The following is a 44,369-nucleotide window of genomic DNA, read 5'->3' as shown; positions in this document are numbered from 1 at the left end:
TTCTTGCGCAGTACTTGCCGGCCGCTCTCATCTTGACCGTGAAGATGAAAACAGCGCTTACCCAGGTCAATGCCTATCAGCTTGATCGTCGCCATGATGGTCTCCTTATCTCCAGGGGGAAATCCCCCTACAGCGTACCCGCCCTCGCCGAGGGGCGGGCTGACCATCTCATTACTCAAACCCACGGCGCTAACAAAACCTCCGGCTAGCCGGCCGGCTCCATATCAATGGATGACAGCCAGCGAGCCAGGCTCCGCACCACATCTTCCCGACGCGTGCTGTCCTCCTCATAATCGGGCGACAGATTCGACCAATGCGGCTGGCTGCGCGCTTCGGCCAGTTCGGCGGGCAGCTTGCCCGAACGCAGCGCTAGGCGGGCCAGAGATTCTGAAGGATCGGAGGCGGCGTGAGCGCTTGATTGCACATGCCGCGTTGCATCGGCCGGTGCGTCTGCTTCCGTTTCGTTCCCACCGGCATAGCCATGCCGCGGCGAAGCGCCCGCATCGATGACGATCGGCGACTGCGCCGCATGGCCGCGCCTTTGCAGCGCATCGACCAGCGCCAGCTGCCGCAGCGCCAGCAGGCGCAGCACCGCGTCGTCCACCGTAATCTCCCGATAGCCCTGCACCCGGCCCATCACCCGCTTGCCCAGGCGATTCGCACCCTGCCACAGGCCGCCCGCCATGGCGCCGACCAAGGCCGCCGCGCCCAGGCTGAGTCCCGCGGTGAACAGGTCGACCGTGACACCCGCCATGGCGCCCGCCGCCATCCCCTTGCCCACGTGTACGCCCATGTCCTTGAGCGCCTGCGGATGAAAGAGATCCATGCCCCAGCGTTCGCCCTGCAGCGGCAAGGCGTGCTGAGGGAAATCCTCGCTGCGGAAGTTGTAGCGCCGCAGCAGTTCGCGCACACAGGTGTCTTCGCGCTCGCGCACCAGCTTGCGCAATTTCTCGCTGGCTTGCTCGACATCGGCCTGGTCGGGTTTGGAGGCGAGCCGCAGCGCCGCCACGTCGACCAGCAGCTCGGCGACCATGCGCAAGGCATCGTCCCGGCGTATGGCTTGCTGCTGCAGCACGTCTTCCTTGAGCGCCTGCAGCAGGTCCGCGCGCGAATCGAGCATCAGCGCCAGCTTGTCGTAAAGCCGCGATTCGCCATCGAGCGGGGGCGCCACGGAATCGAACTCCACGGCCGCGTGCAGGCCCAGGCGAGCCAGCGCGGCGCGCCATTCCTCTGCCCGCTGACGCGGGCTGTGCGTGAAATTGAGCACCGGCAGCAAGGGCCGGCCGCATAGCCCCAGTACGGCCAGTTCATCTCGATGCTTGCCCAGCACCGGATCGCGCACGTCGATCACATAGAGCCCCGCGTCGCAATCCAGCAGCCTGCGCAGCACGCGCGCCTCCTGCTCGAAGCGGCGGGTGCTTTCGGGCGAATCCAGAAAGGCAAGAATGCGGTCCGGGCCTTCCCGTCTCTGGGCAGGAGGGCTCAGTTGGTCCAGATAGTCCAGCAGCCCCATGCCGTCTTCCATGCCGGGCGTATCGTAGAGTTCGACCGCCTGCGCGCCGGCCAACAGCAGGCGCGCGCCTTCCACGTGCCGTGTGGTGCCCGGGCTGTCCTGCACCCGGCCGAAGTAGGGGTCGCGCGTGAGCGTGCGCAGCAGCGAGGTCTTGCCGGTGTTGGTGTGGCCCACCACCGCCAGGCGCAGGGTCGCGGTGAGGTCAGAGGTCATGGGCTTCATGGTGGACTCCGTCCAGCCAGGCCAGGGCGGGGCCGAGCGCGGAATGGACCTGGCCGGCCTGCAGGCCCACGGCTTCCAGCTGTTCGCGCCATGTTTGCAGGCGGGACTCCCGGGTGTGCGCGCCGGACGGCGGGGCCATGAAGGACACGCCGGTTTCTCCGGCGTAGGTGGCGAGTTCGGCGATATAGGCCAGCGTGCCCCGGTCGGGGGTCTGATAGCCGTCGCAGACGATCAGCAGGCGGGGTACGGGGCGGGCATGCAGCTGATCGAGCAGGGCGTGGCGCTGGGCGCGGCTGTCGATCACCCCTGCGTTCTGGACCGCCCGGCCCAGGCCCGAGGGAGGCCAGACCGAATCGGGCGCCAGTTCCAGGCCTACGATCAGCGGACCGTCCCGGAACCCTGTGCCGGCCGGCAGCGGCGCGATGTGCGCGTGGGTAGCCCGGCCTTCGGGCGCGTCCGGGGCGATGCCCTCGCTGGGCGGCATCAGGCGCGGGCGCAGGCTTGCGTAGCCCGGCAGCGAGGTGTCCAGCACGGCCGCCCGGCGGATGCCCCGCCAGGCCAGAATGCTGCTTGCCGCAAATGCCGCCAGGCGGGGCACAATGCCGTATATCAGCACGCAGCCGATCAGCCAGCCGGACCAAAGCGCCAGGGCCTCCTGCGGAAGAGGGGTCAGGCCGTCGCTCAGCCGTATCACCGCTTCTGAAGGCATGGCGAAACCCAGGCGCGCGGGCAGCCAGCCCAAGGCATGGGTCAAGGCCACAAAGGCGTCGGGCGACAGCAGCGTGGTTTCCCAATTGAACGAATAGCGCCGCGCGGAGAGCAGGGCCAGCATGGTGGCCAGCAGGCTGAGCAGGGCTGCGAGCCATAGCAGATGGCTGACGGCACTGAGCGACCATCGCAAGGCGCCGCTGCGGCCCAGCAGGCCCCCCAGCGCGCGAGGCGCCAGCGCGGCGTCCGGCCCCCGGGCCAGTTTGCGGGTGGCGTCGAGCCAGATGCGTCCCAGCCAGGCGCCTCCGCCGTTGGCTTTGATGCCGAGCCCGGCCAGCCACAGGACGAAGGTCAGCGCATGAAGCCCCAGCATGGCCGTCAGCGCCAGCGGAAGATTGACCGGCCTCGAACCGTCGCCCAGCGCGCCCAGCGCCATGCCGAAGCCCGTGACGAGCGCCAGGGCGATCATGGCCGTGAGCGACCAGCGGGCGATCTGAGTCCAGTGCCGCAGCGTCTCGTTCAGTTTCTCGCGGCGGCCGAGCAGTTGCGCGCGGTAAATGATGCGTTGGGAAAAACCGCCCCCCTGGGCGCGCACCCTGCGCACCTCGGCGCCGTCTTCAAGCGGGCCCCAGTGGGCCTCGCGCAGGCGCAGTGTTTCGGTCAGCCAGGCCTGCCGGAAAGAACCGCCTGCCCGCATTCAGGTTTTGGCCTGTTGCGGCGCGGCTTCGGCGCGGGCTCCCAGCCACTGGTCGAGCTTGTCGTGGGCCTGGGCCTTGACCTGGGGCGTGATGTAGAAGGCGACCGTGGCCAATGCCGCGGCCATGACGCTGAGGTCGTCGGTGTAGCCGACCAGCGGCGCCAGGTCGGGGACGGCGTCCAGGGGAAGAATGAAATAGCCCAGCGCGCCGTAGATGACGCGCCTGGCCCAGGCCGGCGTGGCCGGGCTCTGGGCCGCGTAGTACAGGTAGAGGGCTTTTTCGAGTGTGCCCCGGCCCGCCGCCGCGGCGTGCTTGGCGAGTTTCTTCCAGAACCGCGAGGCGGTGTAGAGATGTCTATACTGAGTCATGGTGCCCTCCGTGCGCGCCAGGATCCATACCCCATTGTAGCGAGACGGAGGCGGCTTGTACGGATGCAAAAAGGGGCAGGCTCAGCCTGCCCCTTGCGGACCCGGCGCGGCAGGGGTCAGGATTTCTTGACGATGAGCCCGTAGATGAAGAGGACGATAATGGCCCCGATGATCGAGGCGACCCATCCCGCGCTTTCGCCGGCCTGGTACCAGCCTGCGGCGACGCCGATGTAACCCGCCACGAGCGCGCCCACGATGCCCAGGATGATGGTCATGATGATGCCCATCTTCTGTTCTCCGGGCATGATGGCCCGGGCAATGAGGCCGACGATGAGCCCGACGATGATCATGCTGATGATACCCATGGTGACGACTCCTTGACGGTGAATTGAGGTGGAACGAAAACGTGCGGGTACGGCGAACTTCAGCAACGCACTAATAATAGGTGGGGCCGCCGCAGGCGTCCAGCATGGCGTTAAAGAATTCGTATCAAAAAGTACCGAAGTCAGCTCCAGTACACGAGGGCGATCAGCACGGCAAGGGCCAGGAGGGCTGCAACGGACCACAAGGCGATGCGATTGCGCGGCGCCGCGGCGGGTGCGCCGACATCATCGCGCCGCGACGGCCGGGTCTCGGCGGCGGACGCCGGGGCCTCGTCTTGGGCTCCCGCATCGAGCAGCCTCTTGAAGCGCAGAAAGAATTCGTCCGCGGTCTTTTTTGCAACGCCGTCGATCAGCCGCGAGCCGACCTGGGCGAGCCGGCCCCCTACCTTGGCCTTGACGGCGTAGTTCAGCTCGGTGTCGCCCGCCCTGTCGGCCAGCCGGACGGTCGCGTCGCCCTTGCCGAACCCCGCCGCGCCGCCGCTGCCGTCGAAGCTGAGCGCATAGGATTCGGGGGGCAGGAGATCGATCAGCTGCAGCCTGCCCTTGAACCTGGCCTTGATGGGACCGACGGTGATGGCCATGACGACGTCATAGGCGTTGGCCTCCGCCGGCAGGAAGCTGTCGCATCCCGGGATGCATTGCCTGAGAATTTCGGGATCGTTCAGGCCTTGCCATACGCGATCTCTGGGCTGGTTGATGAGCTGGGTTCCGGTGAGTTCCATGCGTTGGGGCCTATTGAGCTAAACCTGTTCTTGCTTGTTCATGCGATGGGCGGCGAGCTGTACCGCCTGGATGATTTCGGGATAGGCGGCGCAGCGGCAAAGATTGCCCGCCAGGAAATGCTTGATGTCCGATTCGCTGGGCTCGGGATTCTGGGCCAGCAACTGCTTGCTCATCATCAGAAAGCCCGGCGTGCAGAATCCGCACTGGAAGGCGCCGCAGTCGATGAAGGCCTGCTGCAGGGGATCGAGCTCGCCGCCGCTGTCCAGCCCTTCGACGGTAAGCACCGAACAGCCGTCCAGATCGATGGCCAGGGCCAGGCAGCCGCTGACGACCTTGCCGTCGACGCTGACGGTGCAGCAGCCGCAAAGCCCTTGTCCGCAGCTTTCGCGCGCGCCATACAGTTCGAAGGTATTGCGCAGCACGTCGAGAACGGAATGATGCGCTTCGACCTCGGCCCATACCGGCTGACCATTCAGTTCGAAGCTTATGCGGGTCGTGCTCATGTAAGGGTCTCCTCGATGGGATTGGCGACGGCCGCGCGCAGGGCCTTGCACAGGGTTTCATGCTTCATGGGCATGGAGGTCAGCCGTACGCCCACGGCGTCGTCGATGGCCGCCGCGATGGCCGAAGACACTGCAAACGCGCCGCTTTCGCCCACGCCCTTGGCACCGAAGGGGCCGTTGTACTGATGCATGGGAACTGCGTCGTTGCGGATGGAGGCCGGCAGGTCGGTGATGCCCGGAATCTTGTATTCGGCGAATGAAGCGTTGCGCAGCTGCCCGTCTTCGTCGAATTCCATTTCTTCGTACAGGGCCGCGCCCAGCTGCATGATGGCGGCGCCGGACACCTGGCTTTCGACGATTCGGGGATTGAGCACGGCGCCGCAATCGACCACGTTCTCCATGCGAAGAATGCGGAACTGGCCGGTTTCCGTGTCCACCTCGACCTCGATGCCGCAGCCGCCTATCATCCAGTTGGGCGTGATGTTCTCGGAGTGTCCGGTTTCTTTATTGGGCGAGGTGTATTCGGGTACATAGCTGCCCCAGCCCACGATGTTGCCGGCCTGCATGCCGTATCGCTTCTTGAGCAGTGCGGCCGCATCGAGCGGCTCGTCCGCGGGCAGGCCCAGTTCGGCCCGCAGCGCCTCCATCTTGTCGCGGGCGTCCTGCGCCGCAAGGCGTATGGCGTGCCCCATGTGGAAGGTCGAGCGCGAACCCAGCGTGGCCATGTCGTAGGGCGTCACGTCGGTGTCCGGCGCGATGACCTTGATCCGTTCGGGCGAAATGTCCAGGACCTCGGCGGCGATCATGGCCAAGGTGGTGTTGGAGGCCTGGCCCATGTCCACGGTGGACGCATGGACGAAGCAGCTGCCGTCCGCCGAAAGCGTCACCATGGCCACCGAGGTGGTGGGCGCCACCAGCGCCTTGAATCCTACGCCGATGCCCCGGCCGCGACGCAGTGTGCCGCTGCCGCGGTCGAAGGGCTGGTCCCAGTTCATGCGTTCCGCCGTCCTGTCCAGGACTTCGATCAGCCCGGCGCTGCGCATCACCGTGCCGGTGGAGTGCGCCTGCCCTTCGCGCAAGAGATTCATGCGCCGGAACTCGACCGGATCGATTCCCAGCTCTTTGGCGATGATGTCGGCCTGGCTTTCGTAGGCCCACACCAGCTGTGTGATGCCGAAGCCGCGAAAAGCGCCCGCCGGCGGCAGATTGGTATAGACCTGGTAGGAATCGACCGCAACGTTCTGTATGTCGTAGGGGCCGGTTGCGGTGAAGCCCGATTTTTGCGTGACGCGGGGGCCGATGTCGGCATAGGCGCCGCCGTTCCACCATACGGTGCACTGCCGTCCCGTGATGCGCCCGCTGCCGTCCACCGCGGTCTTGATCTTGAAGGTGGTGCCATGCTTGGTGATGGTGTAGAACTGCTCGGCCATGGTCAGGGCGACGCGCACGGGCCGCCGCGCCAGCAGCGTGAGGGCGGCGGCCAGCGCTTCCAGCTTGATGTACAGCTTGGCGCCGAATCCTCCGCCAAGGAAAGCGGTGCGGACACGCACGCGCGACTCGGGCCAGCCGAGAAGGCGGGCGATTTCCAGGCGCACGAAGGAAGGGCTCTGGGTGGCGGTATGCAGCGTGATCCCGGAGCCGGTCAGTTCGGCCAGCGAAATCATGGGCTCCATGGGCGTATGCATCACTTGCTGGGTGCGGAACGTATGCTCGAATACTCGATCGGCCTGGGCGAAAGCCTGCTCGACGTCGCCCTTGCGAACCTGGAAGTCGAGCGCGATGTTGGTGCCGCGGCGGCCCGCCAGGTGCTTCAGGTCGGGAAAGGTGCCCGCCGGCTTGAGTTCGTCGTGGACCACGATCTTCGATTCGGCGGCCTGCACTTCGTCGAAGACGGCGGGCAGCTCTTCGTATTCCACCTCGATGAGGTGGGAGGCCTCTTCGGCGATGTAGGGGTCTTCGGCCAGCACCACGGCCACCGGCTCGCCGACATAGTGGACCTTGCCGACCGCCAATATGGGCTGATCGTGGAAGGCCGGGCCGAAGTAGGGCTGCGGAATCACCTTTATGACGTCTTCGGCCGTGACGACCGAATGGACGCCCGGCACGGCCCGGGCCTGCGCCGTGTCGATGGAAAGGATGCGCGCATGCGCCATCGTGCTGCGCAGCATCTTGGCATGCAGCATGCGCGGAAGCCGCAGGTTGTGGATGTACTCGGCCCGGCCGGTGACCTTCGCGACGGCTTCGGTGCGGCCGCGGGAAGTGCCCAGTACGCGCATGGCCTTGTGTGAAGTGTCCATGGTGTTCTCCTAGTTGACGGCGCCCGGGGCGGCGAGGCGAACGGCGCGTCCCAGATACACGCTGAGCAGATGCTTTTTGTATTCGGCGCTGCCATGCTGGTCGTCGACCACGTCCAGTTCGTGCGCGGCGCGTTCGCCCGCTTCGCGCAGCGCGTGGTCGGACAGTTCTATGCCGACCAGCGACCGGGCGACGCTGGCCAGGCGGGTGGGCCGGTCGGTGGCGGCGCCGACCACCAGCTCGGCATGGCGCAGCCTGTCTTGCTCGGGTTGGAGGCAAACCGCCACGCCCAGGGTCGGCCAGTCGTGGGAGGCTCGCGTAGTCACCTTGATGTAGGCCGCGTTCGCGGCATGCATGGGCGGCACGATGACCTTGGTGATGATTTCGCCGGGCTCGAGCGCGGTCTCGTAATAGCCTTTCACCAGCTCTTCGACCAGCATTTCGCGCGTGCCGCGGGCGCCCTGGATCTGGACCCGGGCACCCAGGATGGTCATGACGGGGGGCATGTCCAGATGCGGATCGGCATGGGCGAGGTTGCCGCCTATCATGGCCACATTGCGCACGCGCACATTTGAAAGCTTGCGAAAGGCCTTCGCCAGCACGGGCCATCCGCGCTTGATGTCGTCGTTGTGCTCCAGCGACGACAGGGTGGCCATGCCGCCGATATGCAGCTCGCCCGACTCCGTCACGCGCACCTGCTTGTACTCGTCTTCGACGTATCTCAGGCTCACCAGCCGGGAGGGCCTGAGCACGCCCGCCTTCATCATCAACATGACGGCCGTGCCGCCGCTGACCGGGCGGACGTCCGGGTCGCCGGGCTGCAGCATGCCGATCGCCTCGGCGATGCTGCGGGGTTTGAGGTATTCGAAGGGAATCATTGTTTGGTCTCCGCGATATGGCTGCTGGGCTGGCCGGCCCGGCGGGCCAGGGCAGTCAGCATGCGTATGATCGGTCCCGGTGCTTCGATGGGAGTAAAGTGCCGCGCGCCCGGGATGACGCTTAGTTCGGCCCCCGCGATGGCGTCGCGCATCGCCTTGGCCATCTCGACGGGCGTTGCGTAATCGTCCTCGCCCACCGCGATGGATACGGGCATCTCGAGCTCGCCGAGGGCCTTGCGCGCATCGAAGGCGCCCAGCGCCTGGCAGCTCGCCGCATAGCCTTCCAGGTCGTTGGCCAGAAAGGCGCTTACACAGTGCTCCACCAGACGGCCGTGCTGCTGCCGGAAGGCGTCGCCGAACCATCGGGTCTTCTGGAATTCCACCATGCTGCCGAAGCCCTCGCTGCGCGCCTTGGCGGCGCGCTGGCTCCAGTCCTGGGCCGCGCTGTCGCCATACCAGGCGGTGGTGTCTATCAGCCCCAGCCCGTCGGTGATGTCGGGGTTGTCGATGGCGAACTGCAGCGCGACGCAACCGCCCATGGAGGCGCCGGCGATGAGCACGCGGCCGCAGTCCAGCTGCCGCAATGCGGCGCGCACGTCCGCCGCCATTTGGGCGATGGTGTAGGGCCCATCGGGCTTGCTGCTTTTTCCGTGGCCGCGCAGATCGAGCGTCACGACCCTGGCATGTTCGGAAAGCGCCGGCGCGACCTGGTCCCAGAAGGCATGGTCCATGCCGAGCGAGTGCAGCAGCACGAGGCACTGTGCGGCGTCGGCGGGTCCCGCCGTCTCGACGAACAGGGACAGTCCGTCGTCCAGCCGCACTGTCCGGCTTTGCGGCGCCGACGAGGTGTCGGCGATGGGAATGAACAGAGCGGGCTGCCCGTTGCGCTTGAAGCTTTCCGCCACGAACCCGCTTCGCTTTGCATGCTCGATGTAGGTCCGCAGAAAGGCGGAGGCCTCGGGCCGGCCCTTGGGGCAGCCCGCCGCCTGCTTGATCAGAGTGAAGCAGCCGTCCAGCACGCGCAGCCCGCCTTGCTCGTCGGCGGCCATCTGCAGCGCCTGCCGTATGCCGGCGGCGACGTCCACGCCCTCGTCCGCAAACCGCTGCATGGATTCTTCCGATGTCCCGAAGCGGACGATGCGGGCCTGGCTCAGGTGGCGGGTCAGGAAGAGATCGTACGCGGTGCCTTCGCCCACCGCGACGCTCATTCCGGGCGCATCGACCTCTTCCACGTCTTGAATGGGCGAATCGTCGGGCACCATGTAGGTGCCCTCGATGTGGACGTAGGGCTCTGAATAGACGATGTCGACTGCTCTTTGAGGGTCGATGGCCAGGAAGGCGACATCCCAGACGTCCTGGGCTGCGCATTGGGACACTTTGCCGGCCGAATCGAATTCCTTGAACTCGACCGGCACGCCGAGGCGCCGGGCGATGTCGTGCGCCATGTCCACCGTCACGCCCGCCAGGCGGCCGTCATGGGGGCTTTTCTGCACCAGCAATGGGTTGCCGAGATTCAGGGCGACCCGCAACACACCCGTGGGCGCGAGTTGTGCGGCGGTCTGTTCATCGATGCCCAGGGCGTTCGGGTCCGCGGTCACTATGTTCTCCGTAGGGTTGGCAGGGTGGTCCGGCAAGCAGCTCAGGCTTCCTCGAGGACGGCGAAGGAGTGCTCGGGGACGAGCGCCGGCGGGGCGACGACGTGGCGGGGGTTGCTCGCTTCTTGAGCGGCCCTCTGCTCCAGCAGACGCCGCGCGCGAATGGGGGCCTCGTCGAGCTTGATGGCCACGTGCGGCACGGGGGTCTTGCGCCGCTCCATCTGCTGTTGCTGGATTTCGAGCACTTCTTTGTCTTCGTCGAAGGTGGCGGAAGAGGCCTTGCGGATGCCTTCGGTCAGGTCGGCGTTGTCCAGCCGGTAGTTGCGCACGAAAGCCCAGAAATAATGCGTGCCCGTTTCCGACTCGGGAGTCAGCAGGTGCAGCACATGGCCGATGCGCGCCGCCGTGCGGTCTTCTTCGATGGGATGCACGCCCACCACCGTCAGATTGATGGACGGAACGAGGTGGATGGCCGATTGCCAGCGATTGATCTGGCAGGGCCGGCCTATGACCAGCTCGAAGAAGGGCGGCGCCTCGATGTTGGGCATCTCGCGATGGGCGCGCACCAGACAGTCGTGTTCGACCGAGACCTTGGCCGTGTAGCCGGCGATGGACTCTTCTTCGTCGTTGCCTATGGTTCGGCTGTGCACATAGGTTTCGTGGCTGAGGTCGAGCAGGTTGTCGTTGAGCAGGGTGTAGTGGGCTTCGATGTGATGGTAGCCCCGCGACGAGGCCCAATCGGGGCTGCTGTGCCAATGCACGTCGGGTATCAGGCCCGTGTCCGCCAGGTCGGCGTCGCCCATCCAGATCCACACGAAGCCATAGAGCGCCTCGAGCGGATATGTCTTGACGTGGGCGGCCGAGGGGATGTTGGTCTGGCCGGGAACCTTGGTGCACTGTCCGTCGGCTGAAAAGCACATGCCGTGGTAGCCGCATTGCATCTCGTCCCCCACCCGCTTGCCCTTGGACAGCGGCAGCAGACGGTGCGGGCAGCTGTCGTCCATGGCCGTGTACCGCCCCAGCGACGTGCGGTACATGATCAGCGGCGTGTCGAGTATGCGCCGGGCGATGAAGGGCTGGTCGAATTCGTGCTCGAAGCCGGCAACGTACCAGGTATTTCGAATGAACATGATGGTCTCCTATATTTTCTTGTCGTCGGTTCAGCTGCAAACGCCCAGCAGGCGGTTCAACAGCGCGTTGTCCCGCTGCAGTTCGCCAGCCGCGCCTTGATGAACGACCGCGCCCCGTTCAAGTACCACCGCGCGCTGGGAAATGGTCAGGATCAAGTGGGGATGCTGCTCGACGATGATGACGCTGAGGCCCTCGTCGCGCGCCACGCGCTCCACCCCTTTCAGTACTTCTTCGACCAGGATGGGCGCCAGCCCTTCGGTGGGCTCGTCCAGCAGCAAGAGTTTCGGATTGAGCACCAGGGCGCGGCCGATGGCGAGCATCTGCTGTTCGCCGCCGGACAACTGGCTGCCCATGTTTTCTTTTCGTTCCGAAAGCCTGGGGAACATCTCGTAGACCTTGGAGGCCGTCCACGCGCCCGGCCGCGCCACGGCAGTCAGGTTCTCGTGGACGGTAAGCGACTTGAAGATGTTGCGCTCCTGGGGCACCCAGCCTATGCCCGCCCGGGCGCGTACATGCGGCGCGCAGTGCTCGAGCGGCTGGCTGGAAAGGCGAATGGAGCCTTTGTAGCGCGTGGTCACGCCGACCAGCGTGTCGATCAGCGTTGTCTTGCCGGTGCCGTTGCGCCCGAGCAAGGCCAGCGTTTCGCCCTGGCCGAGCGAAAGCGAGACATCGTTCAGCACGACGGCATCGGCATAGCCCGCACGCAGGCCTTCGACGCTTAACAGTTCAGGCATAGCGCACCTCTATCGGCGTGGACGCGGCGGCCGGGGCGCCATGCCCCAGATACACCTCTTTGACGCGGGGGTCGTTCGACACCGTGGCGGGGTCGGCCTCCATCAAGAGGGAGCCGTTCACCAGCACGGTCATGCCGGTCGCGAAGCTGAAAACGAGATCCATGTCATGCTCGATGAGCAGAATGGAAATGTCCTCGGGAAGCGAGGCGATGATGCTCAGGAGTTCGCTCCGCTCGCCTGCCGGAACGCCGGCGACGGGCTCATCCAGCAGCAGAACCTTGGGGTCGCACGCCAGCGCAATGGCGATTTCGAGCTGGCGGCGCTTGCCGTAGGGCAATTGCTTGGTGGGCCGGTCCATGACGTCCAGAAGGCGAAGCTGCTGCAGCAGTTCGTGGCAGCGCCGGGCGATCGACGGATCGGCGCCCAGCGGCCGCCATAGCTTCGTGCCCAGGCCGGCGCGCTCGCTGATGACGATGGCCAGCGTCTCGAGGGGAGTCAGCGATTCGAACAGCTGATTGATCTGGAAGGTGCGGACCAGGCCGCGCCTGGACCGTTTGTGGACCGGCAGCCGGGTGATGTCGTCGCCGTTCAGAAGTATGGTGCCGCTGGACGGGCGCAGGACGCCCGTCAGTAAATTGACGAAGGTGGTCTTTCCGGCGCCGTTGGGACCGATCAGGGCGTGGCGCGCGCCTTTCTTGAGGTTCAGCGACACATTGTCGATGGCGATCAGCCCGCCGAAGCGCCTGGACAAGCCGGAAGCCGACAGCACGTAAAGCTCGTCAGTCATGCGAGCCTCCCGTTTTGAACCAGGTCCATGGCCGTATCAGCCGGTCGCGGCCGACGCGCATCAGTATCACCAGGAACAGGCCGACCCAGAAGGTCCAGTACTGGGGGGTGAGGTCGGACAGGACGTGGTGCAGGCCGCTGAACACCACGGCGCCCACCACGCCGCCATACAGCCAGCCGGTGCCTCCGATCACGACCATGAGCAGGACGTCCGCCGATTTTTCGAAGCTGAAGGCCTCCAGCGATACGAAGCTCATGCTGTGCGTTTGAACGGCGCCCGCCGCGGCGGCGACGGCTCCCGCCAGGGTGTAGCCCATAACGATGCGCCGGTGGGTGTCTATGCCTATGGCGGCGGCCCGCAGGCGGTTGTCGCGGATGGCCCGCAGGCTGTTGCCGAATGGCGAGCCGACGATGCGGCGGCAGATGAAGAGAAACACGAGCAGGATCGCGAGGGAGTAATAGGCCGCCGTGACCCCGTCGAAGGTGAAGGGGAACACACCCAGCACGGGACCCATCATTATTCCTTGCAGACCGTCGGCGCCGCCGGTCAGCCAGGTCATGTAGTTGCCGATCTCGAGCAGGATGAGCGACACGCCCAGAGTCACCATCACGACGGTGAGCTCGCTGCCGCGCAGGATGGTGAAGCTGCAGAGGAAGGCGGTCAGCCCGCCGACGCCCATCGCGAACAGCAGCCCCACAATGGGCTCGGGCATGACGAATTTTGCGAACAGGCCGGCTGCGAAGGCGCCCATGCCGAAGAACGCCGCATGGCCCAGGGACATGATGCCGGTGTATCCCAAGACCAGGTCCAGCGAAATTGCGAACACGGCCATGATGGCCATCTGGTTGATCAGGAAGGAGGTGCCCGGAAAAGCGGCCACGACCAGGAAGGGCGCCAGCCAGAGCAGGGGCTCCCAGGGCCTGAGGCGGGCCCTTCTGTGCAGAACGTCTTGAACGGTGATTGTCGTCATCGCGCGCCTCTCTTCACGAACAGGCCTTCAGGCCGCCACAGCAGGATCACGATCATGACCGCGTACACGATGAAGGACCCCAGTTTGGGCATGTAGTACTTTCCCGTGACGTCGGCGATTCCCAGGATCAGAGAGGCCAGCAACGGGCCCGAAAGGGAAGATGTGCCGCCGATTGCGACGACGATCAGGAAATAGATCATGAACTTGAAGGGAAAGGTGGGGTCCAGGCCCAGCACTTCCGAGCCCAGCGCGCCGCCCACCCCGGCCAGGCCGGAGCCGACCGCGAAGGTCGACAGGAATATGACGTTGACGTTGATGCCCAGCCCGTCGGCCACGCGCTGGTCGTCGACGGCGGCGCGCAGCCGGCTGCCGAACCGGGTGCGCGTCAGGATGTATTGCAGGACGAAGGTCAGGGCGATGCACACCGCGATGATCAGCAGCCGGTAGTGGCCCATGGCCAGCACGTGGTCGCCGAACACCAGCTCGGTGCGGCCCCGAAGCCACTGGGGAAGCTGGATGATCTGTTCGCTGGATCCGATGCTGTAGTCCACGATGGTGACGGCGATGAAGGCCAGGCCGATGGAGAACAGCACCTGGTCCAGCGCCGGCTTGTCGTACATCGCCCGATACAGGATACGTTCGAGGACGGCGCCCATTGCCGCCGTGACGACGAAGGCAATGGGCACGCACAGCAGGAAGGGGACGCCATAGTGCCGCATGAGCAGCACCGTGACGTACCCGCCGGCCATGGCGAAGGCGCCGTGCGCCAGGTTGATGAAATTCATCAGGCCCAGAGTCACGGACAAGCCTATCGCCAGCACGAACAGCAGCATGCCGTAGGCAACACCGTCGAACAGAATGGTCAGCATTATTTCTTTTCACCCGATGCGTTGACGTTCTCGATGACGTCGAACTCGACGTTCTGATATTCGTCGCCTACTTTTTCCACCTTGCGCATGTAGATGTTTTGCACGAAATCGCGGGATTCGGGGTCGACCCTGACCGGACCGCGCGGGCTCTCGAACGACAGCGTCTTCATGGCGTCCACCAGGGCCATGCCTTCGCCCTTGCCGTCGGTCGCCTTCAGGGCCTCGTAGATCAGCCTCATGCCGTCATAGCCCGCCACGCCGAAGAAATTGGGCCGGCTGGTGGAGTCGACGCTTTTGTAGAGGTCGATGAACTTGCGGTTCAGCTCTGAATCGTGCGAGGTGGCGTAGTAGTCGGAGGTGATCACGCCCAGGGCTGCGTCTCCGGCCTCGTTGAGGTTGTCGTCATCGGTGATGGCGCCATGTCCGATCAGCTTGATGCCGGCCTCGGCAAGGCCTCGCTGGCCATACTGCTTGAGCAGGGCGGCGCCGGGGCCCGAGGGCAGCATCACGAAAAGCGCGTCGGGCTTGACGTCGCGCACGCGCTGCAGAAAGGGAGCGAAGTCGGGGTTGCGCATGGGCACGCGGATTTCGTCCAGTATCTTGCCGCCGGAGGCCAGGAAGTATTTCTTGAAGGCCTCTTCGGACTCGTATCCCGGCGCATAATCGGGCACCAGCGTCACGGCGGTCTTGATGCCGTTGTCGACCGCCCATTGCGCAATGCCGGAGGTGACCTGGGTGATGGTGCCGCTGGACCGCACCATGAAGGGCGAGGCTTCTGTGTTGGCTTGAGTCTGCGCGGCCATGAGCACCATGGGCGTCTTGGATTCGGTGGCGATCGGCGCGACGGCCAGCGTGATGGGGGTCAGGCCGAATCCCGCGATGACGTCCACCTTGTCGTTGACGATGAGCTCCTGGGCGAGCTTGCGGGAGTTCGCGGCGATGCCGCCGTCGTCCTTGAGAATGACCTGTACTTTGCGGCCGGCCACCGTGTCGCCGTGCTCTTTGGTGAAGGCCTGCACAGCCGAATAAAGCTGGCGTCCCGTGGAGGCGAACGCCCCGGTCATCGGGACGATGAGCCCCACTTTGAAGGGCTTCTCGGCCGCCAGGACCTGCGGGGCATGGACGCCCGTTGCGGCCAGCGCCAGCACGCTCAGGGCCGTGCGCAGGAAATGCCTTTTTTTCATGGCAATGTCTCCGTTATCGTTTTGTTGGAATGAACTGCTAGGTCAAGACGCACCTCGGTAAAACGGTTGATACACAATGGACGCACTCATCGGGCGGCGTCCGCAATCAATACACTTTCTCTTCGAGCTCGACGCCCCGGTACAGCCAGTCTATTTCCCAGGGGATCGACACATCGCGCTTGCGCGCGAGCTCGTTGCGCAACAGCCGTTCGCCCGCCGAGGCATGCATGATGGCGCCGAACAGGCGGGCGGTGGTCACGACGCGTGCCGTACGATTCAGGCGGCGCCCCTGGTATTCGAGAAATGCCGCGTTCACATTGGCGGGCTGGCGCTCGAGTTCTTCGGCCAGCACCAGGGAATCCTCCATGGCCATGATGGCCCCCTGCGCCAGATACTGCAGCGCCGCGTGGGCCGCGTCGCCCAACAGGGTGACATTGCCGTCGGTCCAGTTGGTGGCGGGCTGCAGATCGTGCAGCAGCCAGTTCTTGTCCAGCGAAAAATACTTGAGCAGGTCCTGAACCTGGGGGGCGCAATGGAGAAAGGCGTTCTTGAACTCGTCGATGCCGCCGTAGTCGTGCTCCCAGCGCTTGAAGGCCGGGCTTTCGAAGGTGGCGACATTGTTCATGACCGTACCTCCCCTCAGGCGATACTGAACCAGGTGGCAGCCGGGCCCAACGTGCACGATCATGGAGTTGACGTGCTGCTTGTTGGCGATTTCCTCGATGGGCACCAGACCCCGGTAGACGACGTGCCCCGTTGCGCGAGGTCCGCCGTCGTCCACGATGCGGGCGCGGGTTTTCGAGCGGAGCCCCTCGACGCCGATCATGGCGCGTCCCAGCAGGACCTTGCCGTTGCTGCATGTGACGCTGACCGAGTCGGGATGGTTCTCGTAGCCGTTGACTTCGCCTTCTTCGAAGGAGAAGGATTCTTCTCTGCGGCAGGCCTCGATGAGCGCCGCGTGGAGATCGCGGCGATGCACGACGAAGTAGCGGTACTTATACCGCTCCTGGAAACTCTTGCCAAGGTCTATTCTGGAGATTTCCCTGTTGTCGACGGCGTCCATCAGAATGAGGGCGTCGGGGTAGAACACCTGCGGCTCGAGCATTTCCATGACGCCGAGGCGATCCAGGATGGCGTGGCCGTTGGGCGCGATCTGGATGCCGTAGCCTATCTCGCCCACTTCGGGGGCGCGCTCCAGTACTTTTACGGGAAATCCCTTGCGCGCCAGAGCCAGGGCGGCGCACAGGCCGCCGATGCCGCCTCCGGCGATGATGATCGGTAAGCTTTCACTAGGGTCCATATGACCTCTCCAGAGGGATGGCGCGCGAACTGCAGTGTCAGCGCAGCCTTGGGGCGCCCTGAAGGCCCCCTCGAATCAAGGGTTGATCGAAGCTGCCGATCAGGTCGACGTGACGGCGACCTCCATGCGGCCGATCTTTTCGAACTCGGCCACGATGACGTCGCCCGGACGGACGGGGCCGACACCCTCGGGCGTGCCGGTGTAGATGACATCGCCGGGATGCAGGGTGTAGAAAGCGGAGGCGTATTCGATGAGCTCGGGTATGCCCAGGACGAGATCGCGGGTATTGGCCTTTTGCCGCGGTTCGCCATTGACCGTAAGCTGAAAGTCCAGGTTCGTGGCATCGCCCATTTCGTCGGCGGTGACCATCCATGGGCCCAGCACGCTGTAGCTGTCCACCGATTTACGCAGGCTGCGTTCTTCCGGCCCCCGCACGGTCATGTCCAGGCCGATGGTGTAGGCGGCGATATGGTCCCAGGCATCGTCCTTCTTGATGCCGGTGCCGGGCTTGCCGATGATGACGGCCAATTCGATCTCGTGGTCGTTGCGGCGGTCGTGGTGCCGTATCGCGACAGGGGCGCCTGCGCCTATCAGCGAACTGGTCGCCTTCAGGAACAAGCCGATGCGCTGGATCTCGATGACCTGGCTCTGGTGATGGATGCCTGGGTCGGCGCGGGCCTCTTCGAGATGCTTCTGGTAGTTCACGGGCGCTGCGACGAGCTTTCCCGGATTGGCGACGGGGCTGAGAAGCCTGACCTCGCCGATCTTCTTGCGCTGTGCGCCCGCCATCAGTTGCCGGGCGCGTTCGAGCACCTTGTCCAGATTGGCGATCAGCGGATCGAAGGCGGGCAGGGGATAGGTGCTGGCGGGTATGGCGTCCAGCGCTGCCGTTACGTCCAGAATATGCTCGCCGTCCACTACGCCCAGGCGATTGTCGTCGAATCTGCAAACCCGCATCTTGTCTCCTTTATTTATTGGATGACAGTGTCTTGCATGCGGGAAGGGCGTGCAATATGCTATTTAAAATAGTGGCGATTGTTGTTTTAAATGACGGGGCGCGCATGGCGGCGACTTCAAAACTAGACCTGTACGACCTCTTGCTGTTGAAGGAAATCCGGGCCGCCCGCAGCGTCACCGGGGCGGTGCCGCAGGTCGGGCTCAGTCAACCCGCCATAAGCATCAGGTTGGGCCATTTGCGGCAGCATTTCGGCGATCCGCTTTTTGTCCGAACCTCCGGCGGCCTGATGGCCACTCCCTTTCTCGACAGCCTCATGGGCGACATCGAGCACGCCATCAAGCTGCTGAATCCCGAAGAAAGCAGCCGCCGCGCCTTCGACCCGGCCACCTCCACGCGGCGTTTTCGCCTGGGCCTGAGCCATATCGCGCAAATGGTCATGCTGCCCGAAGTCCTCGGCCAGTTGAAAAGCCTGGGCCCGGGCCTGCAGGTCGATTCCATCGACCTGGACGGCACCACCGCCAGCCTGCTCGAAAGCGGCCAGCTCGATCTGGCCGTCGGCTATACGTTCGAACTGCACAACGGCTTCTTCCAACAGCGGCTGTTTGCCGAAAACTATTCCTGCATCGTGCGCCGGAATCATCCCCGCATCGGCGACACCTTGACGAAAAAGCAGTTCCACGACGAAGAGCACCTCGCCCTGGTCGCGCCGGCCACCGGTCATTCGCTGCTCGACAAGGTGCTTGAAGAACGCGGGGTCCAGCGCCGCATAACGGCCCGGGTGTCCTCCTACCTGGGGCTGGAGCAGATACTCGTATCGACCGATCTTCTGGCGATCGTGCCGTCGAGACTGGCGCGAACGCTAGCTTATGGAGATCGAATCAAGATATTGGGCCTGCCCTTCCCGTCGCCCACCTACGAGGTGCGGCAATACTGGCACGAACGCTACCACTACGACTCAGGCAATAGCTGGCTGCGCAAGCTGGTCTTCGAAAGTTTCACCAATCTTCCGCCGGTATTCACCAAGCTGCTGGGCGCTGCTCAGCCTCTCTGAAAACTTCTGCCCTCCTCTTCGGGTTTAGGGGTTTTCCCCATAAACCATATGGTTGGTTTTCCAACTTGTTGACTTACCAACAAACTGCCGATAGTATTTTCGGCAGGCAATCCCTGGGCATAAAGAAATGCATGCGTTCGGGCACACCGCTCGTTCGTTCTCAGGCGCGCCGCACACAATAAACAGGAGACACACAATGAAAGTGCTACGCATTGGCGCGGCCGCGCTGGCGGCTGCGTGCTTGTCCGGCTACGCCGTGGCCGATACCGTCAAGGTCGGCATCATCGCCCCGTTCTCGGGGCCCTTCGCCCACTACGGCAAACTGTTCAAGGACGGTGCTGAATCCTACGTCAAGCAGCAGCAGGGCAAATTCGCAGGCCACGATGTACAGATCATCTATCGCGACAGCGGGGGACCCAACCCGGGCGGCGTCAAGACCGCTGCTCAGGAGCTCATCGTCAACGACAAGGTGGATTATCTCGGCGGCTTCGTTTTTACGCCCAACGCGATGGCCGTCGCGCCCCTGATCCAGCAGTCCAAGACGCCCACCGTGGTCTTCAATGCGGCGACTTCGTCCATCACCACCAAGTCCGATTACTTCGTGCGCAGCTCGTACACCCTTTGGCAGGTGACCGTGCCGCTGGCCAAGTGGGCCCACGACAAAGGGCTGAAAAAAGTCGTGACCGCCGTCATGGACTATGCACCGGGCGTCGATGGCGAAAAGGCTTTCGACACCGAGTTCACCAAGCTGGGCGGCGAAGTCGTCGATCGCATCCGCATGCCCATGAGCACCAACGACTTCAGCCCGTTCGCGCAGCGCATCAAGGCGTCGGGCGCCCAGGCCGCCTATATCTTCCTGCCCGGCGGCCCGCCCAATCTGGGTTTCGTCAACGCATACAACCAGAATGGCCTGCGCGAAGCGGGGGTCGAGTTTCTAGGAACGGCCGAGATGGATGAATTCGACCTGCAGAAGTTCGGCGATGCGGCGCTGGAGCTGATGACGTCCTTCCATTATTCGGCGGCCCACGATTCGGACGCCAACCGCGAGTTCGCCAAGGCCATGAAAGAGCAGGCGGCGGACTCCCTGCTGAACTACGCGTCGGTCGGCGCCTACGACGGCATGCGCATCATCCACAAGATGGTCGAGGCCACCGACGGCAAGAAGGATGGCGCCAAGGCCATGGAAGCGATTCGCGGGTTCGAATGGGAAAGCCCTCGCGGCCCGGCCAGAATCGATCCCGAAACGCGCCATATTACTCAGAACGTGTATCTGCGCAAGGTGGAGCGGGGCGCCGACGGCAAGCTTCAGAACACCGAGATAGAGAACTTCGGCCCTCAAGTCGACCATGGCCTCGAGTGATTCCTTTCAAACCGGATTTGGGGGCGGACTGTGCCGCAGCTGAGCAATATCCTGATCGACGGCGTCGTCTACGGCATGGTGCTGTTCATCATTTCCGTCGGCTTGTCCGTGACGATGGGGCTGATGCGCTTCATCAACCTGTCGCATGGCGCCTTCGCCATGGCCGGCGGCTACGCGGCCGCCCTGCTCATCCGCGAGCAAGGCCTGCCGTTCGGCGCGGGCGTGGCGCTGGCCATGCTGATCACGATGGCGCTGGCCGCCGTGCTCGAGACATTCGTCTTTCGTCATCTGTACAAGAAAAGCGAACTGCAGCAGGTGCTCTTCACCATCGGCTTTACTTTCGTCTGTATTGCCACCGCCAACTTGCTGGCGGGCGCCTATATACAGACACTGCCGCTTCCGGAATGGATGCAGGGATCCGTCGCGGTCGGCGCACGGACCCTGCCCAAGCAGCGGGTGGTCGTCGTGGCGGCGGGTGCGCTGGTGGTATTGCTGCTGTGGCTGCTCGTGGCCCGTACGCGCTTCGGCATCTGGCTGCGTGCATCGGTGGACAACGCCGGCATGTCGTCGTCACTGGGCATCAATATCCGCCTGGTCCAGTGCGCCACCTTCGCCATCGGTGCGGGCCTTGCGGCGCTTGGCGGCGTGCTGGGCGCCGAACTCATGCCGCTCGAACCCTTCTATCCGCTCAAGTACCTGGTGCTGATGCTGGTGGTGGTGACCGTGGGCGGGCTGGGCAGCATCTCGGGCACTCTCTGCGCGGCGCTTTTCCTGGGCATCATCGACACCGCAAGCCGCTACCTGGCTTCCGATTTCGGCAACCTGTTCTTCTATGCCGCCATGATTCTCCTGCTTGCCGTCCGCCCTCATGGAATTCTTAGGAGATGACCATGCAGACAACTTCCGCACTGCCTCGCATGGCGAGCGTTCCCCAGCGGTTCCCCTGGCATGTCTATGTCATAGGACTGGGCCTCATCCTTGCACTGTACTGGCTTTTCCCGGGCAACATGCTGATCATGACGCGCATTGCCATCATGGCCATCTTCGTCATGTCACTCGACTTGCTCACCGGCTACGCGGGCCTGGCCACCTTGGGGCATGCCGCTTTATACGGCATGGGCGCCTACGCGGCCGGGCTGTGTGCCAAGTTCCTCACCGGCGACCCCTTGGTCGGGCTGGCCGTAGCGGCCGGCGCCGGAGCATTGCTGGCGCTGATCTCGGGCGCCTTCCTGGTGCGCTATCAGGGGCTGGCCTTCTTGATGCTGACCATTGCGGTCGTAGAGATCATGCACAATCTGGCCAGCAAGATGCAGCACATCACCGGGGGCGACGACGGCTTGTCGGGGTTCACCATCGACCCCTTGTTCGGCAGGTTCGAGTTCGACATTTTCGGCGTGACCGGCTATTGGTACAGCGCCATCGCGCTTTTCCTGTGCTATGTGGTCTTGCGTCGCATCATGAGCTCGCCGTTCGGACTGTGCTGCGAGGGCATACGCGAGAACCGCGACCGCATGAGCGCCAACGGCACGCGCATCTATCCGCAACTGCTGAAACTGTACGTACTGTCGGGCGCCTTCGCCGGCATCGCCGGCGGGTTGTCGGCGCAGATCACGCAGGTCGTGGGGCTGGACAGCCTGGGCTTTACCTTGTCGGCCGAGGCCCTGGTCATGCTGGTGCTGGGCGGCGCAGGCAATCTCGTGGGAGCCATTCTTGGCACGGCCCTGTTCACCGGCATTCATCATTTCGCCGCGACGGCCAATCCCTTTCACTGGCTGTTCGTCATCGGCGGCCTGCTGATGCTGGTCGTGTTTCTGCCCCGCGGTTTCGTCCAGGCAGCGCTCAAGCGCATGGCACGGCGTGTGACGGGTCTGACAGGGAGGAGCGCATGAGCATGCTGCGCGTAGAAAAACTGAGCAAATCGTTTGGCGGCCTGAAGGTCACCGACGATGTGTCGCTGTCGCTCCGGGCCGGAGAGCGCCTGGCTCTCATCGGCCCCAACGGCGCCGGCAAGACGACGCTCGTGAACCAGATTTCGGGCTTTCTCGGCGCGGACGCCGGCGCCATTCATCTGCAGGATGAAGACGTGACGCGCTGGCCGGCTCACCGGCGCGTACGCCACGGCCTGGTGCGCACCTTCCAGATATCCAAGCTGGCTTTGACGCTGCCGGCCATCGACCAGGTCGCCCTGGCCATACACCAGCGCGATGGCTCCATCAACAATATGTGGCGCCGCAAGACGTCCTACGGACCGGTGCTGGAAGAAGCGCGCTCCATTCTGGATGCGCTGCAGCTGGGCCGGCTGGCCCACGTCGCGCCCTCTGAAATGGCCTATGGCGACCAGCGGCTGGTCGAGGTGGCGCTGGCGCTGGCCTTGAAGCCCAGGGTGTTGCTGCTGGACGAGCCCATGGCGGGCGTGCCCAAGTCCGAGGCGCAGTTGATCCTGGATGCGCTCGAGCGCCTTCCTTCGGATCTGGCGGTGGTCATCATCGAGCACGATATGGACCTGGTGTTCCGCTTCGCCCACCGCATTGTTGTGCTGGCCAACGGCGCGGTGCTGGCGACGGGCTCGCCCGACGACATCCGCCGCGACGATACCGTGCGCGCGGTCTATCTAGGCAAGGCGGGGCAGCTATGACGACATTGCTTGAACTGGACGGCCTGGTGGCCGGTTACGGCCCCTTGACGGTGCTGCACGAGGTGGCTTGTTCCATTCCGGCCGGCGCCCGCATGTGCCTCATCGGCCGCAACGGGGTGGGCAAGTCGACGCTGCTCAAGTCGATCATGGGCCTGACGGACCGGCGAGGCGGGACGATACGCTGGCAAGGCAGGGACATCACGCGCTGCGGCACGGTGGAGCGCGCCCGTCTGGGCATCGGCTACGTGCCTCAGACGCGCGACATCTTTCCTTCGCTCAGCGTCGAAGAAAACCTGATCGCGGGCCTGCGCAACCGGCCCGTCTCGGCCATCGGCCGGGCCTACGAGCTGTTTCCGCGTCTCAAAGAGCGGCGCCGCAACGGCGGCGCGCAACTTTCGGGCGGCGAACAGCAGATGCTGTCGGTCGCCCGCACGCTGCTGGGCGAACCGCAATTGCTGCTGCTGGACGAGCCGCTGGAGGGGCTGGCGCCCATCATCTGCGAAGAGCTCATTGCCGCATTCGACATCCTCAGTCGCGACGAGGGGGTGGCCATACTTCTCGTCGAACAGAAAGTCCAGGAGGCGCTCGTGTTCGCGCAGGAGGCGATCGTCCTGGACCACGGGACGGTCGTGCACGCCGGCGCCAGCGCCGAACTGCTCGAAGACCCCGCCATCTTGGACAGATACGTATCGGTGGCCCAGGTGCCGGTACTTGATCATTAACGCTGGTCCCGCAGGAGAGAGACATGCAAAGCATACAGAAACACGAGGCGCCCGATTCTTCGGCGCCCAGTCTGGACATCGACCCGTTTTCCGACGATTTCCTGTCCAACCCCTATCCCCATCACGAGCGCATGCGCGAAGCGGGCGAGCTGGTATGGCTCGAAAGCTACGGCATATGGGCGTCGGCGCGACACAATGCAGTGCGCGCCGGTCTGAACGATTGGGAAAACTTCATTTCGTCGGCCGGCGTCGGCCTGGCGAACTTCCGGACCGAAAAGCCCTTCCGTCCTCCCAGCCTGATTCTGGAGGCCGACCCGCCGCAGCACACCCGATCGCGCACCGTACTGGCCCGCATTCTTTCGCCCAGGGCGATGCAGCAGGTGCGCGAAGAGTTCCAGCAGCAGGCCGAGCTCCTGATCGACAAGCTGGTCCAGCAGCGAGACATCGACGCGGTCAAGGATCTGGGCGAGGTCTTTCCCTTGAAGGTCTTTCCCGATGCGGTGGGCCTTACCGAAAGCAACCGGGAGAACCTGCTGCTGTATGGCAACATGGTGTTCAATGCCTTCGGACCGCGCAACCACATCTTCCTGGAGGCGGTAGAACGCTATGAGCCCGTGCGCGAATGGATCATGAACCAGTGCCGGCGCGAAGAATTGCGGCCCGGAGGGTTCGGCGACCAGATATATCAGGCCGCCGACGCGGGTGAAATCAGCTACGAGGAAGCGCCGATGCTCGTGCGCTCGTTCTTGTCGGCGGGCGTGGATACCACCGTGAACGGCATCGGCAATACCCTGTTCAGCCTGGCGAGCCATCCCGAACAATACGCCAAGCTCGTCGCCCGTCCCGACCTGGCCCGTCCCGCCTTCGAGGAGGGTCTGCGCTACGAATCGGCCGTCCAGACCTTTTTCCGCACCGTCAATCGCCCGGTCGAGTTTTGCGGGCTGCCGATGCGCGAGAACGACAAGGTGCTGTTCTTCCTTGGGGCGGCGAACCGCGACCCGAGGCAATGGAAGGATCCGGACGTGTTCGACATCGAACGCAAGCCGGTCGGCCATATGGCATTCGGCTCGGGCATCCACGGCTGCGTCGGGCAAGCCGTGGCGAGGCTCGAGGGCGAACTCATACTTTCCGCGCTGGCCAGGCGAGTCAAGAAAATCGAATTCACCGGAGAACCCGTGCGCAGGCTCAACAACACGCTGCGCGCCTTCGATTCGCTGCCCATGCGCCTCATACCCCATTGATCTACAGGAAGTCTCAAAGTGGCAACCATCAAGTACATAGACCCGACGGGCAAGGAGACCGTGCTTAGCGTGCCCGCTGGAACCAGCGTCATGCAGGCGGCCGTCAATCACAGCCTGCCCGGTATCGTGGGAGAATGCGGGGGGTCGGCCATGTGCGCGACCTGTCATGTTTATGTGGACGAACATGATCTCGCCAAGTTCGATCCGCCCGGCGCGCCCGAGCGCGAAATGCTCGAGTGCACCACGGCTCCGCTGCGCGGCAGCAGCCGTCTCGGCTGCCAACTCGCGGTCAGAGAAGGCGATATGATTACTGTCCGCTTACCCGACAGCCAACAATAGCGGCGGAGGTCTTCTTCGCCCGGCATGATGCAATGAAGAAACCCGCTCATTCGACATCGACTTCGCCCGAGGCGATCAAGACAGGCAGCAAGGCGAAAGCAGCAAGAGCAGGAGGCAAGGACAAAGCGTCCGACGCCCCGTGGCAGGCGAACGGCCTCGACCTCGAGAATTACGCTCCGGCGTACTTCACTTTCGTGGCGACCAAGCTGGCTTCGGGCGCCGCCGCCGTCTACCGCAAGCACTTTGGCGTCGGCATCGAGATCTGGCGCGTGCTGGTCATGCTGGCTCTGGACGAGAAAGTCTCGGTCAACATGGTGTGCAAGCTGATCGGCATGGACAAGGGCTCGGTCAGCCGCTGCTTCAAAAGCATGTACGAAAAAGGCTACATCACTTTTTCGCACGACCCGCGCGACGGCCGCGTACGCTATGCCACCCTGACGCCCGCCGGACGGCGCAAGCACGACGAGATCAAGGCGGTGGCGCTCGAGCGCGAACGCGTCTTTCTGTCGTGCCTGAAGCCCGAAGAGTCGCGTCAGCTGATCGATATGCTGCACAGGCTGCATGCCAACCTGCCCAATGTCGAGCGCGCCACCCAGCAATACCTGCGCGAGCACGTCATCAAGCCGGGCCACGAAAAGCCGGGCGACGAGAAGCCTGGCCGCGCAAAATAGCAACTTGGAAGAAAGCACATGATGAACATCGTCGTGGTGGGCGGCGGCCATGCCGCCGCCCAACTGAGCGCCAGCCTGGCCGAGAAAGCGCTGCAGGCAAAGGTCACGCTGGTGTCCGACGAGGCGCAGCTGCCCTACCATCGGCCGCCCTTGTCCAAGGCCTATCTCAAGGATGCCGAGCCCGCCGCGGCGTGGCTGCGCAGCGCCGATTTCTATGCCGGGCACGGCGCCGAGTGGCGCCTGTCCACCCGGGTGGCGCGCATCGAGCGCGACAGCCGCCGCATCGACCTGGCCTGCGGCGAGAGCCTGCCTTACGATCGCCTGGTGCTGGCGACCGGAGCTCGCGCGCGGACCCTGCCCGGCCTGCCTGAAGGGCTCGATAACGTCCATACGTTGCGCACCCTGGACGACGCGGCCCGCTTGCGCGGCCGCCTGCAGGCGGTCGAGCGGATGCTCATCATCGGCGGCGGTTTCATCGGCCTGGAGATCGCGGCCACTGCCGCTCAAATGGGCAAGCAGGTGACCGTGCTGGAAGCGGCGCCGCGCCTGCTGGCCAGGTCCGCCTCGCCCGAAGTGTCGGACCATCTGCTGGCCAGCCATCGGGCGGCGGGCGTCGAGGTGAGGCTGAACGCCGTGATCGAGGGGTACGGCATCCGCGCCGGATCGGTCGTTGCGGTCCAGACGGCCGACGGCAGCGTGCCGGCCGACCTCGTGGTGGTGGGCATAGGCGCCGTCCCCAACGACGAGCTGGCGCGAGAGGCCGGCCTGACTTGCGACAATGGCATCGTGGTCGACGCGCACATGGTCACCAGCGACCCGGCCATATTGGCCGTCGGCGACTGCACGGCCTTTCCATTTGCGCCGCTGGGGCGGCGCATACGCCTCGAATCGGTCCAGAACGCCAACGACCAGGCTCGCTGCGCGGCCCAGACGCTGGCTGGAATGGCCGAACCGTATTCGGCCTTGCCCTGGTTCTGGTCCGAGCAGGGGACCTTGCGCATCCAGATCGCCGGGGTGCCCGAACCGCATCACGAACGCGTCGTGCGCGGCGACCCGGCGCAGGGCAGGTTCTCGGTGCTGCATTTTCTGGACGGCGCCCTGACCTGCGTAGAGTCGGTCAATGCGCCTGCCGACCACATGGCCGCCCGCAAGCTGATCGCGGACGCTTGCCGGGTGCCGAGGGACGCGGCCTCGGATCCGTCCATACCGCTCAAGTCGTTCGCCTGAGCCCTACGCCCTATCGCTTCGGGACAGGCTGTGCCGCCCCCGCGCCGGCGGCATTCTTCTCGTCGATCTGTATGAGGCGCGCCTGCCCCGCGCCAAGGGCGAAGTATCCTGAACTGAGCACGAGCAGCACGAACAGCGCGGCGACCGCATTCCAACTGCCGGTGAACTCATGCAGCAGCCCCATTACCAAGGGAGCGACCGCCGCGATCGTGTAGCCGACTCCTTGCGCCATGCCCGACAGGGCCGCGGCCACCTGCGCATTGGGGGATCGAAGCACCAGGAGCGCCAGTGCGATGCTGAATACGCCGCCCAGGCCCAGCCCCATGATTGTTGCCGCCGCCCATACCCATGAAATGGGCGCATAGAAGGTCATCATCAGCCCCGTGAAGGTGCAGCCCAGCAGGCACAGCGTCGTAAAGCGCTGATCCTTGCCGCGAGTCGCCAGCCAGGGCGCGAGCGGCGAGGAGATCAGCTGAACGGCCAAAGTGAGCGACAGCACAAAGCCCGCGGTCAGCGGGGGCAGGCCGCGGTCGATCAGTATCACCGCCAGCCAACCGAACACACAGTAGGTGATCGAGGATTGCAGTCCCATCAGCAGGGTGACCTGCCAGGCCAGCTTGTTGCCGCGCAGCCTGGGCAGCGGCGTTCGCCTGTCTGCGGCATGCCGATGCGCAGGAGGGATGTGGCGCAGCCATACCAGCATGGCGGCCGCGACCGGAAACAGCCAGAAGGCCAGGGACCACCGCCAGCCGCCCAATACATTTTCGAGGGGAACCGCCGCGCCCGCGGCTATTGCGGCGCCGATACAGAGCGCGGTGGAATACACCCCCATCATCATGCCCGCCTGCGAGGGAAACCGCTGTTTGATGATGCTGGGCAGAATCACCATGATCACGCTGATGCTGGCGCCGCCGACGAACGTTCCCAGAAACAGCCCCGTGGCGCCGAACAGGCTGCGCAGGCCGATGCCCAGAACCAGCACGCCCAGGGCGACGAGAATCAGCCGTTCGGGCGAAGTGAAGCGCAAAAGGCGGGGCACGAAAGGGGCGAAGGCGCCGAAGCACAGCACGGGCAGGGTGATCAGCATGCCGATGGTCGCGCCGGACAGGGCCAGGCTGTCGCGGATGGAGTCCAGAACCGGGCCCAGGCCGGTCAGCATGGGACGCAGGTTGACCGAGACCAGGACCAGGGCGGCGATCAGGGCCAGGCGGGAACGGTCGCTTTCCGTTTTCAGGGACTGTCCGCAATCGCGGGGCGAAGCCGTGTCGCTTTCTGGTCGCGTATGTTGCATGTTTTGAGCAGGCACTAAATTGTTGATACCGCCGGTCAGTGTGCCACAATATCGTTCTTTCATGAAACGGCGTGCGGCCTGTTTCCGGCCGATGCCGCGCTGCCGTCGTTGTCGGGTTTCCTATGAATATGTCTTCTCGTGGTGGGGCTTCGGCCGTCGATACGACGATGCTCGCCTATCTCGTCGTATTGGCCGGCGTAACGACCGCCCTGCACATCTGGAAACTGCCTCCTGCCCTGCCCAGGCTGCAGGCCGAGCTGGGCCTCTCGCTGGTCGAGTCGGGTTTCCTGCTTTCGCTGGTCCAGATGGCCGGCATGACGCTGGGCCTGCTGATGGGCCTGTTTGCCGAAAAGATCGGCCTGCGCCGCTGCCTCTTGCTGGGCTTGCTTCTGCTCAGCCTGGCATCGGCCGCGGGAGCGGTGTTCGTCGACAAGACTTTGATGCTGGTGTTCCGCGCCGTCGAGGGCTGCGGGTTTCTCATGGTGGTCATGCCCGGGCCGGCCCTCATCCGCCGGCTGGTCAAGCCCAACCAGCTGGCGCGCCTTCTGGGCGTCTGGGGCAGCTATATTCCCATGGGCGCGGTCATCGTTCTATTGGCCGGATCGTGGCTGCTCAGCATGGCCGACTGGCGCGTGTTGTGGTGGCTGCTGGCCATCGTGACCCTGGTGGTGATGGCGCTGGGCTGGCGCATGCTGCCCTCCGACCCGTCCCGTCCCGCGCGCGACCAGCGTTCCTCCGCATGGCGCATCGTCCGCTCGACGTTGGGCTCCGAGAATATTTGGCTGGTGGCCCTGTGCTTCGGGTTCTATGCCGCGCAGTGGATATCCGTGATCGGCTTCCTGCCGACCATCTACGCGTTGGCGGGGGTGTCCGGGCCGGTCGCCGGCGTGTTGACGGCGGTGGTGGCGGGAAGCAACGCGGTGGGGTGTTATGGCGCGGGCCGCCTCCTGCATCGCGGCGCCTCGGCGCGCACCTTGATGATTGCGGGCTATGTAACGATGGCGGCCACGACCTTCGTCGCTTTTGGCCTGGGCGTGCCGGTGCTGGTCCAGTTCCTGATGGTGCTCGTGTTTTCCAGCATGGGCGGGTTGATCCCGACGACGCTTTTCTTCCTGGTAATCAAGCTGGCGCCCTCCGCCGAAACCACTTCGACATCCATTGGCTGGATGCAGCAGATTTCAGCCGCGGGCCAGTTTGCCGGGCCGCCCATCGTGGCCTGGGTGGCGACGCTGGCGGGCGGATGGGCGTCGACCTGGGTCTTCACCGGCCTCTGCGCCCTGATCGGCATCGGCATGACTCTTCGGCTGGGCGTCCGCTTGAGGGCGCGGGGCTAAGGCCTTGAACTTCCCAGCCGACGCCCGAGGTTAATGGGCCTGTGTCAATTCGATTGCGTTGCAAGGCCGCTGGTCCTTGCCGGCTTCAAGCAGGCATGCCGCCACGCGCTCGTAGTCGCCCAGCTCGTTGGCCAAAAGCAGGGCCAGCTTGGTAAGAAAAACAGATTCTCTGTCTTCGCCTGCCGTTGTGATGCCTTCGGCGAGAAGCGTCCAGAAGCTTTCCAGTTCGTCGATAGTGAATGTTTTTTTTTGCATAGCGATTATTTCCACGTTGCAACGCGGTGCAGCGCCGCTGAAATTTTACTGGCGTCGGCTTTGACCCACCGCGCCATGAGGTGCTGATCGGGGCGGACCAGTATGGAATCGCCGGGCTTCAGGCGAAGCATGTCCGCAATGGCGCCGTCCACGTCGATGATGTCGTTTTCAAGGGCATGTTTGCTATCGCGGCAAATTCTGACGGTCTTTATATGCAGGCCGTGGACCGTGTCCTGTAGTTCGATCAGCGGCGATTCTGCGCCGGTGCAGACCAATAGAGTGAATTGTTCGCCGAGCATGTCCTGCAAATATCGCCTTTCGGTTTTCCCTTCGGCGCAGCGCACCGATATCTGCACGTTGGGGCATACCCGGCCCAGTACCGTTTCCTTGTCGTCGCGCATTTCATCGACATCATTCAGTGTCGCGCCAGCGAGCATGATCTCCTGGCTTTGGCGCGGATTGAGCAGGGGGCGCACGAATTCGTGCTCGACCGCCAATTCCAGAACTGCATCGCGCAACAGCAGGTCGCCGCGAGTCGGCGGCGCCATGACTTTCGTACTCTTGTCCGCATTGCGGATATTTTCGGAAAAGGCGAAGCGGCGTTCTTCGGAATAGGTCGTCAATAGGTTTGCCGGCGCAAGGCCCTTGACGACGTAGGCAAGCTTCCATGCCAGGTTGTAGGCATCGTCGATGCCCCCGTTCATGCCGCGCGCCCCGAAGATCGGCACCAGATGAGCGGAATCGCCGGCAAATAGAACACGTCCGTGCCAGTAGTCGCGCAATGACAGACTATGCGCGCGGTACAGCGAGAACCAGTCCATCTCCCAGGGCCCTTCAATGCCGACGGCATCCAGAAACGATTGAATGCGGCTATTGATTCGCTCGATCTTCAATTCTTGCGCCGAGTCTTCATCGTCGCGCAATTGGTAGTCGATGCGCCAGATATTGTCGGGCTGCCGATGCAGGATGATCGTCGATCCAGGGTTGCCGGGAGAGTCGAACCAGACGCGCCGCCCTGGAGGCAGGTCGGTGGCGAGCCGTACATCGGCAATGATGTAACGCCCTTCGTAGCTCGTTCCCTCCAGATTCAAGCCCAGCGCACCGCGTACCGCGCTGCGGGCGCCGTCGCAGGCGACGAGCCAGTCGCTCTTCAGGCGGACTGCTCCCGAAGGCGTATCCACCTGTATAAGCACATGGTCATCCTGGTTGGCAACCCCTTTGACTACGCTGGACCACATAATGGTTGCGAGGGGACTCTTGACAAGCTCATCGAGAATGAATTTTTCGACGTAGCATTGCTGCACATTGAGCATGGGAGGATGCTTGATGTCGTCGCTGGCCGGAATCGAAAAATCCAGTACCAGTTTGTCTCCATAGTAAGTTTGGCCCCTGGACCAGGCCACTCCTTTCTCCATGAGCGCCGCGTTGACCCCGAGCGAGTCCAGAATCTCGAGGGTTCTGCGAGATGCCCCGGCGGCGCGGCTGCCGATATTCAGGGTTGCTTCGTCTTCGATGATCGTTACTTCGATGCCTTGCCGCACGAGAGACAGGGCCGTGACGAGGCCGACGGGCCCCGCCCCGACGACAGTGACACTGCGCTGGCACGGGACGCCGTCCATCTCGGGCGGTTCAACGAATGGATATTCTTGGTACTGGAAGTAGAGCGACTTATGTTTTATGGACATTTCAAGCCTTTCAGCCGTTGACGGGTTGTTTTCCTAGAAGAGCAAACGTGGCAGATACAGCGCTAGATCGGGATAGAGCATGAGAATCGCCACTAGAGCCGCATTGGCCGCGATGAAAGGCAGTACCCCTCGGAAGATCGTGGGGATCGGGATATCCGGAGCCTGTGCGCGCAAAACGAAGCAGTTCATGCCGACGGGGGGCGTAAGCAGCCCTATTTCGATCAGGACGACTTGCAGAATGCCGAACCAGACCGGGTCGTAACCGAGGCTGACGACGATTGGAAGAAAGACCGGTACGGTCATGAGGATCATGCCGATGGAGTCCAGAAAGCACCCGCCGATTATGAAAAATACGATGATGGCCACCATGACTTGCCATGGCTCCAGCCGGTACTGGCGAACAATGTCGATGAATGCCGAAGGCAGCCCCGCCTGGATGACGAAGTAGGCGAACATCGTCGCTCCCATGACGATGAAGAGCAGGGTGGCGGTGGTTTCGACTGTTTCATGGCAGGCCTGGACCAAGTTGCGCATGCTCAGGGCGCGCGTGGCGAAGCCGATCAAAATGGCCAGCATGGCCCCGACCGCCGCGCCTTCAGTGGGGCTGAACAAGCCGGAATAGATGCCGCCAATGGCGCCCCCGAACAGAAGGCCGATCTTCCAGATCTTTGCAATTTCCTTTAATCGGTTCTTTAGCGGCATTGTGCGGCCGAGCGGAGCGGAATCGGGCTTGAGCTTGACCCAAAGCACCGCCACCAGAATGTAGAGCAGGCACAGCAGCAGTGCGGGCAGTAATGCGGCGGCATAGAGCTTGCCCAGCGACTCCTCGGCTATCAGGGCATAGATGACCAGAATCACCGATGGCGGGATCAGCACGGCCAGCGAGCTTCCCGAGGCGGTGCTACCGCTTGCGAACGACTGGCTGTATCCCGCGCTCTTCATCTGAGGCATGATGACCTTGGCAACGGTGGAGACCGTGGCAAGGGAAGAGCCGCTGACAGAGCCGAATACGGCGCTCGTGCCGATCGAGGCCAGTGCGAGCGAGCCACGTCTGCCGGCGAAGACCGCGTTGGCCACCGCGAATATGTCGTTGGCCATGCCGGCTCTCAAGCAGACTGACCCCATCAGTATGAAAAGGGGCAGAACGATGAAATCGTAGTTTATGATCTCAAGCGGTATGTCCCCGAGTTTCAGCAAGGCTTGCGGAAGGCCGTTTACTAGGGCGTAACCTGCCACGCCGACGAGACTGAGGCTGATGGCTATCGGGATTCTCATCAAAACCATAAAAGTAATGACGACGAATCCCAGTAAGCCGATGATCTGGCTGCTCAATTTTTATTCCCGGTGTGAATGTGCTGCATTGAACGATCGGGGCTTTGTGCTTCAGGCCTTGTCCTGATCGACTGCTTTTGTCTCTTTAGCTGTCAGACGAAAGGCCTCCATGACTGCGCTGAGCGCCAGTCCCGCGAGCGCAATGGCCCCGAAGATCCACCTTGGAAGCTCGATGTTCAGAGTTGCTTCACCGGTGTCGTACATGTATGACACCGGATCGGCTAATTGCCAGATCATCAAGACAAGGAGGAACACGCTCAGGAGTGACGAAACGAACATGATCAGGCGTAGCAGCCATGTCGGAGAGACCAGGTCGATGATGTCCACCACGATATGCCGCCGAGCCAGAAAGGTGGCTGGCAAAGCACAGAACAGAACCACCGCGAACAGCAGTTCGACAATGTCGGTCGATCCGAAGATCGGGAGGTTCAAGGCCAGCCGGGAAATGATGTCGGCGCAGATAAGCAGCATTGCCAGCACAAGTGCTGCTACCGATGCATAGCACAGTGCGGCGGCTGCGTGTGACAGCAATCGGCTCATGGTTTGTATTCCTTTGCGGTTTTTTCAACGGGCTGCCGTTATTGCGCGCTCTGGGCCGTATTCGCGGAAAGAGATTTCATCAGTTCATATACGTCTTTCGCCGGCAGGCCGCGTTTGGCGAGGCTTTCGATATAGGCCGCTCCGGATTGCGCGCCGGCTTGCTTGAATCGGCTCATCTCCTGGGGCGACAGTTCGACGACCTTGGTGCCGTCCTCGATCATCGCGGCTTTGCCTTGCGCTTCCGACGCCGCCCAGAGCTCTCCTATCCCGGCTTGGCGGTTTTCGATAGAGTCGTCGAAGAGGGCTTTCAGGTCATCGGGCATGTTCTCATAGGTGTCGAGGTTCATGCAGATACACATCGTGGAGACATAGGCATGCAGTTCGGTCGTATATGACACATAAGGCCCCAGCTTGAACGCCAGGCCGGCCCCGCCCCAGTCTATGAAAGCTCCGTCGATGGTGCCCTTTTGCAGCGCTTCGAGCATGTTGGCGGGGCTGGTGGCCTGCGGGGTGGCCTGAAGGGCTGTGATGTAGTCGCGAATGGCGCGGGACGGAAACCTCAAACGTTTTCCATGGACTGCCTCAAGGCTGTCGACCTTCTCTTTGGCCATGTTCAGATTGCCCGCCGGCGAGGTGAAGAGCCAGAGTACCTTCATGTTCTTGTGCTCTGGGTCGAGATACTTATGTCGCAGCTCTGCATCGCCCATAACGCGCGCGCCCGCCTCTGCTCCGTCGATCATGAATGGCAGTTCTGCAATGCCTGTCAATGGAAACAGTTCGGGTGTCAGGCCATGTAGCAGCCAGACTATATCGGCAACGCCGGTGGTGACCATGCGGTGATTGCCCGTGGCTGGACCCATTTGCTGGCTGGGATAAATCGTGACGTCGATACGGCCATTGGAACGTTCGCGGAGTTCATCGGCCCAGGTCTGCAAGAAGACGGACATCGGATGCTGGGGAGCCACATGGTGAGCCAGCTTCAGTTCCATGGGCTTTGTTTCTGCGGCCGCGGGCAGGCAGCACAGTATTGTTGTGGCGGCCAAGGCGCAGCCAACGAAATGTCTGAAACTCATTCTGTCTCCTTTTGATGGCGATTCTGCTTTGAAATGAATTCTATTATTCAGAATTCGATTTTGTTATTTAGAATATTATTGTTTTGGAACGACGTCAATATCTGGTTTTCCCTGCGTCAAGGCAGCTGATATGGACGGGATCTACGGCCAAATTCATTGGGCCGGGCTACATGCGCGACTGCAGCGTGCGGTGTCCTCGTGCTGGTATGAAATATGGACTTATGTTCTAAATTTTGTGATAATTGCCTTTCGGCAAGCGGGCAGTTATATGCGATGCAAGGTGTTTATCAAGGACGGTCAATGCAAAATGGTGGTGCCGAAACAGCGGGTTCGGCAAACTTGCCAGGCGGTGACGACTGTGTCACCCGGGTAGCTGGATTGCTCGATGCCATTGATGCGTGTCCGGACGGCGCCATATTCACTCGCGTCTATCGCGAAGAGGCATTGGCGCAGGCGTTGCGGCTCGACCGTCTCCATGTCGACGAACGCGGCCCCCTGTGGGGCGTGGTGGTTTCGGTCAAAGACATGTTCGATATAAAGAGCGAGGTCACGGTGGCGGGCTGCGCCCGCTTCCTGAAAAACCCTCCCGCCTCCAAAGACGCGGAAGTGGTGTCCCGGCTACGCTTGTCGGGTGCAATAATCATCGGCAAAACAAGCATGCCCGAACTGGCTTATTCCGGCCTGGGCCTCAACTCGCGCTTTGGTACGCCGCGAAACGCCATCGACCCGGCCTGCATACCCGGAGGCTCATCATCAGGGGCGGCAGTGGCGATAGCGCAGGGTCTTTGCACGGCTGCGGTGGGTAGCGACACCGGCGGCTCGATCAGAATTCCGGCAGCATTCAACGGCGTGGTGGGCTTCAAGCCGACTCAGTCTAGGGTGCCGCGGGACGGCATGGCCGAGCTGTCGCGCTCCCAGGACGCTGCGGGGCTGATAGCAAGAAACGTATCCGATTGCGCCTTGGTCGACGCAGTCATGGCCGGAGATGTTCCGTCCAAACTCGAGCCGCGTCCGCTGACAGGCCTCAAAGTAGCAGTACCCGACGCCTATTTCACTGAAGCCCTCGATCAGCCGGTCGCGCTCGCATTCGAGCGCAGTCTTGGGCGGCTCAGCCTGGCAGGCGCGTCTCTGAGCCGCATCGAGTTCGTGCCGGGTGAGGTCATCGGCGAAATCATGAGCCTCGGAGGGTTGGTAGGGCCCGAGTCGTACAAGCGATACCATCATTTGTTGGATGAGCCGGACGCCATGGATCCGTTCGTGTTCAATCAGATGAAGCGTTTTGCTCATCACCACGATAGCGATTATAAAAAGGCTCTCGCACTGCGCGGCCGCGCACAGGCGCTGTATGAGCAGGCAATGGCCGATTTCGACGTTCTGGTCTGCCCGACGGTGCCAATGGCCGCGCCCCGATTCGACGACCTGAACGGCGATGAGGCGGCTCTGGCGCTCAACCGGCGTGTGCTTCGCAACACCAGCCCCTTCAATACGCTGGATGTGCCTGCGATCACGCTTCCTTGCCAGCGTCCCGGCGAGGCGGGCGTGGGTCTCATGCTTGTCGGCAAGCATTTGCGCGATTTCGAACTGCTCCGGATTGCGGGCAGTGTAGAAAGCGCCCTGTGAACAGAATTTTGGCAACTGGGCAGTATACTTCCTGCCGGTAAGATAAAAAGGGTACTGTGGCGCTATGGATAAAACGGTTGCTAAGGCCTTGAACCTCCTTGAGAACCTCGTCAAGTCTCCCGAGCCTTTGGGCGTGACCGATCTCGCTCAGCGATTGGACCTGACGAAAAGCAATGTGCATCGTACGCTTGATACGCTGCGGCAGCTCGGATACGTGGAATATTTGCCGGAGCAGCGCAAGTACCGGGCGTCTTTCAAGCTTTGGCAGTTGGGAACGTGGATTTCTGAGAACCTGGATATTAAGCAGGTTGCGAGCCCTCACCTGCAGGCCTTGGCCGAGGCAACCGGCGAAACCGTCCATCTTTGCCTGTTGTCGGGAGACAGCGTCGTGTATATCGACAAGGTCGACTGCAAACATCATGTGCGGCCCGCGACACGCATCGGGGGCTCCGCCCCCGCGCACTGCGTTTCAACCGGGAAGGCGATTCTGGCGTTTCGAGAAGCTGCGGCCAAGGCGGTGATAGGCAAGCTTGAAAAACATACGCCTCAAACGATCGTCTCCAAAGCGGCATTCGAGGCCGAACTTGCGGCGATCCGCGAGAAGGGCATCGCGTACAACCGCGGCGAATGGCATGTGGAGACCATCGGAGCCGCTGCGCCTATTCGCAATGCCGAAGGTGTCGTCATGGCGGCCGTCGGCGTATCGATCCCAACCTCGAGGGCGAAGATGCCCGACGTAAAAAAGCTCGCGCCGACCATTCGGGCGACTGCCTATGCAATTTCGGCGGCGCTGGGTTTCCATGGCAAGCAATGAGCGCATGAGCTGATCAGCGCCTTTGGCTGGCCCTATGGCCGGCCCGCGCATGAAATCGCACGGTATCCCATATCACTGCTGGGCATATTCAGGGTGCCACTTCGCGTTCCATGCTTTGAGTACATCGTTCGATTTTTTTTCGCGTTCCGCGCGCACTGCTTCGTTCACTCGAAGCGCAATCTCCAGGCGGTGTCCGTTCGGATCGAAGAAGTACAGCGAATTGATCGTGCCATGATCGACTATGCCGATATAGTCGATGTGGTGTTCTTCGAGCGATGCCTTCATTTTCAGCAAGTCGTCGCGGGTTGAAACCTCGAGCGCGAGATGTTGCACCCACGATGGCGTATTCGTGTCGGGAATGGCCCTGGGTGTTTGAGGCAACTCGAAAAAAGCGACATTGCTGCCGTCCGCCATTTCAAAAAATATATGGATGTAGGGCGTTTCTTCGCCCGTCGAAGGAACTCGGTCCTGGCTGACCGCCATGGCGAACCTCAGACCGAGCACCTTTGTATAGAAATCGACGGTTTCTTGCGAGTTATTGCAGCGATACGCCACGTGGTACAGCTTCTGGATCATGTCTCAGTCCCCTGATGAAGAAAGCCGGTGAAGGCGGCCGATTGGCATGGGTGGAACGCCAATTTAGTTCTATAAAATAGAAAAATAATTCTAATTATTGGGTAAGTGTGAAAGGGTTGTCAATCCGTGTTTTTGCTCCCGGCACTGGGATTATTGATATTTAACTTACCTTGCCCGTCTCCGTTTCTTGAGCCGATTTTCGTTTCCAGCTTCCGAGAGCCGCGTCTGGCCTCTGTTTTAGCACGTCTCAAGGCCTAGGCCGTGGTAAGGACGGCGGCTGCGGAAAAAAGGCATGCGAACATCGACGCGGAATCTTCTGGACTTAATTTCTTCTGTATTATAGAATTAAAGTATCAATATTTAGAACTATTGGAAGACATGGAACTTTCCCCCGAGCATATTCAGCGCACGCTTTCTGTAGGCGGACGCGAATTCCGTTATTACGCGGTTGATGCAGTCGATCATTTAAGCGGCGGTATATGCATGCCGCGGACGATAAGAATCCTGCTGGAGAATCAGTTGCGTCACTTTGACGGCGGTGCTGTTCGAGAAGAGTCTCTGGGGTTCTTGGCGGGCTATTCCGCCCGTAGCGTGGGAGCGGAAATTCTGTTCTGGCCATCGCGTGTGCTGATGCAGGAGGCCGCCGGCCTTCCGGGCATGCTCGATCTTGCCAGCATGCGCGATCTATTGAGCAAGTACGGGTACGATCCCAAAGTGGTCAATCCACATATTCCTGTGGACCTGGTCATAGACCATTCGGTTATGGTCGACCATTTCGGCAGCGAAGAGGCGTACCAGCTCAATCTCGATCTCGAGTACAAGCGCAACGAAGAGCGATATAGCTTTCTGAAATGGGCGCAACGAAGCTTTCGCAATTTTCGTGTGGTGCCTCCCGGACAGGGCATATGTCACCAGATCAATCTTGAGCATCTGGCCACGGTCGTGGCATGCGACGATAATGAAGACGTTCCGCTCGTCTTTCCCGATACCGTCATTGGTACGGACAGCCATACGACAATGGTCAACGCACTATCCGTCCTGGGTTGGGGCGTGGGCGCGATAGAGGGGGAGATCGCCATGATGGGAGAGCCCCTTTCAATGCTGCTTCCCCACGTCGTCGGGGTCGAGGTCATCGGGAGTCTGCCCGCAGGGTCGACCGTCACGGACGCCGTGCTCACCTTGACGGAAATGCTCCGCAAACGGGGGGTCGTCGGCCGATTCGTGGAATTCTTCGGACCGGGTCTGACCGGTTTGAAGCTGGCCGACCGGGCTACACTGGCCAATATGGCGCCAGATTATGGTGCAACTTGCGGCTACTTTCCCATCGATGAAGAGACCTTGCGTTATCTGCGCGAAACGGGACGCAGCGACGAGCACATCGATCTCGTGGAGGCGTATGCGCGCGCCCAGGGCCTCTGGTATGACTCTTCAATGCCGATACCGAATTTCAGCGAAATCCTGACTTTCGATCTTTCTTCGGTGGAGCCTTCGGTTTCGGGGCCGGGGCGCCCCGAGCAACGCATCAGCCTGTCCGAGGTTGCTGAACAGTTTGCCCGATACAAGGACGCCTGGCCATCGGAAGCGCAGCCTTCCGGCGATGAAGCGCCTGCCAACGGCGCCGTCGTGATTGCCGCGATCACCAGTTGTGCGAACACGTCGAATCCATCGGCGATGATCGGCGCCGGCTTGCTGGCGCGCAATGCGGTTCGGCTGGGGTTGAGCGCAAAGCCTTGGGTAAAAACCTCGATGTCGCCCGGTTCCCGCGTGGTGGTCGATTACCTCAGGGCAGCGGGTCTTGAAGAGCCGCTGCGTAAACTGGGTTTCGATACGGTCGGCTTCGGCTGCATGACTTGCGTAGGCAACTCGGGTCCGCTTCCCGAAGCGGTAGCCCGCTTGATAGAGCATCAGCAACTGCATGCGGTGTCGGTGCTTTCAGGCAACCGTAACTTCGAAGCGCGGATTCACCGCCTCGTTCGTTCGAATTATCTTTGCTCGCCGGCGCTCGTCGTCGCCTACGCGCTCGCTGGAAACGTGTCGGTCGATTTGCTGACGCAGCCTATCGGAACCGCCGAGGACGGGACGAACGTCTATCTGCGCGACGTCTGGCCGGATCCCGACGAAGTCGAGGCTATCAGCAGGGACCACATTGTTTCGGGCTTGTTTACCGATTCTTATGATTCCGTTTTTGACGGGGGCGCGCGTTGGAAGCAATTGGACTGCCCGGAAGGCGACACCTTCTCGTGGTACGAAGGCAGCGATTACATCAGAATGCCGCCATTTGTGGAGCATGGAATTCTACCGCCGAGTTTGGACGATCTTCGCTCCGCGCGTGTGCTCGCCATCTTGGGGGACCAGGTCACTACCGACCACATTTCCCCCGTGGGCGAAATTACCTGCGGTTCACCCGCCGGACAGTTCCTGCAAAATCGAGGTGTTCCGCCCGATGAATTCAATTCGTATGCTTCGCGCCGCGCCAACTACGAAGTGATGACTCGAGGAACATTTGCGAATCCGCGCCTGAAGAACGAAATGGTGCCTCAATCGATGGGCTCGTTCACACGTATTTTCCCGGGGGCCGACATCTTCAGCATCTATGATGCGGCAACCGAGCTTCAGCGGCAGAGCGTGCCCAGCGTCATCTTTGCGGGCAAGCAGTACGGCACGGGTTCGGCAAGGGACTGGGCGGCGCGCGGCACTTATCTGCTGGGAGTAAGGGCGGTTGTTGCGGAGAGCTTCGAAAGAATCCATCGCTCGAACCTGGCGCTGATGGGAGTGTTGCCGGTGGAGTTGCCCGCGGGCGTGACACGAGGCAGCCTCATGCTTTCAGGCGATGAAACGATCGACATTATCGGTGTTTCCGAAACGATGAGCACCCCGGCGAATGTCGTTCTGCGCATTACCAGAAAAGATGGACAGGTACTCGAGCAACCTGCCATCTGTCGACTGGACACCCGGATGGAGAAAAATTATTTCCGTGCGGGCGGAGTATTGAAATATATATATGAGCTCATGCTCGAACAGGGCAAGTCCCCCGCGGTAGCGGAAAACTGATGAGTGAGATTGATATGCAAGGCCTGCCGTTGACCGGAGTTAAAGTCATTGAATTCTGTTCTGTCGCCGCCGGCCCGTTCTGCGGGATGTTGCTGGCGGACATGGGGGCGGAAGTGATCAAGGTGGAAGCTCCAGGAGGAGATACGCTGAGAGCCTGGCCGCCTCTGACAGAAGGATATAGCGAAAACTTCGCCTCATTGAACCGGAATAAGAGCTCGGTGGTGTTGGACTTGAAGGATCAGGCCGACCAGGAATTTGCCCGGCAGCTTGTCCTGGGCGCCGACGTCGTAATAGAAAACAACCGGCCGGGAGTCATGAAACGTCTGGGCCTCGATTACTCCCGCTTCGTAAAAGACAAGCCAGGCCTCGTCTATTGCTCGATATCGGCTTATGGACAGACGGGACCGCGTGCCGACGAAGGGGGATTCGACCTGACCATACAGGCCGCTGCCGGCGTCATGAGCGTGACAGGAGAGGAGTCGGGGGCGCCGGTCAAATGCGGCGTACCCATATCGGATTTTGCATCGGGTCTGTATGCGGCCTATGCGGTGGCGGCGAAACTGGCGCATGTGCGGGCCGGCGGATCGGGGGCGCATATCGATGTGCCCATGTTCGGTTGCACGTTGGGAATCGCCGCATTGCAGACCAGTGAATATTTTGGTGCCGGCCGCGATCCCGTAAAGCTCGGTTCGGCGCATCCCAGAAATGCACCTTATCAAGCATACCGGGCGTCCGACGGATATTTCACGATCGCCGCCGGCAACCAGAAGCTGTGGCTGTCAGTGTGCAAGGCGGTGGGCCTGGAGCAGCTCCCGGAAGACAGTCGCTTTCTGACGACTTCCGACCGTGCGCGCCATCAGACGGCGCTGAAGGAAATTCTGGAAGAGCGATTCGGACGTGAGCCGGTGGATCACTGGATAGAGGTTTTCAACCGAGCGGGAGTGCCCCATGCGCGGATCAATACCTATTCCCAGGCTTTGTCCGATCCCCAGGTGGCGCATATGGGATGGGTTCAGCCCATGACACTGCCGGGAGGAATGTCGACGCAGACATTTGCCTCTCCCCTGCGGCTCGATGGAGTAGGCCTGCCGATACGCATGCAGCCGCCGGCCCTGGGCGAGCATACCGAGAGCATACGTGCCGCTATTGTGGATAATGGGTAATGGGATGATTATGAACAACAAACTGCTGGCGTTCGTGACTGAGATCAGTCGGCTCGTGGAACGAGCGGATCTAGGGCAAGAAAGCATTCTTAAGGAAGCAGGCCGCCATATGGAGGGCCTGGTGGCCCGGGACGACTGGCTGCCGGCCTCCATGGCGCAGCCGCATCCCAAATACTATCAGCAGCATCTTCTATACGGCGATCTCTTCGACCGTTTTTCCGTGGTGAGTTTTGTCTGGGGCCCGGGGCAGTTCACGCCCGTGCATGATCACACCGTCTGGGGGGTGATCGGAATGCTGCGCGGCGCTGAACGAGAGGTGCCGTATGAGCGCACGGACGACGGCCGGCTCCTGCCGAGCGGTCCCCCCAGGGTGCTCGAGCCGGGGGATGTCGCCTGTGTGGCGCCCGGCATCGGCGACATCCATGCAGTCAGCAATGCGCTCGATGACGAAGTGTCGATCAGCATCCATTTGTATGGAGGCAATATCGGAAAGATTCAGCGCAATACATATGATCCGCAGACAGGGTCGAGCAGGCCTTTCGTTTCGGGATATTCGAATGCGCTGCTGCCTAACTTGTGGGCGATGGAGCGGGGAGATCGAGGTGCTTGATCTCGTGCGGGTTCAGTCTGAACAGTCCATCACTCGCGTGACGCTATGCCGAGCCGAGAAGGGCAACAGCCTGTCGAGCGAAATGGTGGCGGCCTTGACAGCGATCGTCCGTCGCTGCTACGAGGACGGCACCACGCTGTTGGTGCTGGCGGGAGACGGGCGGCATTTCTGCACGGGCTTCGATCTGGGAGAGCTCGATCAAGAAACCGACGATACGCTGATGGCGCGATTTGTCCGTATAGAACTGCTATTGCAAGCCTTGAATGCCGCTCCATTCATCACGGCGGCATTGGGTCAAGGCCGTATCGTCGGCGCGGGCGCGGACATCTTCGCGGCCTGCAAGCGCAGGATATTGATAGGCGACGCGCGTCTCAGATTCCCCGGCGCCGCATTCGGGCTGGTTCTGGGAACCGGCCGATTGGCGCGTATCGTGGGGGTCGATAAAGCATGCGAATGGGTGGGAAGCGGTAGGTGGATCGCGCGCGATGAGGCATCCGCGGCAGGCTTGTGCACTGCGTGCCTCGACGAGGCCGGAGTCTTTCCGTTCGTGGAGGAGCTGGCCAATGAAAGCGTGCGCCTGGACGCGGCGACACGAAGCGGAGTGTACGCGGCAGCCGGGGCGGGACGCCACAGTGCTGAAGATCTCGAGGCTCTGGTGTTGTCCGCCGCACGGCCCGGCCTGCGCGATCGCATCCAGGCTTTTCGAGATGCGGCAGTTCAAAAATAGCGAAACAGCGGTATGCGCGGGTCAAGGTGGGCGGCCAGCGTCCCTTGACCGTCTTTCAAAGCCTGTTCGCCCAGTCCCGGATGAGGTCCGCCGACTGCTCGATGAGGGCGGGTTGATTGAAAAGGTAGTGGGTGCCGCCGACGATATCATGCGACACGAGGCGTTCTCCGCCCGCTTGCCGCCATTCTTCCATGTGACTGGGATACACCGAGGCATCGGCGGTGTGTTCCAGCAGGACGATTGGCACGCTGGTCCGGGCGAGGTTCTGGGGCCCATCGGCACGAGAATGGTCGAACGACCACTGGCTGAGCCAGGCGGTGCAGGTGGTAAAGCGCGCGAGGCTGTTTGTACTGTAGTTCACCGCCTTCGGGCCCATCTTGTGACTATGGCTTCGTATACCGCCCGCGACCCGCTGGTTTGCATCCAGCGAAAGATCGAGGTAGCGCGGATCCGCGTAGGTTCTATAGACGATGAAGGCCTCGTCGTGTATCGGTTCGGGTAGCGAGCGCAAGTAGCGCAGTCGCTCGATTGCCCGATCCGAGATGCGCTTGACGCGTTCGTGCTGCGCGGCGCGGTAGCGGGCGACGAAATCCGGCGAATAGGGTGGTGTATGGGCCGGCCCATACATATCCAGCTCAGGGTTCGTCGAGAGCGGGTCGCTTTCGTCGGTAACGGAGGGATCGATCGCAGAAAGCATGACTCGAGCGCGCCCTATATGAGAAGCGGTGAGGGCGATGCCGTCGGCTTTGGGAAGGTCTTCGGGTTTGATGTGAACAGGGTCGCCGGCGGGCGTGTCGGAGATGGTCAGTTTCTCGGCCTGTGCCTGATAGAAGCTCATCGTTGCCGCTCCGCCCGAGTTGCCGATCAGGACGACACGTTCAAAGCCGATACTGCGCAGGTACGAGACCGCCGCTCCGACGTCGAGCAGTACGTACTCCATTTGGAGCAGGCTGTCGTTGCCGACGTAGCGGGTATTTTGAGCGAGCGTCGCTATACCGCGGCGTGCCAAAGGTTCAATCAGGTAATGCCCCATGTAGTTGCTGGTGGGGTGTAGCAGCAATGCCGCCGTTTTCGATCCCGTGGGTCGGGTCAGCTTGCCGTAGATGCGTGGACGCCCGGTATGCAGGCCGGATTGGCTGTCCATTGCCGCGCCCGGCTTGGCCTCTAGAACGACCAGTTCTGAAGATTCCATTAGCCCTCCTTTTGTTCTATTATTTGAAAGTTAAGTTCTGT

At 62.4% G+C, this 44,369-nt stretch carries 42 protein-coding genes; 17 read left to right on the top strand and 25 right to left on the bottom strand.

The window, feature by feature from the left end; genetic code table 11:
- Positions 1 to 205: 205 nt before the first annotated feature.
- From CSC67_RS03670 to CSC67_RS03590, 17 genes are all read right to left on the bottom strand, one after another.
- Positions 206 to 1,726, bottom strand: coding sequence for a DUF3482 domain-containing protein (locus CSC67_RS03670; protein ID WP_118993195.1), 1,521 nt, complete (start codon positions 1,724 to 1,726; stop codon positions 206 to 208).
- Positions 1,716 to 3,140, bottom strand: coding sequence for a DUF2868 domain-containing protein (locus tag CSC67_RS03665; RefSeq protein WP_118993138.1), 1,425 nt, complete (start codon positions 3,138 to 3,140; stop codon positions 1,716 to 1,718). The genes CSC67_RS03670 and CSC67_RS03665 overlap by 11 nt, the downstream gene beginning before the upstream one ends.
- Entirely contained in the window at positions 3,141 to 3,509 is a 369-nt protein-coding gene (locus tag CSC67_RS03660; protein WP_118993137.1) for a YkvA family protein, read from the bottom strand. It lies immediately after the preceding gene.
- Between the two features lie 116 nt (positions 3,510 to 3,625).
- Complete coding sequence (locus CSC67_RS03655; protein ID WP_118993136.1) at positions 3,626 to 3,874, bottom strand: GlsB/YeaQ/YmgE family stress response membrane protein; 249 nt, start codon at positions 3,872 to 3,874, stop codon at positions 3,626 to 3,628.
- 140 nt (positions 3,875 to 4,014) lie between these two features.
- Complete coding sequence (locus tag CSC67_RS03650) at positions 4,015 to 4,614, bottom strand: SRPBCC family protein (protein WP_118993135.1); 600 nt, start codon at positions 4,612 to 4,614, stop codon at positions 4,015 to 4,017.
- An 18-nt stretch (positions 4,615 to 4,632) separates the two neighbouring features.
- Complete coding sequence (locus CSC67_RS03645) at positions 4,633 to 5,118, bottom strand: (2Fe-2S)-binding protein (RefSeq protein WP_118993134.1); 486 nt, start codon at positions 5,116 to 5,118, stop codon at positions 4,633 to 4,635.
- Positions 5,115 to 7,415, bottom strand: a complete 2,301-nt coding sequence (locus CSC67_RS03640; protein WP_118993133.1) for a xanthine dehydrogenase family protein molybdopterin-binding subunit — start codon at positions 7,413 to 7,415, stop codon at positions 5,115 to 5,117. The genes CSC67_RS03645 and CSC67_RS03640 overlap by 4 nt, the downstream gene beginning before the upstream one ends.
- Before the next feature lie 9 nt (positions 7,416 to 7,424).
- Positions 7,425 to 8,291: an FAD binding domain-containing protein gene (locus CSC67_RS03635; protein WP_118993132.1), complete on the bottom strand. Its 867-nt coding sequence runs from the start codon at positions 8,289 to 8,291 to the stop codon at positions 7,425 to 7,427.
- Positions 8,288 to 9,889: an alpha/beta fold hydrolase gene (locus CSC67_RS03630; protein ID WP_118993131.1), complete on the bottom strand. Its 1,602-nt coding sequence runs from the start codon at positions 9,887 to 9,889 to the stop codon at positions 8,288 to 8,290. Before CSC67_RS03630 ends, CSC67_RS03635 begins: the two co-directional genes overlap by 4 nt.
- A 41-nt stretch (positions 9,890 to 9,930) precedes the next feature.
- Positions 9,931 to 11,016: an aromatic ring-hydroxylating oxygenase subunit alpha gene (locus CSC67_RS03625; protein WP_118993130.1), complete on the bottom strand. Its 1,086-nt coding sequence runs from the start codon at positions 11,014 to 11,016 to the stop codon at positions 9,931 to 9,933.
- A gap of 30 nt (positions 11,017 to 11,046) precedes the next feature.
- Entirely contained in the window at positions 11,047 to 11,751 is a 705-nt protein-coding gene (locus CSC67_RS03620; protein ID WP_118993129.1) for an ABC transporter ATP-binding protein, read from the bottom strand.
- Positions 11,744 to 12,538 (bottom strand): ABC transporter ATP-binding protein, encoded by a 795-nt coding sequence (locus tag CSC67_RS03615; protein WP_118993128.1) that lies wholly within the window; start codon positions 12,536 to 12,538, stop codon positions 11,744 to 11,746. Before CSC67_RS03615 ends, CSC67_RS03620 begins: the two co-directional genes overlap by 8 nt.
- A complete protein-coding gene (locus tag CSC67_RS03610; RefSeq protein ID WP_118993127.1) occupies positions 12,531 to 13,508 on the bottom strand; it encodes a branched-chain amino acid ABC transporter permease in 978 nt (325 codons plus the stop codon). The genes CSC67_RS03615 and CSC67_RS03610 overlap by 8 nt, the downstream gene beginning before the upstream one ends.
- Positions 13,505 to 14,377 (bottom strand): branched-chain amino acid ABC transporter permease, encoded by an 873-nt coding sequence (locus CSC67_RS03605; RefSeq protein ID WP_118993126.1) that lies wholly within the window; start codon positions 14,375 to 14,377, stop codon positions 13,505 to 13,507. The genes CSC67_RS03610 and CSC67_RS03605 overlap by 4 nt, the downstream gene beginning before the upstream one ends.
- Positions 14,377 to 15,561, bottom strand: coding sequence for an ABC transporter substrate-binding protein (locus CSC67_RS03600; RefSeq protein WP_118993125.1), 1,185 nt, complete (start codon positions 15,559 to 15,561; stop codon positions 14,377 to 14,379). Before CSC67_RS03600 ends, CSC67_RS03605 begins: the two co-directional genes overlap by 1 nt.
- 106 nt (positions 15,562 to 15,667) lie before the next feature.
- On the bottom strand, positions 15,668 to 16,861 hold the full coding sequence (locus tag CSC67_RS03595) for an FAD-dependent monooxygenase (protein WP_118993124.1): 1,194 nt from the start codon (positions 16,859 to 16,861) through the stop codon (positions 15,668 to 15,670).
- A gap of 99 nt (positions 16,862 to 16,960) precedes the next feature.
- Positions 16,961 to 17,818, bottom strand: a complete 858-nt coding sequence (locus CSC67_RS03590) for a fumarylacetoacetate hydrolase family protein (protein WP_118993123.1) — start codon at positions 17,816 to 17,818, stop codon at positions 16,961 to 16,963.
- Between the two features lie 104 nt (positions 17,819 to 17,922).
- Between CSC67_RS03590 and CSC67_RS03585 the strand changes: the two genes are divergently transcribed.
- The 10 genes from CSC67_RS03585 to CSC67_RS03540 all read left to right on the top strand — a co-directional run bounded on the left by CSC67_RS03585 (position 17,923) and on the right by CSC67_RS03540 (position 27,065).
- The gene (locus CSC67_RS03585; RefSeq protein ID WP_118993122.1) at positions 17,923 to 18,870 is read left to right on the top strand and encodes a LysR family transcriptional regulator; all 948 of its coding nucleotides are present in this window, start codon (positions 17,923 to 17,925) and stop codon (positions 18,868 to 18,870) included.
- 196 nt (positions 18,871 to 19,066) lie between these two features.
- Positions 19,067 to 20,230, top strand: a complete 1,164-nt coding sequence (locus CSC67_RS03580; protein ID WP_118993121.1) for an ABC transporter substrate-binding protein — start codon at positions 19,067 to 19,069, stop codon at positions 20,228 to 20,230.
- Positions 20,231 to 20,260: 30 nt separating this feature from the next.
- Positions 20,261 to 21,118 carry a branched-chain amino acid ABC transporter permease gene (locus CSC67_RS03575; RefSeq protein WP_118993120.1) on the top strand — a complete coding sequence of 286 codons (858 nt, stop codon included), beginning with the start codon at positions 20,261 to 20,263 and terminating at the stop codon, positions 21,116 to 21,118.
- Positions 21,119 to 21,120: 2 nt separating this feature from the next.
- Entirely contained in the window at positions 21,121 to 22,119 is a 999-nt protein-coding gene (locus tag CSC67_RS03570) for a branched-chain amino acid ABC transporter permease (protein WP_245220106.1), read from the top strand.
- On the top strand, positions 22,116 to 22,865 hold the full coding sequence (locus CSC67_RS03565) for an ABC transporter ATP-binding protein (RefSeq protein ID WP_118993118.1): 750 nt from the start codon (positions 22,116 to 22,118) through the stop codon (positions 22,863 to 22,865). The genes CSC67_RS03570 and CSC67_RS03565 overlap by 4 nt, the downstream gene beginning before the upstream one ends.
- A complete protein-coding gene (locus CSC67_RS03560) occupies positions 22,862 to 23,587 on the top strand; it encodes an ABC transporter ATP-binding protein (protein ID WP_118993117.1) in 726 nt (241 codons plus the stop codon). The genes CSC67_RS03565 and CSC67_RS03560 overlap by 4 nt, the downstream gene beginning before the upstream one ends.
- Before the next feature lie 23 nt (positions 23,588 to 23,610).
- Positions 23,611 to 24,828: a cytochrome P450 gene (locus tag CSC67_RS03555; RefSeq protein WP_118993116.1), complete on the top strand. Its 1,218-nt coding sequence runs from the start codon at positions 23,611 to 23,613 to the stop codon at positions 24,826 to 24,828.
- 18 nt (positions 24,829 to 24,846) lie between these two features.
- Positions 24,847 to 25,167, top strand: coding sequence for a 2Fe-2S iron-sulfur cluster-binding protein (locus tag CSC67_RS03550; protein ID WP_118993115.1), 321 nt, complete (start codon positions 24,847 to 24,849; stop codon positions 25,165 to 25,167).
- A gap of 32 nt (positions 25,168 to 25,199) precedes the next feature.
- Entirely contained in the window at positions 25,200 to 25,838 is a 639-nt protein-coding gene (locus tag CSC67_RS03545) for a MarR family winged helix-turn-helix transcriptional regulator (RefSeq protein WP_118993114.1), read from the top strand.
- Between the two features lie 18 nt (positions 25,839 to 25,856).
- Entirely contained in the window at positions 25,857 to 27,065 is a 1,209-nt protein-coding gene (locus CSC67_RS03540; RefSeq protein ID WP_118993113.1) for an NAD(P)/FAD-dependent oxidoreductase, read from the top strand.
- A 10-nt stretch (positions 27,066 to 27,075) separates the two neighbouring features.
- On the opposite strand, the gene CSC67_RS03535 is transcribed toward CSC67_RS03540, so the two are convergent.
- Positions 27,076 to 28,356, bottom strand: coding sequence for a CynX/NimT family MFS transporter (locus CSC67_RS03535; RefSeq protein ID WP_118993112.1), 1,281 nt, complete (start codon positions 28,354 to 28,356; stop codon positions 27,076 to 27,078).
- Positions 28,357 to 28,478: 122 nt separating this feature from the next.
- Here CSC67_RS03535 and CSC67_RS03530 point away from each other — a divergent pair, with 122 nt between their 5' ends.
- Positions 28,479 to 29,690, top strand: a complete 1,212-nt coding sequence (locus tag CSC67_RS03530; RefSeq protein ID WP_245220105.1) for an MFS transporter — start codon at positions 28,479 to 28,481, stop codon at positions 29,688 to 29,690.
- 30 nt (positions 29,691 to 29,720) lie between these two features.
- On the opposite strand, the gene CSC67_RS03525 is transcribed toward CSC67_RS03530, so the two are convergent.
- From CSC67_RS03525 to CSC67_RS03505, 5 genes are read right to left on the bottom strand one after another with little or no spacing between them, the layout of a single operon-like run.
- Complete coding sequence (locus tag CSC67_RS03525) at positions 29,721 to 29,945, bottom strand: hypothetical protein (protein ID WP_118993110.1); 225 nt, start codon at positions 29,943 to 29,945, stop codon at positions 29,721 to 29,723.
- Positions 29,946 to 29,950: 5 nt separating this feature from the next.
- Positions 29,951 to 31,630, bottom strand: a complete 1,680-nt coding sequence (locus CSC67_RS03520; RefSeq protein ID WP_118993109.1) for an FAD-dependent monooxygenase — start codon at positions 31,628 to 31,630, stop codon at positions 29,951 to 29,953.
- Positions 31,631 to 31,663: 33 nt separating this feature from the next.
- Complete coding sequence (locus tag CSC67_RS03515; RefSeq protein ID WP_118993108.1) at positions 31,664 to 32,962, bottom strand: TRAP transporter large permease; 1,299 nt, start codon at positions 32,960 to 32,962, stop codon at positions 31,664 to 31,666.
- A 51-nt stretch (positions 32,963 to 33,013) separates the two neighbouring features.
- Positions 33,014 to 33,502, bottom strand: a complete 489-nt coding sequence (locus CSC67_RS03510; protein WP_118993107.1) for a TRAP transporter small permease — start codon at positions 33,500 to 33,502, stop codon at positions 33,014 to 33,016.
- 38 nt (positions 33,503 to 33,540) lie between these two features.
- A complete protein-coding gene (locus CSC67_RS03505; RefSeq protein WP_118993106.1) occupies positions 33,541 to 34,575 on the bottom strand; it encodes a TRAP transporter substrate-binding protein in 1,035 nt (344 codons plus the stop codon).
- A gap of 213 nt (positions 34,576 to 34,788) precedes the next feature.
- Between CSC67_RS03505 and CSC67_RS03500 the strand changes: the two genes are divergently transcribed.
- Together CSC67_RS03500 and CSC67_RS03495 are read left to right on the top strand one after the other, a co-directional pair.
- Positions 34,789 to 36,195 carry an amidase family protein gene (locus CSC67_RS03500; protein WP_118993105.1) on the top strand — a complete coding sequence of 469 codons (1,407 nt, stop codon included), beginning with the start codon at positions 34,789 to 34,791 and terminating at the stop codon, positions 36,193 to 36,195.
- 64 nt (positions 36,196 to 36,259) lie between these two features.
- The gene (locus CSC67_RS03495; RefSeq protein ID WP_118993104.1) at positions 36,260 to 37,009 is read left to right on the top strand and encodes an IclR family transcriptional regulator; all 750 of its coding nucleotides are present in this window, start codon (positions 36,260 to 36,262) and stop codon (positions 37,007 to 37,009) included.
- A gap of 72 nt (positions 37,010 to 37,081) precedes the next feature.
- Here CSC67_RS03495 and CSC67_RS03490 read toward each other — a convergent pair whose 3' ends face one another.
- Positions 37,082 to 37,585 carry a VOC family protein gene (locus CSC67_RS03490; RefSeq protein WP_118993103.1) on the bottom strand — a complete coding sequence of 168 codons (504 nt, stop codon included), beginning with the start codon at positions 37,583 to 37,585 and terminating at the stop codon, positions 37,082 to 37,084.
- Between the two features lie 378 nt (positions 37,586 to 37,963).
- Here CSC67_RS03490 and acnA point away from each other — a divergent pair, with 378 nt between their 5' ends.
- Genes acnA through CSC67_RS03470 form a run of 4 tightly spaced genes read left to right on the top strand, consistent with a single transcriptional unit; the run spans position 37,964 to position 43,136 of the window.
- Positions 37,964 to 40,636, top strand: coding sequence for an aconitate hydratase AcnA (gene acnA, locus CSC67_RS03485; RefSeq protein ID WP_118993194.1), 2,673 nt, complete (start codon positions 37,964 to 37,966; stop codon positions 40,634 to 40,636).
- The gene (locus CSC67_RS03480) at positions 40,636 to 41,799 is read left to right on the top strand and encodes a CaiB/BaiF CoA transferase family protein (RefSeq protein WP_118993102.1); all 1,164 of its coding nucleotides are present in this window, start codon (positions 40,636 to 40,638) and stop codon (positions 41,797 to 41,799) included. The genes acnA and CSC67_RS03480 overlap by 1 nt, the downstream gene beginning before the upstream one ends.
- Before the next feature lie 10 nt (positions 41,800 to 41,809).
- The gene (locus tag CSC67_RS03475) at positions 41,810 to 42,409 is read left to right on the top strand and encodes a cysteine dioxygenase family protein (RefSeq protein WP_118993101.1); all 600 of its coding nucleotides are present in this window, start codon (positions 41,810 to 41,812) and stop codon (positions 42,407 to 42,409) included.
- Complete coding sequence (locus CSC67_RS03470) at positions 42,402 to 43,136, top strand: enoyl-CoA hydratase/isomerase family protein (RefSeq protein WP_245220104.1); 735 nt, start codon at positions 42,402 to 42,404, stop codon at positions 43,134 to 43,136. Before CSC67_RS03475 ends, CSC67_RS03470 begins: the two co-directional genes overlap by 8 nt.
- 55 nt (positions 43,137 to 43,191) lie before the next feature.
- Here CSC67_RS03470 and CSC67_RS03465 read toward each other — a convergent pair whose 3' ends face one another.
- Positions 43,192 to 44,328: an alpha/beta hydrolase family protein gene (locus CSC67_RS03465; RefSeq protein WP_118993099.1), complete on the bottom strand. Its 1,137-nt coding sequence runs from the start codon at positions 44,326 to 44,328 to the stop codon at positions 43,192 to 43,194.
- Between the last annotated feature and the right edge of the window lie 41 nt (positions 44,329 to 44,369).

Source organism: Pusillimonas caeni (assembly GCF_003545815.1).
GTDB lineage: Bacteria > Pseudomonadota > Gammaproteobacteria > Burkholderiales > Burkholderiaceae_B > Pusillimonas > Pusillimonas caeni.
Note: the sequence above shows the minus strand (reverse complement) of the source record. Positions and strands in the feature narration are given on the sequence as shown.

Coding starts and splice junctions, on each gene's coding strand:
- CSC67_RS03670 (WP_118993195.1), bottom strand. CDS start 1,726: ATGACCTCTGACCTCACCGCGACCCTGCGCCTGGCGGTGGTGGGCCAC.
- CSC67_RS03665 (WP_118993138.1), bottom strand. CDS start 3,140: ATGCGGGCAGGCGGTTCTTTCCGGCAGGCCTGGCTGACCGAAACACTG.
- CSC67_RS03660 (WP_118993137.1), bottom strand. CDS start 3,509: ATGACTCAGTATAGACATCTCTACACCGCCTCGCGGTTCTGGAAGAAA.
- CSC67_RS03655 (WP_118993136.1), bottom strand. CDS start 3,874: ATGGGTATCATCAGCATGATCATCGTCGGGCTCATCGTCGGCCTCATT.
- CSC67_RS03650 (WP_118993135.1), bottom strand. CDS start 4,614: ATGGAACTCACCGGAACCCAGCTCATCAACCAGCCCAGAGATCGCGTA.
- CSC67_RS03645 (WP_118993134.1), bottom strand. CDS start 5,118: ATGAGCACGACCCGCATAAGCTTCGAACTGAATGGTCAGCCGGTATGG.
- CSC67_RS03640 (WP_118993133.1), bottom strand. CDS start 7,415: ATGGACACTTCACACAAGGCCATGCGCGTACTGGGCACTTCCCGCGGC.
- CSC67_RS03635 (WP_118993132.1), bottom strand. CDS start 8,291: ATGATTCCCTTCGAATACCTCAAACCCCGCAGCATCGCCGAGGCGATC.
- CSC67_RS03625 (WP_118993130.1), bottom strand. CDS start 11,016: ATGTTCATTCGAAATACCTGGTACGTTGCCGGCTTCGAGCACGAATTC.
- CSC67_RS03620 (WP_118993129.1), bottom strand. CDS start 11,751: ATGCCTGAACTGTTAAGCGTCGAAGGCCTGCGTGCGGGCTATGCCGAT.
- CSC67_RS03615 (WP_118993128.1), bottom strand. CDS start 12,538: ATGACTGACGAGCTTTACGTGCTGTCGGCTTCCGGCTTGTCCAGGCGC.
- CSC67_RS03610 (WP_118993127.1), bottom strand. CDS start 13,508: ATGACGACAATCACCGTTCAAGACGTTCTGCACAGAAGGGCCCGCCTC.
- CSC67_RS03605 (WP_118993126.1), bottom strand. CDS start 14,377: ATGCTGACCATTCTGTTCGACGGTGTTGCCTACGGCATGCTGCTGTTC.
- CSC67_RS03600 (WP_118993125.1), bottom strand. CDS start 15,561: ATGAAAAAAAGGCATTTCCTGCGCACGGCCCTGAGCGTGCTGGCGCTG.
- CSC67_RS03595 (WP_118993124.1), bottom strand. CDS start 16,861: ATGGACCCTAGTGAAAGCTTACCGATCATCATCGCCGGAGGCGGCATC.
- CSC67_RS03590 (WP_118993123.1), bottom strand. CDS start 17,818: ATGCGGGTTTGCAGATTCGACGACAATCGCCTGGGCGTAGTGGACGGC.
- CSC67_RS03585 (WP_118993122.1), top strand. CDS start 17,923: ATGGCGGCGACTTCAAAACTAGACCTGTACGACCTCTTGCTGTTGAAG.
- CSC67_RS03580 (WP_118993121.1), top strand. CDS start 19,067: ATGAAAGTGCTACGCATTGGCGCGGCCGCGCTGGCGGCTGCGTGCTTG.
- CSC67_RS03570 (WP_245220106.1), top strand. CDS start 21,121: ATGCAGACAACTTCCGCACTGCCTCGCATGGCGAGCGTTCCCCAGCGG.
- CSC67_RS03565 (WP_118993118.1), top strand. CDS start 22,116: ATGAGCATGCTGCGCGTAGAAAAACTGAGCAAATCGTTTGGCGGCCTG.
- CSC67_RS03560 (WP_118993117.1), top strand. CDS start 22,862: ATGACGACATTGCTTGAACTGGACGGCCTGGTGGCCGGTTACGGCCCC.
- CSC67_RS03555 (WP_118993116.1), top strand. CDS start 23,611: ATGCAAAGCATACAGAAACACGAGGCGCCCGATTCTTCGGCGCCCAGT.
- CSC67_RS03545 (WP_118993114.1), top strand. CDS start 25,200: ATGAAGAAACCCGCTCATTCGACATCGACTTCGCCCGAGGCGATCAAG.
- CSC67_RS03540 (WP_118993113.1), top strand. CDS start 25,857: ATGATGAACATCGTCGTGGTGGGCGGCGGCCATGCCGCCGCCCAACTG.
- CSC67_RS03535 (WP_118993112.1), bottom strand. CDS start 28,356: ATGCAACATACGCGACCAGAAAGCGACACGGCTTCGCCCCGCGATTGC.
- CSC67_RS03530 (WP_245220105.1), top strand. CDS start 28,479: ATGAATATGTCTTCTCGTGGTGGGGCTTCGGCCGTCGATACGACGATG.
- CSC67_RS03525 (WP_118993110.1), bottom strand. CDS start 29,945: ATGCAAAAAAAAACATTCACTATCGACGAACTGGAAAGCTTCTGGACG.
- CSC67_RS03520 (WP_118993109.1), bottom strand. CDS start 31,630: ATGTCCATAAAACATAAGTCGCTCTACTTCCAGTACCAAGAATATCCA.
- CSC67_RS03510 (WP_118993107.1), bottom strand. CDS start 33,502: ATGAGCCGATTGCTGTCACACGCAGCCGCCGCACTGTGCTATGCATCG.
- CSC67_RS03505 (WP_118993106.1), bottom strand. CDS start 34,575: ATGAGTTTCAGACATTTCGTTGGCTGCGCCTTGGCCGCCACAACAATA.
- CSC67_RS03500 (WP_118993105.1), top strand. CDS start 34,789: ATGGACTTATGTTCTAAATTTTGTGATAATTGCCTTTCGGCAAGCGGG.
- CSC67_RS03495 (WP_118993104.1), top strand. CDS start 36,260: ATGGATAAAACGGTTGCTAAGGCCTTGAACCTCCTTGAGAACCTCGTC.
- CSC67_RS03490 (WP_118993103.1), bottom strand. CDS start 37,585: ATGATCCAGAAGCTGTACCACGTGGCGTATCGCTGCAATAACTCGCAA.
- acnA (WP_118993194.1), top strand. CDS start 37,964: ATGGAACTTTCCCCCGAGCATATTCAGCGCACGCTTTCTGTAGGCGGA.
- CSC67_RS03480 (WP_118993102.1), top strand. CDS start 40,636: ATGAGTGAGATTGATATGCAAGGCCTGCCGTTGACCGGAGTTAAAGTC.
- CSC67_RS03475 (WP_118993101.1), top strand. CDS start 41,810: ATGAACAACAAACTGCTGGCGTTCGTGACTGAGATCAGTCGGCTCGTG.
- CSC67_RS03465 (WP_118993099.1), bottom strand. CDS start 44,328: ATGGAATCTTCAGAACTGGTCGTTCTAGAGGCCAAGCCGGGCGCGGCA.